This window comes from Halopelagius fulvigenes (assembly GCF_042662625.1).
Lineage (GTDB): Archaea > Halobacteriota > Halobacteria > Halobacteriales > Haloferacaceae > Halopelagius > Halopelagius fulvigenes.
Map to the genome: position 1 here is coordinate 1,624,262 of NZ_JBHSXH010000015.1, position 54,597 is coordinate 1,678,858.

General features: G+C 66.4%; 58 protein-coding genes and 1 pseudogene (1 of these 59 running past the window's edge). 31 read left to right on the forward strand and 28 right to left on the reverse strand.

Translation table 11 applies throughout. The features are described from left to right. From ACFQEV_RS18675 to ACFQEV_RS18705, 7 genes are all read right to left on the reverse strand, one after another. Positions 1-1,873, reverse strand: a 1,873-nt coding sequence (locus ACFQEV_RS18675) for an alkaline phosphatase D family protein (RefSeq protein ID WP_379699295.1), incomplete at its 3' end; no start/stop codon positions are given. 524 nt (positions 1,874-2,397) lie between these two features. Next, positions 2,398-3,765, reverse strand: a complete 1,368-nt coding sequence (gene ftsY / locus ACFQEV_RS18680; protein WP_379699950.1) for a signal recognition particle-docking protein FtsY — start codon at positions 3,763-3,765, stop codon at positions 2,398-2,400. A gap of 436 nt (positions 3,766-4,201) precedes the next feature. Continuing rightward, positions 4,202-4,660, reverse strand: coding sequence for a prefoldin subunit alpha (gene pfdA, locus ACFQEV_RS18685; RefSeq protein ID WP_379699953.1), 459 nt, complete (start codon positions 4,658-4,660; stop codon positions 4,202-4,204). Then, the gene (gene rpl18a, locus ACFQEV_RS18690) at positions 4,660-4,845 is read right to left on the reverse strand and encodes a 50S ribosomal protein L18Ae (protein WP_379699298.1); all 186 of its coding nucleotides are present in this window, start codon (positions 4,843-4,845) and stop codon (positions 4,660-4,662) included. Before rpl18a ends, pfdA begins: the two co-directional genes overlap by 1 nt. 206 nt (positions 4,846-5,051) lie before the next feature. Next, positions 5,052-5,717: a translation initiation factor IF-6 gene (locus ACFQEV_RS18695; protein ID WP_379699301.1), complete on the reverse strand. Its 666-nt coding sequence runs from the start codon at positions 5,715-5,717 to the stop codon at positions 5,052-5,054. A gap of 3 nt (positions 5,718-5,720) precedes the next feature. Beyond that, the gene (locus ACFQEV_RS18700; RefSeq protein ID WP_379699303.1) at positions 5,721-5,999 is read right to left on the reverse strand and encodes a 50S ribosomal protein L31e; all 279 of its coding nucleotides are present in this window, start codon (positions 5,997-5,999) and stop codon (positions 5,721-5,723) included. A gap of 3 nt (positions 6,000-6,002) precedes the next feature. Then, a complete protein-coding gene (locus ACFQEV_RS18705; RefSeq protein WP_092538384.1) occupies positions 6,003-6,155 on the reverse strand; it encodes a 50S ribosomal protein L39e in 153 nt (50 codons plus the stop codon). A gap of 149 nt (positions 6,156-6,304) precedes the next feature. On the opposite strand from ACFQEV_RS18705, the gene ACFQEV_RS18710 reads away from it, so the two are divergent. Then, on the forward strand, positions 6,305-7,243 hold the full coding sequence (locus ACFQEV_RS18710; RefSeq protein ID WP_379699307.1) for a DMT family transporter: 939 nt from the start codon (positions 6,305-6,307) through the stop codon (positions 7,241-7,243). A gap of 16 nt (positions 7,244-7,259) precedes the next feature. Here the strand turns inward: ACFQEV_RS18710 and thpR are convergent, their stop codons facing one another. Continuing rightward, positions 7,260-7,820 (reverse strand): RNA 2',3'-cyclic phosphodiesterase, encoded by a 561-nt coding sequence (gene thpR, locus ACFQEV_RS18715; RefSeq protein WP_379699309.1) that lies wholly within the window; start codon positions 7,818-7,820, stop codon positions 7,260-7,262. Positions 7,821-7,967: 147 nt separating this feature from the next. On the opposite strand from thpR, the gene ACFQEV_RS18720 reads away from it, so the two are divergent. The 4 genes from ACFQEV_RS18720 to sufU all read left to right on the forward strand — a co-directional run bounded on the left by ACFQEV_RS18720 (position 7,968) and on the right by sufU (position 11,109). Next, positions 7,968-8,711, forward strand: a complete 744-nt coding sequence (locus ACFQEV_RS18720) for a tetratricopeptide repeat protein (RefSeq protein ID WP_379699312.1) — start codon at positions 7,968-7,970, stop codon at positions 8,709-8,711. After that, complete coding sequence (locus ACFQEV_RS18725; protein ID WP_379699314.1) at positions 8,711-9,013, forward strand: DUF424 domain-containing protein; 303 nt, start codon at positions 8,711-8,713, stop codon at positions 9,011-9,013. Before ACFQEV_RS18720 ends, ACFQEV_RS18725 begins: the two co-directional genes overlap by 1 nt. 295 nt (positions 9,014-9,308) lie before the next feature. Then, positions 9,309-10,589, forward strand: a complete 1,281-nt coding sequence (gene sufS, locus ACFQEV_RS18730; protein ID WP_379699317.1) for a bifunctional cysteine desulfurase/selenocysteine lyase SufS — start codon at positions 9,309-9,311, stop codon at positions 10,587-10,589. 97 nt (positions 10,590-10,686) lie between these two features. Next, entirely contained in the window at positions 10,687-11,109 is a 423-nt protein-coding gene (gene sufU / locus ACFQEV_RS18735) for a Fe-S cluster assembly sulfur transfer protein SufU (protein WP_379699320.1), read from the forward strand. Between the two features lie 149 nt (positions 11,110-11,258). On the opposite strand, the gene radA is transcribed toward sufU, so the two are convergent. The 3 genes from radA to htpX form a co-directional block, all read right to left on the reverse strand. Then, a complete protein-coding gene (gene radA, locus ACFQEV_RS18740) occupies positions 11,259-12,290 on the reverse strand; it encodes a DNA repair and recombination protein RadA (protein ID WP_379699323.1) in 1,032 nt (343 codons plus the stop codon). A 244-nt stretch (positions 12,291-12,534) separates the two neighbouring features. Then, complete coding sequence (gene pspAB, locus ACFQEV_RS18745) at positions 12,535-13,140, reverse strand: PspA-associated protein PspAB (RefSeq protein ID WP_379699326.1); 606 nt, start codon at positions 13,138-13,140, stop codon at positions 12,535-12,537. Between the two features lie 3 nt (positions 13,141-13,143). After that, on the reverse strand, positions 13,144-14,013 hold the full coding sequence (htpX, locus tag ACFQEV_RS18750) for a zinc metalloprotease HtpX (protein WP_379699328.1): 870 nt from the start codon (positions 14,011-14,013) through the stop codon (positions 13,144-13,146). 77 nt (positions 14,014-14,090) lie between these two features. Here htpX and ACFQEV_RS18755 point away from each other — a divergent pair, with 77 nt between their 5' ends. Then, positions 14,091-14,981, forward strand: a complete 891-nt coding sequence (locus tag ACFQEV_RS18755; RefSeq protein ID WP_379699330.1) for an NAD-dependent epimerase/dehydratase family protein — start codon at positions 14,091-14,093, stop codon at positions 14,979-14,981. A 100-nt stretch (positions 14,982-15,081) separates the two neighbouring features. Continuing rightward, entirely contained in the window at positions 15,082-16,209 is a 1,128-nt protein-coding gene (locus ACFQEV_RS18760; protein ID WP_379699332.1) for a 60S ribosomal export protein NMD3, read from the forward strand. 15 nt (positions 16,210-16,224) lie between these two features. Here the strand turns inward: ACFQEV_RS18760 and ACFQEV_RS18765 are convergent, their stop codons facing one another. The 6 genes from ACFQEV_RS18765 to ACFQEV_RS18790 form a co-directional block, all read right to left on the reverse strand. Continuing rightward, positions 16,225-16,419 (reverse strand): DUF7317 family protein, encoded by a 195-nt coding sequence (locus ACFQEV_RS18765; RefSeq protein WP_379699334.1) that lies wholly within the window; start codon positions 16,417-16,419, stop codon positions 16,225-16,227. A 340-nt stretch (positions 16,420-16,759) separates the two neighbouring features. Further along, a complete protein-coding gene (locus ACFQEV_RS18770) occupies positions 16,760-18,604 on the reverse strand; it encodes a helicase C-terminal domain-containing protein (protein ID WP_379699336.1) in 1,845 nt (614 codons plus the stop codon). A gap of 129 nt (positions 18,605-18,733) precedes the next feature. Beyond that, a complete protein-coding gene (locus ACFQEV_RS18775) occupies positions 18,734-20,416 on the reverse strand; it encodes a bacterio-opsin activator domain-containing protein (RefSeq protein WP_379699338.1) in 1,683 nt (560 codons plus the stop codon). Continuing rightward, positions 20,413-20,868 (reverse strand): response regulator, encoded by a 456-nt coding sequence (locus ACFQEV_RS18780; RefSeq protein ID WP_379699340.1) that lies wholly within the window; start codon positions 20,866-20,868, stop codon positions 20,413-20,415. The genes ACFQEV_RS18775 and ACFQEV_RS18780 overlap by 4 nt, the downstream gene beginning before the upstream one ends. A gap of 4 nt (positions 20,869-20,872) precedes the next feature. After that, entirely contained in the window at positions 20,873-21,049 is a 177-nt protein-coding gene (locus tag ACFQEV_RS18785; RefSeq protein ID WP_379699343.1) for a hypothetical protein, read from the reverse strand. Between the two features lie 152 nt (positions 21,050-21,201). Beyond that, entirely contained in the window at positions 21,202-21,405 is a 204-nt protein-coding gene (locus ACFQEV_RS18790) for a DUF7561 family protein (RefSeq protein WP_379699346.1), read from the reverse strand. Between the two features lie 81 nt (positions 21,406-21,486). Here ACFQEV_RS18790 and ACFQEV_RS18795 point away from each other — a divergent pair, with 81 nt between their 5' ends. The 3 genes from ACFQEV_RS18795 to ACFQEV_RS18805 all read left to right on the forward strand — a co-directional run bounded on the left by ACFQEV_RS18795 (position 21,487) and on the right by ACFQEV_RS18805 (position 24,184). Beyond that, on the forward strand, positions 21,487-22,365 hold the full coding sequence (locus ACFQEV_RS18795; protein ID WP_379699348.1) for a YkgJ family cysteine cluster protein: 879 nt from the start codon (positions 21,487-21,489) through the stop codon (positions 22,363-22,365). Between the two features lie 85 nt (positions 22,366-22,450). Then, positions 22,451-23,458, forward strand: a complete 1,008-nt coding sequence (locus ACFQEV_RS18800; protein WP_379699350.1) for an NAD(P)H-binding protein — start codon at positions 22,451-22,453, stop codon at positions 23,456-23,458. After that, positions 23,459-24,184 (forward strand): DUF7530 family protein, encoded by a 726-nt coding sequence (locus ACFQEV_RS18805; protein WP_379699352.1) that lies wholly within the window; start codon positions 23,459-23,461, stop codon positions 24,182-24,184. It begins immediately after the preceding gene. A 14-nt stretch (positions 24,185-24,198) separates the two neighbouring features. On the opposite strand, the gene ACFQEV_RS18810 is transcribed toward ACFQEV_RS18805, so the two are convergent. Further along, a complete protein-coding gene (locus ACFQEV_RS18810; protein ID WP_379699354.1) occupies positions 24,199-24,372 on the reverse strand; it encodes a DUF5786 family protein in 174 nt (57 codons plus the stop codon). A 100-nt stretch (positions 24,373-24,472) separates the two neighbouring features. On the opposite strand from ACFQEV_RS18810, the gene ACFQEV_RS18815 reads away from it, so the two are divergent. Then, the gene (locus tag ACFQEV_RS18815; protein ID WP_379699356.1) at positions 24,473-25,462 is read left to right on the forward strand and encodes a DUF5784 family protein; all 990 of its coding nucleotides are present in this window, start codon (positions 24,473-24,475) and stop codon (positions 25,460-25,462) included. On the opposite strand, the gene ACFQEV_RS18820 is transcribed toward ACFQEV_RS18815, so the two are convergent. Further along, on the reverse strand, positions 25,459-25,743 hold the full coding sequence (locus ACFQEV_RS18820) for a DUF5789 family protein (RefSeq protein ID WP_379699359.1): 285 nt from the start codon (positions 25,741-25,743) through the stop codon (positions 25,459-25,461). The genes ACFQEV_RS18815 and ACFQEV_RS18820 overlap by 4 nt on opposite strands. 143 nt (positions 25,744-25,886) lie before the next feature. On the opposite strand from ACFQEV_RS18820, the gene ACFQEV_RS18825 reads away from it, so the two are divergent. Together ACFQEV_RS18825 and ACFQEV_RS18830 are read left to right on the forward strand one after the other, a co-directional pair. Further along, a complete protein-coding gene (locus tag ACFQEV_RS18825; RefSeq protein WP_379699361.1) occupies positions 25,887-26,717 on the forward strand; it encodes a PHP domain-containing protein in 831 nt (276 codons plus the stop codon). A gap of 65 nt (positions 26,718-26,782) precedes the next feature. Further along, on the forward strand, positions 26,783-26,947 hold the full coding sequence (locus ACFQEV_RS18830) for a DUF6757 family protein (RefSeq protein WP_379699363.1): 165 nt from the start codon (positions 26,783-26,785) through the stop codon (positions 26,945-26,947). 125 nt (positions 26,948-27,072) lie between these two features. Here ACFQEV_RS18830 and ACFQEV_RS18835 read toward each other — a convergent pair whose 3' ends face one another. Further along, positions 27,073-27,591 (reverse strand): DedA family protein, encoded by a 519-nt coding sequence (locus tag ACFQEV_RS18835; protein WP_379699365.1) that lies wholly within the window; start codon positions 27,589-27,591, stop codon positions 27,073-27,075. 121 nt (positions 27,592-27,712) lie between these two features. On the opposite strand from ACFQEV_RS18835, the gene hemB reads away from it, so the two are divergent. The 3 genes from hemB to ACFQEV_RS18850 all read left to right on the forward strand — a co-directional run bounded on the left by hemB (position 27,713) and on the right by ACFQEV_RS18850 (position 30,766). Then, positions 27,713-28,693, forward strand: coding sequence for a porphobilinogen synthase (gene hemB, locus ACFQEV_RS18840; RefSeq protein WP_379699367.1), 981 nt, complete (start codon positions 27,713-27,715; stop codon positions 28,691-28,693). Positions 28,694-29,048: 355 nt separating this feature from the next. Continuing rightward, the gene (locus ACFQEV_RS18845) at positions 29,049-30,401 is read left to right on the forward strand and encodes an ammonium transporter (RefSeq protein WP_379699369.1); all 1,353 of its coding nucleotides are present in this window, start codon (positions 29,049-29,051) and stop codon (positions 30,399-30,401) included. Then, positions 30,398-30,766, forward strand: coding sequence for a P-II family nitrogen regulator (locus ACFQEV_RS18850; RefSeq protein WP_379699371.1), 369 nt, complete (start codon positions 30,398-30,400; stop codon positions 30,764-30,766). Before ACFQEV_RS18845 ends, ACFQEV_RS18850 begins: the two co-directional genes overlap by 4 nt. Positions 30,767-30,853: 87 nt before the next feature. Here ACFQEV_RS18850 and ACFQEV_RS18855 read toward each other — a convergent pair whose 3' ends face one another. Continuing rightward, a complete protein-coding gene (locus tag ACFQEV_RS18855) occupies positions 30,854-31,078 on the reverse strand; it encodes a helix-turn-helix transcriptional regulator (RefSeq protein WP_379699373.1) in 225 nt (74 codons plus the stop codon). 215 nt (positions 31,079-31,293) lie between these two features. Between ACFQEV_RS18855 and ACFQEV_RS18860 the strand changes: the two genes are divergently transcribed. Next, positions 31,294-32,010 (forward strand): CPBP family glutamic-type intramembrane protease, encoded by a 717-nt coding sequence (locus tag ACFQEV_RS18860; protein WP_379699375.1) that lies wholly within the window; start codon positions 31,294-31,296, stop codon positions 32,008-32,010. Positions 32,011-32,062: 52 nt separating this feature from the next. On the opposite strand, the gene ACFQEV_RS18865 is transcribed toward ACFQEV_RS18860, so the two are convergent. Further along, on the reverse strand, positions 32,063-33,817 hold the full coding sequence (locus ACFQEV_RS18865; protein WP_379699377.1) for an alkaline phosphatase D family protein: 1,755 nt from the start codon (positions 33,815-33,817) through the stop codon (positions 32,063-32,065). Between the two features lie 228 nt (positions 33,818-34,045). Between ACFQEV_RS18865 and hemL the strand changes: the two genes are divergently transcribed. Beyond that, the gene (gene hemL / locus ACFQEV_RS18870) at positions 34,046-35,383 is read left to right on the forward strand and encodes a glutamate-1-semialdehyde 2,1-aminomutase (RefSeq protein ID WP_379699380.1); all 1,338 of its coding nucleotides are present in this window, start codon (positions 34,046-34,048) and stop codon (positions 35,381-35,383) included. Positions 35,384-35,404: 21 nt separating this feature from the next. Here the strand turns inward: hemL and ACFQEV_RS18875 are convergent, their stop codons facing one another. After that, positions 35,405-36,214 (reverse strand): YhjD/YihY/BrkB family envelope integrity protein, encoded by an 810-nt coding sequence (locus ACFQEV_RS18875; RefSeq protein ID WP_379699382.1) that lies wholly within the window; start codon positions 36,212-36,214, stop codon positions 35,405-35,407. A gap of 101 nt (positions 36,215-36,315) precedes the next feature. Here ACFQEV_RS18875 and ACFQEV_RS18880 point away from each other — a divergent pair, with 101 nt between their 5' ends. From ACFQEV_RS18880 to ACFQEV_RS18915, 8 genes are all read left to right on the forward strand, one after another. Next, positions 36,316-36,768 carry a hypothetical protein gene (locus tag ACFQEV_RS18880; protein ID WP_379699384.1) on the forward strand — a complete coding sequence of 151 codons (453 nt, stop codon included), beginning with the start codon at positions 36,316-36,318 and terminating at the stop codon, positions 36,766-36,768. A gap of 258 nt (positions 36,769-37,026) precedes the next feature. Beyond that, positions 37,027-38,139 carry a hydroxymethylbilane synthase gene (gene hemC, locus ACFQEV_RS18885; protein WP_379699387.1) on the forward strand — a complete coding sequence of 371 codons (1,113 nt, stop codon included), beginning with the start codon at positions 37,027-37,029 and terminating at the stop codon, positions 38,137-38,139. A 4-nt stretch (positions 38,140-38,143) separates the two neighbouring features. Then, the gene (gene cobA, locus ACFQEV_RS18890) at positions 38,144-39,019 is read left to right on the forward strand and encodes a uroporphyrinogen-III C-methyltransferase (RefSeq protein WP_379699388.1); all 876 of its coding nucleotides are present in this window, start codon (positions 38,144-38,146) and stop codon (positions 39,017-39,019) included. Continuing rightward, on the forward strand, positions 39,016-39,759 hold the full coding sequence (locus tag ACFQEV_RS18895; protein WP_379699391.1) for a uroporphyrinogen-III synthase: 744 nt from the start codon (positions 39,016-39,018) through the stop codon (positions 39,757-39,759). Before cobA ends, ACFQEV_RS18895 begins: the two co-directional genes overlap by 4 nt. Before the next feature lie 18 nt (positions 39,760-39,777). Beyond that, complete coding sequence (locus ACFQEV_RS18900; protein WP_379699393.1) at positions 39,778-40,938, forward strand: MFS transporter; 1,161 nt, start codon at positions 39,778-39,780, stop codon at positions 40,936-40,938. Positions 40,939-41,003: 65 nt separating this feature from the next. Further along, positions 41,004-42,416: a DHH family phosphoesterase gene (locus tag ACFQEV_RS18905; RefSeq protein ID WP_379699396.1), complete on the forward strand. Its 1,413-nt coding sequence runs from the start codon at positions 41,004-41,006 to the stop codon at positions 42,414-42,416. Positions 42,417-42,540: 124 nt separating this feature from the next. Then, positions 42,541-45,129, forward strand: coding sequence for a PAS domain S-box protein (locus tag ACFQEV_RS18910; RefSeq protein ID WP_379699398.1), 2,589 nt, complete (start codon positions 42,541-42,543; stop codon positions 45,127-45,129). 190 nt (positions 45,130-45,319) lie between these two features. Then, the gene (locus ACFQEV_RS18915) at positions 45,320-46,480 is read left to right on the forward strand and encodes a DUF7344 domain-containing protein (protein ID WP_379699401.1); all 1,161 of its coding nucleotides are present in this window, start codon (positions 45,320-45,322) and stop codon (positions 46,478-46,480) included. A gap of 47 nt (positions 46,481-46,527) precedes the next feature. On the opposite strand, the pseudogene ACFQEV_RS18920 reads toward ACFQEV_RS18915, so the two are convergent. Beyond that, positions 46,528-46,761: pseudogene (locus tag ACFQEV_RS18920) on the reverse strand (NADH-quinone oxidoreductase subunit C); the annotation flags it as partial. 113 nt (positions 46,762-46,874) lie between these two features. On the opposite strand from ACFQEV_RS18920, the gene ACFQEV_RS18925 reads away from it, so the two are divergent. Continuing rightward, positions 46,875-47,531 carry a helix-turn-helix domain-containing protein gene (locus ACFQEV_RS18925; RefSeq protein WP_379699404.1) on the forward strand — a complete coding sequence of 219 codons (657 nt, stop codon included), beginning with the start codon at positions 46,875-46,877 and terminating at the stop codon, positions 47,529-47,531. 144 nt (positions 47,532-47,675) lie between these two features. Further along, positions 47,676-48,590 carry an alpha/beta fold hydrolase gene (locus ACFQEV_RS18930; protein ID WP_379699407.1) on the forward strand — a complete coding sequence of 305 codons (915 nt, stop codon included), beginning with the start codon at positions 47,676-47,678 and terminating at the stop codon, positions 48,588-48,590. A gap of 825 nt (positions 48,591-49,415) precedes the next feature. Here ACFQEV_RS18930 and ACFQEV_RS18935 read toward each other — a convergent pair. From ACFQEV_RS18935 to ACFQEV_RS18945, 3 genes are read right to left on the reverse strand one after another with little or no spacing between them, the layout of a single operon-like run. Continuing rightward, positions 49,416-50,624 (reverse strand): Tm-1-like ATP-binding domain-containing protein, encoded by a 1,209-nt coding sequence (locus tag ACFQEV_RS18935; RefSeq protein ID WP_379699409.1) that lies wholly within the window; start codon positions 50,622-50,624, stop codon positions 49,416-49,418. Further along, the gene (locus ACFQEV_RS18940) at positions 50,621-51,055 is read right to left on the reverse strand and encodes a cupin domain-containing protein (protein ID WP_379699411.1); all 435 of its coding nucleotides are present in this window, start codon (positions 51,053-51,055) and stop codon (positions 50,621-50,623) included. Before ACFQEV_RS18940 ends, ACFQEV_RS18935 begins: the two co-directional genes overlap by 4 nt. After that, positions 51,052-51,885, reverse strand: a complete 834-nt coding sequence (locus tag ACFQEV_RS18945) for a phosphoenolpyruvate hydrolase family protein (RefSeq protein WP_379699413.1) — start codon at positions 51,883-51,885, stop codon at positions 51,052-51,054. Before ACFQEV_RS18945 ends, ACFQEV_RS18940 begins: the two co-directional genes overlap by 4 nt. A gap of 142 nt (positions 51,886-52,027) precedes the next feature. On the opposite strand from ACFQEV_RS18945, the gene ACFQEV_RS18950 reads away from it, so the two are divergent. The 3 genes from ACFQEV_RS18950 to ACFQEV_RS18960 all read left to right on the forward strand — a co-directional run bounded on the left by ACFQEV_RS18950 (position 52,028) and on the right by ACFQEV_RS18960 (position 54,409). After that, positions 52,028-52,345 (forward strand): DUF5783 family protein, encoded by a 318-nt coding sequence (locus tag ACFQEV_RS18950; protein WP_379699416.1) that lies wholly within the window; start codon positions 52,028-52,030, stop codon positions 52,343-52,345. Between the two features lie 38 nt (positions 52,346-52,383). Then, positions 52,384-52,746: a NifU family protein gene (locus tag ACFQEV_RS18955; RefSeq protein ID WP_379699418.1), complete on the forward strand. Its 363-nt coding sequence runs from the start codon at positions 52,384-52,386 to the stop codon at positions 52,744-52,746. A 124-nt stretch (positions 52,747-52,870) separates the two neighbouring features. Next, the gene (locus tag ACFQEV_RS18960; protein WP_379699421.1) at positions 52,871-54,409 is read left to right on the forward strand and encodes a sulfatase; all 1,539 of its coding nucleotides are present in this window, start codon (positions 52,871-52,873) and stop codon (positions 54,407-54,409) included. Between the two features lie 100 nt (positions 54,410-54,509). On the opposite strand, the gene ACFQEV_RS18965 is transcribed toward ACFQEV_RS18960, so the two are convergent. Further along, positions 54,510-54,597, reverse strand: partial view of a helix-turn-helix domain-containing protein gene (locus ACFQEV_RS18965; RefSeq protein ID WP_379699423.1) — the end only. 554 nt of this gene lie beyond the right edge of the window; the window shows 88 of its 642 coding nt (coding positions 555-642); the start codon falls outside the window, past its right edge; it ends in the stop codon at positions 54,510-54,512.

The following is a 54,597-nucleotide window of genomic DNA, read 5'->3' on the forward strand; positions in this document are numbered from 1 at the left end:
TGGCGACGACCACCGTGTCAGGGTTGCTGTTGTTCAGCTTCGGGCTGTCAAAGCCGGTGTACAGCGTCGACTGCGTGTTCTCTCCCGTACCGTTGTGGACCGTCACCGTCTCGCCCGCGCCGAGGGTGAACTCGCCGAACGTGTAGTTCTGGCCACGCCCGCCCTCGAAGCTGAGGATGAACCCCGAGAAATCGAGGTCCGTATCGCCGGTATTCTGCAATTTGACGTATTCGCCGTCGGGGTTCTCCCGGTCACGGTCGGGCGCGTTCGCCTGAATCTCGACGATTTCGACGGATTCCTCCGGCGGGCGATCGGAGACCAACTTCGCGCCGGGTTCGCCAGCGTTGGTCACGAACGTCGCGACGGTGCTGACCGACGCAGTCTGTTCCTCGACAGTCGAGACCGCCCGATAGTCGGTTCGCCACTGGTCAGGCGTGATCGTGCACCGAACGTACCCGCGGTGGACGCTGTAGAACCGCTGCCACGGTTCGCCCACCGACCGGCCGTACTGCGTCAGCCCGGACGCGTCTCCGAACGACGAGATGGAGGTGCCGACGTACTCGGTACCCACCGTCTCCGAGTCGGGGTCGGAGAAGTCCGCTTTGAGGTCGTAGGCGTAATTACGGTGGACGTCGCCGGTGATGACGACCGGATTGAGGTCGGAGTTCTCGGCCATGACGTCGAGCAGCGTCTGGCGGTCGGCGCGGTAGCCGTCCCACTTGTCGCCGCCGCCGAAATCCTGGACGGTCGGGTCCGCGTTGGTGTCCCTCGCCGCGAACGGAACCTGGTTGGCGAGGACGTTCCAGCGTGCCGTCGAGTTCCGCAGACCCTCGACGAGCCACGCCTCCTGTTCGTCGCCGAGAATTGTCCGGTCGGGATTCTTCGCGGCCTCGCTGGAGTGAACCTGGTCGTCGCGGTACTGGCGAGTGTCTAAGACGTTGAACTCGACGAGATCGCCGATGGTAAACCGTCGGTAGAGCGGGAGGTTCGGACCGTCGGCCATCCGAGAGGGGCGCAGCGGGATGTGCTCCCAGTAGGCCTGGTAGGCGTTCGCGCGACGCTCGAGGAACTCCTCCGGTGGTTCGCTGTCGTCTTCGTCGGCGTAGTTGTTCTCGACTTCGTGGTCGTCCCACGTGATGACCCACGGGAACGCGGCGTGTGAGTCCTGTAGGTCAGGGTCAGACTTGTACTGACCGTGTCGAATTCGATAGTCATCGAGGGACTCACACGTGCGCGGCGGCTCGTGACCTCGACCGAACGAATCCTGCAGACCTCCCTCGTAGATGTAATCGCCGAGGTGGACAGCCATGTCGAGGTCTTCCTCGGCGAGGTGCTGGTGGGAGGTGTAGTACCCGCTCGGGTAGTTCTGGCAGGAGGCGAAGGCGAAATTGAACTCGTCTACGGATTCGCCCTCCGCGGGAGCTGTCTTCGTCCGCCCCACGGGGCTGTAGTGGGGGCCGACTTTGAACCGGTAGAAGTACTCTGTGTTGGACTCGAGTCCTTTGAGATCGACGTGGACCGAGTGAGCGAACTCGGGACGCGCTTTCGCGTTTCCTTCGCCGACGACGTTCTCCATCTCCTCGTCGGTCGCGATCTGCCACACCACCGGAATCTCACGGTCGGGCATCCCGCCGTCTCCCTTGAGCGGGTCCTGCGCGAGTCGCGTCCAGAGAACAACCGAGTCCGGCAGCGGGTCACCAGAGGCGACGCCGAGCGTGAAGGGGTCTTCAAACTGGCCTACGCCGTCGTCCTCCTTTGCCGATGCGAATCTCGTCCCCGATGCCCCGAGTCCCGCGATCGTAGCGGTGGTGAATCCTTTACGAAGGAATTCGCGCCGGCTACTCTCCAAGTGGATGTTTCCTACCATATCCATTCGGTCGGACGAATAACTCGATTATAGACCTGTCTATCAGAGTATATATTTCGCTCCGTAAGTCACACCCTCCTATATTACCCTCTGTACGTTCGACCGTTCAGGTGAAAATGTATATAGAATCAGAGTGGAGTTTGGAGACTGGCGACTTTTCGGTGAGGCCGATTTAAATTGCCCTCAGGAGGGATCAGGAGATCGTTGAGCGAGGTCTGCGAGCGTTCCTGATGTCAGGGTAGAATAGCTTCTAACGCCGAACGACGATAGTAGACGTATTTTTGATACTATCGGGCCGCAATTTTGCACTTGCCGGTAGAAAACCCAACTTAATTACATTTACCACAGATGTCGTCGCGAGTAAGTGCGTTCTGAGCGTCGACGCGCTCCCTACGTACACTTACCTAGTGTGGTTCGGCGTCTGTGGTCTCTTTACGAGGTTCAACGAGACCGAACGGGGGGCGACTCGCGGTGGCGAACGAACGGGGGGCGGCTCGCGGTGGCGAAAAGAGACGAACGGAGAGGCGTGATTACTCCTCTTCGCCCAGCAGTCGGTTGACCATCCGTTCGGGGTCGAACCGTTCGATGTCGTCGTAGTCCTGCCCGACGCCGAGGAACAGGATGGGCTTGCCCGTGACGTAGGCGATGGAGATGGCCGCGCCGCCGTTGGAGTCGGCGTCGGCCTTCGTAAGGATGGTGCCGTCTATCTCGGCGGCGTCGTTGAACTTCTTCGAGCGTTGGACCGCGTCCTGTCCGGCGACGGCCTCGTCCACGAACAGCGTCATGTCGGGGTCCACCACCCGGTCGATCTTCTCTAACTGCGCCATCAGGTCGTTGGAGGTGTGCAGTCGGCCCGCGGTGTCGCCGAGGACGACGTCGATGTCGTGGGCCTCGGCGAACTCGACGCCGTCGTAGAGGACGGCCGCCGGGTCGCCGCCCTGTTCGTGGCTGATGAGTTTCTTGTCGAGGTTGTCGGCGTGCTTCTGGATCTGCTCGTTCGCGCCCGCGCGGTAGGTGTCGCCGTTCGCGAGGATCGTCGAGAGACCGCGTTCCTCGAAGTACCGTGCCATCTTGGCGATGGAGGTGGTCTTGCCGACGCCGTTGACGCCGGTGAAGATGATGGTGACGGGTTTCTCCGCCTCCCGCACTCGCTGGTCGAAGTCGAACTGGCCGACGCTGATGACGTCGTACAGGGCGTCGTGAAGCGCCTCCGAGACGAGTTCGCCCGTGGTGTCGACCTGCGCGCGCGTCTCGCCGATCATCTTGTCGCGGATGGTCTGGAGAATCTCCTCGGCGACGGTCATCTCCACGTCGCTCTCTAAGAGCGCCATCTCCAGCTCCCAGAGGGGGTCTTCGAGGTCCTCCTCCTCGATGATTATCTTCCCCGTGGCGAACGCCGCCGCGCGCTTCAGGCGGCCCGCGCCGGACTTCTTCTTGTCCTCCTTCTTGAGGGCCTCCGACGCCGCCTCCGAGGCGATGGACTGGTGTTCGTCCGCCTCCGTCTCCATCTCCGCCTCCGCCTCAGCGTCGGCGGAATCGGCGTCGGGACGGTCTTCGAGGTCGGATTCGGGTTCCGCCGTCTCCGCGCCCGTCGCGGCGTCGCGAGACTCCGTCTCGCGGCCCGCCGAACCCTGTTCGGCGACATCGCCAGACTGCGTCTGGCGGGCTGCCGAGGCTCCCTCGGCAACGTCATCGGACTGGGTCCGATGGGCCGACGAGCTTCGCTCGTCGACGTCGGCGGACTCGTCGGGCACCCGTTCTTCGGCCTCTTCGGTTGGTTCGGGGTCGGCGTGAGGCGACGCGTCGGCCGTCGCGTTCGGTTCGATTTCGACCTCCGAGTCCGACCGTTCGGCTTCGGCCTCGGCGGGTGCCGCGTCCTCCGCGCCCGAGGGCCCGATTTCCGACGCGGCGTCGGAGTCAGGCCCGCGTTCGCCCGCCTCGGAGGCGGGATCCTCGGCGGCCGACGAGTCGGTCGTCGGCGCTTCGGTGTCGGGTTCGGTCGCCGTCTCGTCGGCGACCGCCGTCGACGCGTCCGGATCCGTCTCGGTCTCGCTCTCGACGTCACCAGACGTGGTCTGGTGGGCCGACGAACCCTGTTCGTCGACGTCGTCGGACGAAGTCCGACTGCTTGCCGAACCCTGTTCGGCAACGTCACCAGACGTGGTCTGGTAGGCCGACGAGCTTCGCTCGTCGACGTCGGCCGCCTCGGCCTGTTCCTCGGCTTTCTCCTCGGCGGTGTCCTCGACGTCTTCGCGGAAACTCTGGAGTTTCTTTTTCAGTCCGTCAAACATCGTGATAGGGGTTAGGGCGCGACGCTACCGCGTCACGGTCAGATTACTCGTCTTCGTCGCTCTGCTGTTGCTGCATCTGCTGCATCTGCTGTTGCTGCATCTGCTGTTGCATCTGCTGGGCCTGCTGTTCGAGCTCGCTGCTCTCGTCTTCGAGGTCCTCGACCTCGCCTTCGAGCTCCGAGATGCGCTCGTCGATGGCGTCCTGCTTCGTGCGCAGGGCGTCGATTGCGTCGCCCTGCTCCTGTTCTGCGGCGTAGTTGCCGCCGAGTCCGACGATGACCTCGTCGATGTCCTGCACTTCCGCGCGGAGGTAGGCGTCGCCGCCGAGCGGAACCTGCACCGTGGACCCGGTTTCGAGCGTCTCGATGGCCTCGACGGCCTCGTCTATCTCGTCTTTCTCGTCTTCCAGGTCGGAGATGTCGCCTTCGAGCTCCTCTATCTCCTCGTCGATAGCCTGCAGTTCCTGCGAGAGCTGCTGAAGTTGCTGCTGACCGCCACCCATCATGCGGCGGCCACCTCCTCGACTTCTTCGAGGTCAATCTGGACGCGCTTGAGGCCGTGACGACTACCGACGTTGGCGTACACCCGCTCTCGGGCGACGTCTTCGTTCGGCGCGTCGACGGTCGTCTCGAACTGACGGTAACCGTCGCGGCTCTGGTACCGACCGCTCACCGTAAATTGGCTCATACTCCGAGGGTGTGGATGCGCGGGGAAGTATCTTCCTACTCGGGACACCGGCCGACGGCCGGACGCAGACGGAGCGAACGCCGCGTCGGCGGGTGAAACCGCCCGCGAGGCGTCGAAGGCGACGAGAGCGGACGAACACGGCGAGGAGAGAGCGAGAGAAGAGTCGGTGCGACCGCTCGGTCGGTCGGCGGTCGTCCGCGAGCGGGTCAGTCGATGTAGTCGAGTGCGTCCTCGACTCGTCCGATTTCGGGGCCGGTCGTCTCCTCACCGACCACGTAGTCGGAGTTGTTGGCCACGAGACCGGACCCGACGAGGGGCGCGCCGTAGTTGACCGTCCCGATGTCCGCGCGGACGTCGAGGAGTTCCTCGAGCGCTTCGAGTTCCGGTTCGCGGGACTTGGGGTGACAGAGGACGCCCCTGTCGTTGGCGACGGCGGCGGTGCCGATGGTTCGGACGTCGGCGAGGTCGCCGTGTTCGACCGGCACCCCGAGGCCGTCTTCGACCGCTTCGACGGCCTCCTCGGAGAGGTCGGGGTGGACGCACGCGCCGTAGTTGTTCGCCAACACGACGTTTCCGGCGGCGTTGATCCGACCCGGCAGCTCCGTCACCGGGAGGTCGGCCGCCTCGGCTATCGCCTCCTTCTCGCGGTCGGTCGCACGGGCGGAGACGAGAACGCCGTTCTCGTTACCGGTCGCGAGTGCGCCGACCGTTCCCGACCCGCCGACGGTCGTCTTCACGGCCGGAACGCCGAGCTCGTCGCTCATCGACTCGACGAGGCCGTCGTCCGCGTCCGGGCGGACGATGAGCACGTCGTCGGTGACGCGAGCGAAGACGCCGACGTACGACGAGCCGGCGAAGGAGGCGCGAAGCACCGTTTACTCTGCCGGTTCCGCTTCGACGACGGGTTCGCCGTCCTCGTCGAAGCGAGCCGCGCGAACGCGGAACTTGCTCGGCGGCTTCTGGCGACCGTGCGCCCAGATGTCCTCGTTGACCTGGGGGTCGAGACGGACGGCGTCCTCCTCGACTTTGAAGTGCTTGGCGAGGTGCTGGCGGATGAGCTTCATCGCGCGGTCCGCCGCCTTCTGCGAGGGGACGTTCTTGGCGTCGCGGAGCGGTACCGTGATGACGCGTTCTTCGAAGTCGCTTGCGCTCATTGGTTACTCGTCCGTGTCGCTCCGCCGCCAGTTGCGGCGCTTGGGGTTGCGCGTGACTTCCATGTCCGTCTTCAGCATGACCCACGCGGGGACGCGGCTGTTCTGACGCTCCAGTTTCGCCAGCCGCTTCTTCTTCGCCTTCGTCTTCTTGCTCATAGTGGACGATGTTTTCTCTGGCCCGCATAAAATCTTGTTCCTTCGGCCCCGCCCCGTGCGAGGGCGTCACAGCCCGAATCCGACGACTCCGGCGGAGTACCGTCGGGAAACCGAGTCATTCACGACGGGCGACCGTCTCCGGGTAACCGATGCGTCACCGAACTACCGCAGTTTTCCTTCTCGTCTCCGCCGTCTGGGGGACGGCCTTCATGGCCACGAAAGTCGGTCTCAGGTCGCTTCCCCCCGCCCTGTTCGCCGCCGTCCGGTTCACGCTCGCGGCCGCACTCCTCTTCTGTCTCGCCTCCACCCGGGGCGACAGGCTCCGCCCGCGGACGAGGGCGGAGTGGGTCCCCGTCCTGACGGGCGGCGTGTTCACCATCGGCGTCCACCACGCCTTCCTGTTCACCGGCCAGCAGTACGTCCAGAGCGCCGTCGCCGCCGTCCTCCTCGGCCTCATCCCCGTCATCACCCCGGCGCTGACGCGCCTCACCGCCTCGACGGAGCGACTGACGCCCGTCGGCGCGGTGGGCGTCGCACTCGGCTTCGTCGGCGTCGTCGTCATCGCCGACCCGGACCCCTCGAACCTCCTCGGGTCGGAGCTTCGCGGCGTCGTCCTCGTCCTCGCCTCTGCGGTGGCGTTCGCCCTCGGTGCGGTGTTGACCCACGACGCGAAGTCCGCGCTCCCCCTCGTCTCCACGCAGGCGTGGATGATGGTCGTCGGCGCGGCGTTCCTGCACGTCACCACCCTCGCGCTTCCGTGGGAGTCGTACGCCGACGTCTCGTGGACGCCCGACGCCATCGCGGCACTCGCGTACCTCTCCGTCGTCGCCGGCGCGGGCGGGTTCCTGCTTTACTTCTGGCTCCTCGACCGAATCGGACCGGTAGAGGCGAGCCTCTTGGAGTACGTCATCCCGGTGTTCGCCGCGATAGCCGGGTGGGTCGCACTCGGCGAGACGCTGGACGACACCACCGTCGTCGGCTTCGTCGCCATCTTCGTCGGCTTCGTCCTCGTGAAACGGGAGACGATTCGGGGCGAACTCCGGCGGATGCGGACCGGCAGTCGGGCGCGGGCGAACGACGCCGACTGAGGCGGCGGAGAGCGGCTTACAGCTCTACCCGCGTTACCGTGTCGTACTTCGGCCCCTCGCCGGTGAGCGTGCTCTCCTTCAGCCGAATCTCCTCGACACGGAACGTCCCCAACTCCGGGTCGTCCTCCTCGACGACCCGTCGGACGAGATCTTTCCCCCGCGCGTCGTCCATCCGCGCGATGGTGACGTGCGGCGTGAACTCGTGGGGCTCCTCCTCGAAGCCGAGTTCGACCGTCTCGCGTTCGACCGCCTCGTGGAGGCGCGTCGTCTCCGCCGCGCCCGCGCCGTCCCGGATGCCGGTCCAGACGACGCTGATGTAGTCGAGCGAGGGGAAGACGCCGAACCCGCCGACCGTCGCGTCGAACGGGCCGACGCCCGCGTCGGCGACGGCGGACTCTATCGCCGCCTCGATCTCGGGGACGCGCTCCGAATCCGTATCGCCGAGGAACTTCAGCGTGAGGTGCGCCTGTTCGGGGTCGGTGAACCGAAGGCCGTCGGCGTCCGAAAAGCGGGCTTGCGCGTCCGCGACGGCCGCCGTCAGCGTCTCGGGGAGGTCGATGCTCACGAAGAGTCGCATACGGCGAGTGGGGTCGCCGCGAACGTAAATGTCGGCGGTGACGGCCGCGGACGACCGGACTCGGGGACGCCGCGAGGACGACACCGCGCGGCGGCGACACCGCCACGTGACGTAGTGCTTAACCGTCCCGGCACCTAACCGCGGCGTATGGCAGAAGACGGCGAGCGAGACCGTCCCCACCGGTTCTCCGAAGGACAAGGGTTCGACGAGGACTACGAGGAGTTCTCGCTGGATCCGCCCGAGTTGAAGATGGACCCCACCAAGGAGGACCCGGTGGACACGCGCGTCATCACCGACACGCTGGACGAGCGTAACATCGCGTCCGAGGAAGTGGACGTAGAACAGCTCATCGACGTCGGCCTCTCGTACATGCAGATAAACCGGTTCGAGGAGGCCACCGAGACGTTCGAACGCGCCGCCCGGTTCGCCGAGGAGGGCTCGGCGGAACAGCAGGAGGCGTGGGTGAACAAGGGGGCCGCACACGCCCAACTCGAAGAGTACGACCAGGCTATCGGCGCGTACCGCGAGGCGCTCAGCATCGACGCCGCCGAACACGAGGCGGACGCCCACACGAATCTGGCCTACGCCCTCTGGGAGTTCGGCGAGACGGAGGAGGCGCTCGAACACGCCGAACGCGCCGTGGAGTCCGACCCGCGCTTCCCGCAGGCGTGGTACAACCGCGGCTTCTTCCTGCACGAACGCGGCCTGAACGAGGACGCCGTGAACGCGTTCGACAACGCAATCCGCCTCGGGATGCGAAACGCCGACGTGTTAGAGGAGAAGGCCCGCGCCCTCGAAGAGCTCGGCGAGAGCGAGGAGGCCGAACGCGTCCAAGAGCAGGCGAACGAACTCCGCAGGCAGCAAGAGCAGCAGCTCGTCGAGGACCGGTGATGCTACTCCGCGAACGACAGACGCCGGAGGGGCTACTCGTCTCCGTCTGCGACGACGACTGCCTCGGCGAGACGTACGAGAACGGGACGGTGTCGCTGGAGGTGACCGAGGAGTTCTACGGCGGCGAGGAGGCCGAACGCGTAGACGAGGACGCCGTCGTCGATAGCCTGACGCGCGCGACGGTGGCGAACATCGTCGGCGAACGCGCCGTCGGCGTCGCCGTCGAGGCGGGCATCGTGGACGAGGAGACCGTCCTCGACGTGGGCGAGACGCGCCACGCGCAACTGCTCTGGATGCGGTAGACGCGACGAACGCTCGCCTTCTGCTTCCGACTCGGCGCGGAGACGCGCTCTCGATTCGGTTTTGCTCCGATTTCCGACGCCCGGGAGCGGCCGCGTCCGTCCGCCGAGGAGAGAAGCGAGGGAGCGACGGGCGCGGAGTGAACGAGTCGCAGGGCGAACGCGGTTCGGAGGGGGCCCGGCGGACGAGTCGCACAGCCGTTTTCGACCGCGACGCCGACGGAGAGTAACCGAATTCCGTTTCGTTTCGACGCCGGGACCGAAGACGTGTTAGTGCTGTGGACGCTATCTGCCTTTAATGGAAGCGCAGGAATCGTACCCAGTTGACGTCGCGGCCATCCGCGAGGACTTCCCCATCCTCGAACGGAAAGTCGGCGGCGACATCACGACGCCCGGCGAGAGCCCAGACGACTCCCTGCCGCTGGTGTATCTCGACAACGCGGCCACGAGTCAGACGCCGAAACAGGTCGTCGAGGCCATCGTCGATTACTACTACGGCTACAACTCGAACGTCCACCGCGGCATCCACCACCTCAGTCAGGAGGCGTCCGTCGCGTACGAGAACGCCCACGACAGGGCCGCCGAGTTCATCGGCGCGTCCGGCGGGCGCGAGGAGATCGTGTTCACGAAGAACACCACCGAGGCGATGAACCTCGTCGCCTACGCGTGGGGCCTGAACGAACTCGGACCCGGCGACAGCGTCGTCCTCACGCAGATGGAGCACCACGCGTCGCTCGTCACGTGGCAGCAGATAGCCAAGAAGACGGGCGCGGAGGTGCGGTACATCCGCGTCACCGACGAGGGCTACCTCGATATGGACCACGCGAAGGAGCTCATCGACGACTCCACGAAGATGGTGAGTGCGGTCCACGTCTCGAACACCCTCGGCACCATCGTCCCCGTCTCTGAACTCGCCGATATGGCCCACGAAGTGGGCGCGTACGTCTTCGTGGACGGCGCGCAGTCCGTCCCGACCCGACCGGTGGACGTCGAGGACATCGACGCCGATTTCTTCGCGTTCTCGGGGCACAAGATGCTCGGCCCGACGGGCATCGGCGTCCTCTACGGCAAGAAGGAGATCCTGGAAGAGACCGAACCCTACCTCTACGGCGGGTCGATGATTCGGAGCGTCACCTACGAGGACTCCACGTGGGAGGACCTCCCGTGGAAGTTCGAGGCCGGGACGCCGCCGATAGCGCAGGGTATCGGCCTGCACGCGGCCATCGACTACCTCGACGAGATCGGGATGGAGAACGTCCAGGCCCACGAGGAACACCTCGCGAAGTACGCCTACGACGAGCTCTCGGCGTTCGACGACATCGAAATCTACGGGCCGCCCGGCGACGACAGGGGCGGTCTGGTCGGGTTCAACTTAGACGGCGTCCACTCCCACGACCTCTCCAGCATCCTCAACGACCACGGCGTCGCCATTCGCGCGGGCGACCACTGCACGCAACCCCTCCACGACGAACTCGGCGTGCCGGCCTCCACGCGGGCGTCGTTCTACATCTACAACACGCGCGAAGAGGTCGACAAACTGGTCGAGGCCATCGACGACGCGCGGCAGTTGTTCGCCTGATTCGGGCGGTTCGCCGCCGAACTCCGGCCGACCGACCGCCGCGGAACGTTCCCGCCCCGGAACCCTTTTTGGCCGCACCACCGTATCGCAGACAACTATGGGCATGGGCTCCGACATGTATCGGCAGCAGATTTTGGACCACTACAAGAACCCCCGGAACAAGGGCGAGATGGAGGACCCGACGTTCACCCACACCGGGGAGAACCCCTCCTGCGGCGACACCATCACGATGAACGTCCGTCTGGAGGACGACGGCGAGACCATCGACTTCGTCAGTTTCACCGGCGACGGGTGCGCCATCAGTCAGGCGTCCGCGAGCATGCTCACCCAGAACCTCCCGGGGACGACGCTCTCGGAGCTCGAAGAGATGGACCGCGACGACATCATCGAGATGCTCGGCGTGGACATCTCGCCGATGCGAATCAAGTGCGCCGTCCTCGCAGAGAAAGTCGCGCAGGACGGCGCGAAGCTCCACGAGGGCGAGGACATCGACATCGACCGGACGACCACCGAAGAGTAACGCTCTCCGTCTCTCTCCTCTCTGTTCGTCCCGCGTGCGGAGTCGTGACTGGCGAGTGCGGCGGAAACACGAAAAGAGAGCGTCGGGGAAAGGGAAATCCGGTGTGACCCGGGGGAATGCGTGCGTCGGAGTGACGCAGAGTCCGTGGTTTACTCGGGCATCAGGCCGCCGTCCTGCACGCGCATCACGGCCTCGCCGTCGGCGAGGTTCGGCGCGTCCACGAGGCGGACGATACGCTTGTCGCCCTTCGACTTGCGGAGGTAGATGCGGAACGTGGAGGTGTGACCGAGGATGTTCCCGCCGATGGGTTGCGTCGGGTCGCCGAAGTACGAGTCGGGGTTCGACGCGACCTGATTCGTCACGAGGACGATGGAGTTGTACAGGTCGCCGATGCGCATCAGGTCGTGGAGGTGTTTGTTGAGCTTCTGCTGGCGTTCCGCGAGTTCGCCGCGGCCGACGTACTCGGCGCGGAAGTGAGCGGTCAGCGAGTCCACGCAGACGAGACGGACCGGGTACTCCGAGTCCTCGTGCTCGCTGGCGAGCTCCTTGGCCTTCTCCGCGAGGAGAATCTGGTGGTTGGAGTTGAACGCCTTCGCGACGTGAATCTTGTCGAGGATGTCGTCGAGGAGTTCCTGCATCGCGCCCTCGTCGTCGGGCGTCCCCTCGATTTCGCGGTCGTCCATCGTCGCCTGAAGCGTCTCGTCGTCCAGACCGCGGACCATGTCGTCGATACGCTCCGGGCGGAACGTGTCCTCGGAGTCGATGAAGATGCAGCTGCCGTGGAGGCCGCCGTGGTCGCGCGGGAGCTGGACGTTGACCGCCATCTGGTGGGTCACCTGCGACTTTCCGGCACCGAACTCGCCGTACACCTCGGTGATGGACTGGGTCTCCAGACCGCCGCCGAGTAGGTCGTCGGCCTCGGGGATGCGCCAGCTGAGCTTGCCGATCTGCTGGCGTCGTTCGAGGACCATTGAACCGGTCTCGAAGCCGCCGACGTCTGCGGCGTCTCGGGCCGCGTTGATGATGTCCGACGCCGTGCTACTGCCGATGTCCGCCTTGTTCGAGAGCTCGCCGGGGCTCGCAACCGCGATGCTCTGGTAGCTCTCGTAACCGGTGTCGATGAGTTTGTCCGCCGTCGCGGGACCGACGCCGGGGAGACTCTCTAAATCGTCTTCTGCCATCGTACTTTCTCCTCGGGCCTATACCCACATAAACCCTCGTTAACAGCGGAGTGAAAGTAAAAACGAGGGACGGCGGCGGGGGGACTAATGCGGTACAGTGAACGTTCAAATGGGAGAAATATTCTGGCGGCGGCGGCGAGCGACGCCTCTCGGATGCGGACGAGTCGGCGTCGAGAGGAGAGAATCGAGACGAAACGGGAGCGAGTCGATGAGACGGAGGAGCGTTACCGCCGGGAGGGGAGCGTCACTCCCACGGGTGGCCGCCGGGGCGGTCGGGCCACATCGGGTACCAGTACTCCTTGTCCGGTTCGAGTTCGAGTTCGCCGTCGAGGACGGACTCCAGCTTCATCAGCACGCGTTCGTTCTGCTCTTTCCCGCGTTTCGGCGCGAACGGGTAGTACGCCCCGCGGCGGAACGAGTACACCCAGTACGCTCGCTGGCCGTCCTTCTCGAAGCCGAAGACGGCGACGAGGAGGCGCGACCCGTACCCGCGTTCGATGAACTCGTCGGCGGCGAAGTGGACGCTCGTGACGAGGTCCTCCGGGTCGTCGTCGCGGAGGACGACCCACTCCCACCCGTGGGAGTCCTCGCGCACCTCGAACGTAGTTCCGGTCTCCTCCTCGCCCGCGCCGAGGATGGCCTCCACCTCCTCGACGGTCCGTTCGAAGTCCGTGCTGTCGACCGAGGAGAAACAGAGGGCGGCCGCGCCGACGGAGTCGTAGCCGAGGTCGGCCTCCATCGTCAGGTAGGCAGTGCTCATCCCGAACAGGTCCTCGGGGTCGGCGTCGCGCGTCGCGTCCGCCTCGGCGCTGATCCCGAGGACGGAGCGGATGGAGTCGAACAGACCCATCGTTCAGGCCGTCTCCATCTCGCGTTCGAGTTGGCGGAGTCGCTCGATGCGGCTCTCGGTCGGGGGGTGCGTCGAGAACAGCTTCCCGACGAACCCGGTCTTGATGGGGATGATGAAGAACGCGTTCATCTCCGACTGCTCCCGCAGGTCGTTCTTCGGCACCTGGTCCATCCGGCCGGATATCTTCTGGAGGGCGGAGGCGAGCGCCGAGGGCCTGCCGGTGATGAGCGCCGCCCCCCGGTCCGCGGCGTACTCGCGGTAGCGCGAGAGCGCGCGGATGAGGAAGAACGATATTATCCACACGACGAGGGAGGCGAGGACGGCCACGAGGACGCCGCCGCCCTGCCGGTCGCGGTTGCCGCCGCCGAAGAAGAAGCCCCAGCGGACGACCATGAACGCCACCGTCGACAGGAACGACGCGATGGTCATCACCATCACGTCGCGGTTCTTCACGTGCGCGAGTTCGTGCGCGAGGACGCCCTCCAGTTCGTCACGGTCGAGCGTTCGGAGGAGGCCCGTCGTGACGGCGACGGCGGAACTCTTCTGGGACCGTCCGGTGGCGAACGCGTTCGGGACGCGCGAGTCTGCGACCGCCACCTTCGGTTTCGGCAGGTCCGCCTGCTGGCAGAGGCGCGAGATGGTCGCGTGCAACTCGGGGTACTCCTCTTCGGACACCTCCTTCGCGCCCATGCTGTAGAGCGCGAGCTTGTCGCTGAAGAAGAACTGCGCGCCGAGGAACAACACGACGAAGGGGAGGGCGACTGCGTAACCCGTTCGCAGTAGCACCGCCACGAAGACGATGTACAGGGCGAAGAGCAGGAACATCGTGAACGCCATGCGCCCACGCAGTCCCCAGTCCCGTTTCCATTCCATACAGTCTCTTCGCGCTCAGAGTTATAAACGCTGTTGGAGGGAGGGGAATTATGGCGGACAGTCGCGTTCTCGCCCGCATGGAAACAGTCATCGTCACCGGCGCGAGCGGTCGGTCCGGTCGCTGGATAGCGGACGCCCTCGCCGACGAGTACGAGGTGGTCTGCGTCGATATCGACCACCCGGGGTTCGAGGCGGACGCCCGCGAGAACGTCGACTTCCGCGCGGCGGACCTGACCGAGAGGGGCGAGGCGTTGGACCTCCTCGGGGAACTGGACCCCGACGCGGTGGTCCACTGGGCGGCCCTCCCGTCGCCGACGCGGCACGCGGGGGGACGCGTCTTCGAGACGAACACGCTGGCCGCCTACAACGTCCTCATCGGCGCGGGGCGAGCCGACGCGCGCGTCGTCTGGGCCTCCAGCGAATCGGCCTACGGGTTCGCCTTCGCCGAGGAGAAGACGCTCCCCGAGGAACTGCCAATCACGGAGGCCCACCCACTGCGCCCCGAGGACCCCTACGGCGCGTCGAAAGTCGCGGGCGAGGAGGTGGCGAAGACGGTGACGCGGCGGTACGGCGTCCCCGTGGCCTCGATTCGACCCTCGTGGATTCAGTACCCCGGCGAGTACAACTGCCGCGACGTGGCCGAATCTGGCGACCTGTCAGGCGGCGCGGGCAACTTCTGGAGTTACGTGGACGTGCGCGACGTGGCGGGCATCGTCGCCGCCGCCTTGGACGCCGACGTCTCCGGCCACGAGGCGTTCCACGCCGCCGCCGCGGACAACTACCTCGGCCGTCCCACCGCCGAGGTTGTCGAGGAGTTCTTCGGCGGACTCCCCGACGACTGTGCGGTGGACGGCGAGGAGTCGGCGCTCTCGACGGCGAAGGCGGCGGAGTACCTCGGCTGGGAACCCGAACACTCGTGGCGCGAGGCCGCGTCCGAGTCCGTCCCGGGGCCGTCGCTGACGCGGTGACGCCGCGGGGCGGGAGGCGGACTCCCCGCGGAATGCCGCCGAACGACGGCTGACGCGCCTGTCGTGCATCTTAAAAGTCCTCGCGGCTTACCCCGTACGAATGAGTTCTGGCGACTTCTGTCCGCGCTGCGGCGACCCGGTTCCGGAGCGAGCGGAACCGCTCCCCGGGATGCCCCGGGAGCGAGACGAGGTGCTCTGCGACGAGTGCTACTTCGAGGACTTCGACTTGGTGGACGCGCCCGACGAGATTCAGGTTCGCGTCTGCTCGCAGTGCGGTGCGGTCCACCGCGGCAATCGGTGGGTGGACGTCGGCGCGCGCGACTACACCGACATCGCCATCGAGGAGGTGAGCGAATCGCTGGGCGTCCACCTCAAAGCCGAGGACGTGCGTTGGGGAATCGAGGCCGAACAGGTCGACGAGAACAGCATCCGCATCCACTGCACGTTCTCCGGCGTCGTCCGCGGCACGTACGTCGAAGAGGACGTGACGGTTCCCGTGCGCATCTCCCGCGAGACGTGCCAGCGGTGCGGCCGAATCGCCGGCGGATACTACTCCAGCACCGTCCAAGTGCGCGCGAACGACCGCACGCCGACGAAGGAGGAACAGGCGCGGGCCACCGAGATAGCCGAGACGTACATCGCCGCCCGCGAGGAGAAGGGCGACAGGGACGCGTTCATCTCGGAGATAAACCAGACGCCCGAGGGGCCGGACATCAAGATATCGACGAACCAGATGGGCCGCGGCGTCTCGAAGCGCATCGTCCGCGAACTCGGCGGGAGTTTCGAGGAGTACCCGACGCTCGTCACCGAGGACGGCGACGGCAACGAGGTGTACCGCGTCACCTACGCCGTGCGCCTGCCGAAGTTCACGCCCGGGGAAGTCATCGACCCGGACGACGACGACGGCGGGCCCGTGTTGGTCCGCAGCGTCCGAGGGAACCTGAAGGGCGTCCGCCTCGACACCGGCGAGGAGTACGAAGCCCGGTTCGAGGAGGGCGAGACGCCCGACGCGCGGACGCTCGGAACCGCCGACGACGCCGAGGAAACCACCGTCGTCACCGTCGAGGACGAACACTCCGTGCAGGTGTTGGACCCCGAGACGTACGAGTCGAAGACCATCGCCCGGCCGTCGTACTTCGACCCCGACGGGGCGACGGTGCCGGTGCTGAAGAGTCGCGCCGGACTGCACATACTCCCGCCTGACGCGGTCGAAACGGACGAAGAATAGGATTTTACGGTCGAATCAGTCGGCGCCGACTTTGGTGCCCGTCCCGGACCGTACCTCGGTTCCGGATTCCTCTCGCACGGGGATGCCGTGTTGCTTGAGCGCGGCGAGGAGTTCCGCTTCGGACCGTCCCGCGCGGGCGGCCGCCTCGGAGAGCGAGAGCGTCCCGCTCCGGTACAGCGTCATCGCCGTGGTGAGGGCGTGTGTGTGCATGGCCGAGTACGATCGTACAAACAGAACCGATGGTGTTAACTATTTCGTGAGAACACCTGCCAGACCACGAGTAGAGTACGGACACAAGGTGAATTTTCGGGGAGTGGTTCGAAGTATTTCAGTACGATCGTCCAAACCAATGGATGTTCATTAACTATACGGCGAAGCATCGTTGCGGTCGGTGTAATAGTTGCCAGTCTCGGGAGCGAGAATCGGGGCGAAGAGTTGAAACCCCCTGACGGTCGGGAAACCCTATGGACAGACAGCAACTGATGGCCCTCGTGTTGACCTTCCTGATGGTCGGATCGATGTTCATCGCCGGTGCGAGTTACCTGTTCTACTAGCCGTCGCCCCACACGTCCGAGAGGGGGTGTTTGGAGCGACCGTCGTCGGAGTCGCCCGTCGACTCCGCGTCGGTGCGAGAACCATCGGTGTTCGACCCCGCGGAGCGACTCGCACTCGAACCGCCGCCGGAGCGACCGTTCCGCGCCGAAGTCGCGGTCCCCCCACGCGATATCCCGCCGGACCCGGTACCCGCCCGTCCGCCCGCCGCCTCGGGGTCGAACTCCGGAAGGTCGGGCGTCGTCGTGCGGTCCACCTGTTCGCGGAACCACGCCGGCATGTCCGAGCGGGTTCGCTCGAACAGGTCCAGCAGGCTCGAATCCGCGAGGTACGTCGCGCCGTAGTCGTCGGGCGCGCGGACGACGCGCCCGCACGCTTGGATGACGGTTCGGAGGGCGGCGCGGCGGTACCACGGCCACTGGCCGTCTTCGAGGCGGCGCGCGACGCGCGAGTCGTTCGTGTTGAGGTACGGCGCTTTGCAGATGACCTGCCAGCGACACAGGTCGCCCTTCAGGTCCAACGCCTCCTCCATCTTCACCGAGAGGAACACGTCGGGGTCGTCCGTCGCCTTCCACGACTCCAGTTCGGCGTCGCGGTTCTGCCTGTCGTGGGCGCGGATTCGGTTTCCGAGCCCCAACCGGGCGAGGCGGCGCTTCAGTTCCGACTGGATGGCGTAGGAGTGGCAGTGGACGAGTCCCTTCTCCTCGCGGTGGTGCGCCATCAGTCGCACGAGGACGCGCGCCACCTTCGGGAGCGTCTCGTCGCGGTGTTCGTACGTCATCTTCCCCCGCGTCACGTCGTACAGCGGTCGGTTCTCCACGGGGAACGTGTGCTCGACGTCCACGAGAGCCACGTCGTCGGGGTTCAGGCCGACGCCGCGGCAGAACGCCTCCTTGTTGAGGATGGTCGCAGAGAGCAGGGCGAACTTGTTGCCGCGGTCCCAGACGGTGTGGTGGAGGTATCGCTCGGGGTCCAGCGGTTTGATCTGCATCCCCTCGCCGTCGGGTTGGTCGACCACCCACGTCGTCGCGCTCTCGGGGTTTCTGTAGTCCTCGACGAACCACTTCAACTCGGAGCGGAGTTCCTGCAACCGATCGCGGCGGGCCGCCTCGTCGGGCGTCAACTCGGGTTTCGTGAGGAGTTCGTCCTTCGCGCGCTTGCAGACGCCCGTCAGGGCCTCGGCGAACCGAACGGTCCGCTCTACGGGGTCGTCGGCCGCGTTCACGTCGGGAACGCCGATGTCGTCCCAGACGGGGACGGTGCGCGGGTTCAGGTCGATGGTGGCGTACATCTCCGCCCACTCGGCGAGTCCGTGCGCCTCGTCTATCACCACCACGTCGCGCTTTCGGAACACGTCCGACCCGGCGGTCTGCATGAAGTACGCGAGCGTCATCGCCGCGATCTGTCGGTTCGAGGCGATGGCGCGGTCCGAGAAGTACGGACACCGGTGGCGGACGGTGCAGTCGAACCCCTTCTGTCGGGCGCAGGGCGCGCGGTCCACGGGCGTGTCCTCCTCGCCGTTGATGATGCAGGTGTAGTTGCGCTTCCCGCGGATGACCTGCAGGTCCGAGAGGAGTTCGTCTTCGGCCACGTCGTCGAGTTGCGACACCTGCGGCGTCGTGTAGTACGCGTTCGTCGCCTCCGCGGGCTTCGCCTCCTCTACGGTCCGGGCCGCGCCCGCGATGGAACGCGCGAGGAGGGACTTTCCGCTCCCCGTCGGCGCGCGCACCAACACGACGTCGTTTCCGGCGGCGAACGCGTCGCGGACGTCGCGGAGGGCTTGCTCTTGGGTTCCGCGGTAACTGGGGGCCGGGAACGAAGGGAGGATGCGCGAGGGATCCACGTCCGTCCCTGCTTCGCGCCGAGGTAAAAACCTTCCATCGGAATCGACCGACGGACGTTCGTCTCGCGGGGGGTTCCGAAATCACGTCGAGAAGCAGTCAGCCAGCGTCTCGCGACTACGCCCGTCGCGTCACTCGCCCAGCAGCGAGGACATTATCTTCTGCTCGGCGGCGCGCATATGTTGGGTGAACGTCGGCGCGGAGATGCCGAGCGTCTCGGCGATCTCCTTGCCGGAACTCTCCCGCGGCCACTCGAAGAACCCGCCGTAGAAGGCGGACTCCAGCACCGATCGCTGGCGTTCCGTGAGGTGGTCGAGGGGGTTCGCCGCCCCGTCCGAGTGTTCGGCCCGCGTGGTGTGTCGCTGGGCGATGACCCTCGCGTCGGGGTACGCCTCCTGGACGCCGTCCACGACGCGGCGCACGTCGGCGCTCTGCGGCAGGTGGACGACCACCCGGTAGTCGCCGTCCTCGATTTTCGCCTCGCGGACGCGGCCGCCCTGCGAGGCGACCAACGTCACCACCGGCGGGTCGGTGAGTCTGACCGAGAAGCGCGTCATGCCGTCGCGTTCGCCCACCTCCGAGACGGAGTCCCACGACGGAAGCGCCTCGACGACCTTCTGCAGCGTCTCGCGGCCCTCCTCGTCGGCCGAGCCGTACGTGAGGAAGTGGTCCTCGTCGACGCGAATCGTCCGGTCGAGCGTTATCGTCCCCGCCCCGGACCCGCCGCCGAGGGAGTCGAAGATGTTCCGAATCTCGAACTCTATCTCGACGACGTTGTCGCTTATGAGCGCCTCCTTCCGTTCGATGGCGGCGATGGCGTGGCCGACGATGTTCCCGAGCGTTCCGATGACCTCCCGTTCCTCCCCGCCGAAGGCGTCCGGCCGCGCCGAGTAGACGTTCAACACGCCGTAGAGGATGCCCTCGTGGACGACGGGTATCGCCGCCGACGACTGGATGCCGTACTTCTCGGCGTGTTCCTGCCACGGTTCGAAGTCGGGGTTGTCGGGGATGTCGTTGGCCACCTGCACCTCCTTCGTCTGGATGGCTTTCCCGGCGGGGCCCTTCCCGGTGTCGCTGTCGTCGTAGGTGACGTCGATCTCGTCGAGGTAGCCGTCGGTTCCGGCCTCGGCCCGCACGTTCACCTCGGGGTTCCCGCGTTCCACGCCGCCCACCCACGCGAACAGGTACGACTCGGTTTCGGCCAGCCGTTCGCACACCAACCGCTCTATCTCCTCGCGGGAGGACTGCCGAAGGACAGCCGCCGTGATGTCCTGAACGACGCTGTTCAGTTGGTTCAGCGCGGCGAGTTGTTCGCGCTGTTGTCTGAGTTGTCGCTCCTGTTCGTTCCGCTCCATGGTGTGGAAGATAGAGCGGGTCAGGATGTCCGCGTTAATCTCGTCTTTGACGAGGTACTCGTCGGCCCCTCGGCGGAGCGCCTCCATCCCCGTCTGTCGGTCGCGGAGGCCTGTGAGGACGACGACCGGCGTCTCCTCTGCCTGGTCGAGCATCGTCGAGAGCGTGTCGAGGCCGGTGCTGTCCGGCAGGTCCAAATCGAGGAGGACGACGTCCGGGTGATCGCTACGAAGCCGTTCTACGCCCGGTTCGAGGCGCGACTCGCGTATCACCGTCGGTTCGACGCGTTCGACGCGTTCGCGCGTTATCTGTTCGGCACCGACGCTGCCGCCGGTACCCGTGTCCGCGTCCGCCGTCCGCTCCGAGAGTTCGGTCGCCTCGCGGAGTATCTCGCGGATGTACCGTGCGTCGCCGGGGTTGTCCTCTATCAGGAGGATAGTGAGCGTCGTCTCGTCCGTCATTTGTTCTCTCGTGATGGGGGAAGCTGAACGAGTGTGAACCAGAACTCCTCGAACGACCGGACGAGTCCGATGAACTGGTCCGGGTCGACCGGTTTGGTGAGGTACGCGTTCGACTGCAGTTCGTAGCCCCGTATTATGTCTTCTTCGGCCTTCGACCCCGTCAGGATGATGGTGGGGATGCGACGCAGGGACTTATCGTCCTTGATTTCGTCGAGGACCTCCATCCCGCTGACCTTCGGCAGGTTCAGGTCCAACAGGATGAGGTTCGGACGCGGGGCGTCCTCGTACTCGCCGCGTTGGTACAGGTAGTCCAAGGCGGCTTCGCCGTCCCGGACGACGTGCAGGTCGTTGCGTATCTGACCCTCCTTGAACGCCTCTTGGGTGAGACGAACGTCGCCGGGGTTGTCCTCGACGAGGAGAATATCTATCGGGTCCCCGTTCGGTTTACTCACGGTATCACTCCGTCCTCGGGAGAGTTAAGTAGAACGTCCGTCCCGTTCTCGCCCCGGACCGGGTATCTCGCTGACCCGCGCCGACGTCGTCACCGTCCGCGAGCGTCCGGAATTGCAGCGTCTCGCCGCCCTCCGCCTCCGGCCGGAGACCGATACCGGGCCTCCCCTCGAATTCACTCATTGGCGAAGATAGATTTCAGAGACGGATAAGCGCATCATCGGCCGGGTTCCGAGAACGTACCGAATTACTGGTACTCCGTCGGAGCGACGGGTGGGCGGGAGGTGAGAGGGCCGGCGTCCGACCGGGAGTCGAAGATGCGGGAGTCGGAGGCCTCACAGCGAACTCACGTCGTCGCTCGTCGCGACTCTGTCGTCCGGCAACCGGTCGATGCAGTCGTAACAGAGGAAGAACTCCCCGCCGTCGTCGAGTTCGAGGGTGATGCCGCCGGTCGAACTGGTCTCGAAACTCCAGAAGTCGCCGATGCCGCCGGCGATGCGGACCGGTTTGCCGCACCCGTCGCACGGTTCCGTCGTCATGGCCGACCCGAGGCACCCGAGACGTAAACGTCCACCGTCGCGCCGAGTGATTCATGCGAGTGCGTGGCATAGTTCGTCGGTATGCGCGTTGACTGCGAAGGGTGCGCCGGATGCTGCCTCGACTGGCGACCGCTAGCGCCCGATGACGGCGGCGGGCGGCGCGGGCCGCGGGAACCGTTAGACGACGTGTACAACCTCGTCCCCCTGACGCGCGACGAGGTGGTCGCGTTCGTCGAACGCGGCGTCGGCGACGCGATGGTCCCCCGGATGTGGGCCGCCTCCGAGGAACGGGCGGGGGAGGGCGTCGAGATAGACGGCGTGGACGTCGCCGCCATCGGCGGCCGCCCGGCGTTCTTCGTCGGCCTCAGGAAGCCGCCGAAACCGGTCGCGCCGTTCGGTCACTCGCGGCGGTGGCTCCGGTCCTGCGTCTTCCTCGACCCGGAGACGCTCCAGTGCCGCATCCACGGCGACGACGAGTACCCCGCCGAGTGCGCCGAGTACCCCGGTCACAACCTCGCCCTCGAACAGGAGACGGAGTGCGAACGCGTCGAGTCCGCGTTCGGCGGCGAGAGACTGCTGGACGACGAGGCCCCGGAGGGGCAACGCGGACTGCTCCTCGGCCCGCAGGCGGTCGGGTCGAAGGTGTTCGCCCACCCCGACCCGAGTCGCCTCGGCGGCGCGGTCGAACGGATGCGCCGAGGCGACCTGACGGCCGAGGACCGCGCGGAGTTCGTCGGCGTCGCCGCCGGGTCGCGCCCGGGGTCGGTCGAGGTGAACGAGGAACGCGCCGAGCGAACCCGAGCGGAGGTTTTGGAGACCGAGTCGTGGGTGAGCGACGCCGTCGAGGAGTGGACGGACGCGGCGGGCGAACTCGGATCGGAGGCGACGGACGCGCCCGTCGGCGCGGAGGAGGCCTTCGGCGCGCCGGAGACGCCCGGGTGGGACGCCGTTCGGGAGTGAGGAGGCGGCGCGGGGGACGACGGCGGGGAGAGCGGCGAGACGCGCGGCGGGAAGCGTTAACAGCGTCGGAGCCGCATCCAGAGCCATGCGCGTACTCGTCACGGGAGCGACGGGGTTCGTCGGAAGCAACCTCGTCCCCGCCCTCCTCGACGCCGGCCACGACGTGACCGTTCTCACCCGCGACGCCGACCACTACGACGGCCCCGAGGACGTTCGAATCGTCGAGGGCGACGTCCTCGAAGCGGGCACGTTCGAGTCTGCGCTCGACGTGGACGCCGCGTACTACCTCGTCCACTCGATGGCGTCCGGCGAGGACTTCGAACGGCAGGACAGACTCGGTGCGCGGAACTTCTCGCGGGCGGCGTCCGACGCCGGGGTGGAGCGAGTACTCTACCTCGGCGGACTCGGCGAGGAACGCGACAGGCTCTCGCCGCACCTCCGTTCGCGCCGGGAGGTGGAGCACATCCTCGACGAGGGCGACTACGAGTTGACGACGCTCCGGGCGGCCATCGTCATCGGCGACGGGAGTGCCGGGTTCGAGACGGTCCGGCAACTGGCCGCCCGCCTGCCGGTGATGCTGACGCCGCGGTGGGTGGCGACGCCGTGCCAACCGATCGCCATCTCCGACGTGGTGGCGTACCTCGTCGGCGTCCTCGACGCACCCGAGACGGCGGGCGAGACGTACGAGATCGGCGGCCCGGACGTGCTGACGTACGGCGAGATGCTCGAACGCGTCGGCGAACACCTCGGCCGCCGCCCCCGGCTAATCGAGATTCCGGTGCTGTCGCCCGGCCTCTCGTCGTACTGGGTCGGGCTGGTGACGGACATCTCCCCCTCCGTGGCGCGGCCCCTCATCGAGGGCCTGAAGAACGAAGTTGTCGTCCACGACGACAGCATCAGAGAGCATGTCTCGGTCGATCTCACGCCGTTCGACGAGGCGGTGGAGAACGCCCTCGGACCGCCGGCCGACGCGGGGGACGAAGCGGGCGCGGACGAGGGGGACGGGGAGAACCCCGACATCGCGCCGCCGTTCGGCGAGGACGCCGACGAAGGGACGGCCGCCGACTCGGGGTCGAACGCGGTGGACCGGTAGATGGACGAGGGGTCCCCGGAGGACCGACCCGCCGCGCAGACGGAGTACGGCGAGGCGTGGGTGTACGAGAGCATCGTCGGCGCGCTTCCGGGCGTCCGCCTCACCGACGGGCAGGCGATAGCCATCCAGTTGGGCATCTTCGAGGTCGGGGTGGTGGCGTTCGCGTGGGTGTACGACCTCTGGAACGCCGTCCTGCCGGGCACCGTCGCGGTGGCCGTCGCCGCCGTCGGAAGCGTCGTGATGCTCCGGATGGGCCGGACGACGCGTCGCCTCGACCTACCGGACGCCTATGGGCGGATGCTGTTCGGGTCGAGCATCGAAGTCGTCCTCGGCGTCCTCGCGTTCGTCGCCCTCGTGACGCACCTGTTCGTCTTCGAACCGCGGCGGGCGGCGACCCCCCTCGTCGAATCGCTGTTCGGGCCGGAACCGCCCGTCGTCGCCGTCTACCTGATGCTCCTGGTGCTGTGGGACCTCTGTTACCGCATCGGCACCTCGTGGTGGGCCGCCGTCGTCGCCGCGTGGCGGTCCCGGAAGTACGCGTTCGACGAGGAGACGGCAGCGGCGTTGCGCCGCGTGGACGCGTGGAACGTCCTGTTCGGCCTCTCGCAACTGGCCGTCCTGCCGTTCGTCGCCGACCGACCGGCGTTGCTCCTCGCGGTCGGCGGGCACGTCGTCGCCGTCTCCGTCGTCTCCGCGGCGGCGGCGGCGTCGCTACGAATCGCGTGAGGGGAAAAGAGCGCTCACTCGTCCTTCATCTTGCGGAACTGATCTAAGAGGGCCTCCGCGGAGTCCCCCGAGTCGTACTCTACCTTCCCGTGGTAGACGGTGCGTTCGTCGTCGAACCCCGCGTCGACCGACCCGTTCTTTCGCTCACGGCGCTCGTGTTCGTCTTCGTCGTATGCCCCCATTGACATGGTACAACATACCTTTGGTAATCGAGATCATATATAATTATCGGCGAAGATTACGCGGCGGACGCGGAACGGATAAACCCGCCGACCGCGTATAGGAGGTGTGGCACGCCCGCTTCGCTTCCGGCACGCGCCCGGCCGATGGACCCAATCGCGGGTCCGTCGGGACGTCTACGACGATCTCGACCGAAACCTCGGCGCGACGATGAACTCGCCGTGGTTCAAACCCCCCTCCGCGTTCGAGGGGCACCGATTCGAGATGGAGAACAGCGACGTGGCGCTCTTTCTGTGGAACGACGACGAGGCGTACTGGCTCGGAAACACGGAGACGCCGCAGGCGTTGTGGAAGACCGAGAAGTACGGCTTCGCCGAGGTACCGCACGGCGTCTCGCGGTGGGCGACGAAGGAACTGACGGCGCAACTCCACGAGGAGTCGCCGTGGCTCGAACCGTACCCGCACCTCTCGTGGTACTTCCTGCCCGTCTTCCTCTCGAAGGACGGCCGGGAGACGACGCGGACGTTCTTCCAAGAGCACGCCGCCGGGTTCCCCGACGCGACGGCCGAGGAGGCCCTCGAATACTTCGAGTCGTTCCTCCGGACGGGCGTCCTAGACGACGACCGGGAGGTGATGGCCGGGAAACTCGGCACCTCCGAGTACCTGGACCTCACGCGGATGACGGCCGCCATGGGCGAGTTCAACGCGGCGAAGGTGCTCCACGACGCCGGGTACGACCTCGAACCGGAGATTCCGGTCTCGACCGGCCACGCCATCGACTACCGGGTCGAGAAGGACGGCGAGGGCACCCTCGTCGAGGTGACGCGGCCGTTGCCGCCGAACCGCCGAAGCGCGGGCACCGGCGTCGCCGCCGTCCGCGACACGGCCGAGACGAAGTCGGTCGGACAACTGCAGGAACACGGCGGCGGCGTCGTCCTGTTCGTGGACTGCTCGTCGTTCCCGGACGACGACTGGATGGCCGTCAAAAGCGAGAAACCGGAGGTTCACCACCGTCCGGCGGTCGTGTTTCGGACGCGGCCCGACGGCCGCGTGGACGGCTACACGAAGGGGCGAGTACCCCTCGAACTGCCGTTTTAGAAGGACACCTGCTGGGGACCGTCCTCACCGAGCGTGTAGACGTCTCGGTCGCTGTAGTACCGGCGACCGATAGCCTCGTGACCGAGACCGCAGAACACCGCGTTCCGCGCGTCGTCCGCGCAGGTGTAGGTCTCCGAACCCGCGCGTTCGAGTACCTCCGCGAGCGTCTCGGACCCGTTCGGGAGTTCGATGGTGCGCTCGCCGTACTGTTCGACGAGTTCTTCGGTGGTCGCGGGATACTCGTGGGCGTCGATCAGATCGCCGGTTCCGTTCAGGCGCATTACACCCGGACGAATCCGGGGAAGAACTATAATGGTTTTCCATGATGGTGATAAGTCTCCTTGTATTCCTTAATGAACATTAATGCACGTGGAGAGGGGGCACAGACGCAAGCGATTTGCCGCCGCCGGGCGGAGCAAGAACCGTGATACGGGACCGCAACGGCGAGTTCGACGGCGCGACGCCGGTCGCAGACCTGCACCTCCACACGACGGCCTCCGACGGGACGCTCACCGTCTCGGAACTCCCGGCGGCGGCGCGGGAGGGCGGCGTCCCCGTGGTGGCCGTCACCGACCACGACAGGGTGCACCCGGAACTCGACGCGCCCGTGACGACCCTCGACGGGGTGACCGTCGTCCGCGGCATCGAACTCCGCGCGGACGCGGGCGACCAGCGAGTCGACCTCCTCGGGTACGGCGTCGAGGACGTCCCCGCGATACGCGACCTGACGGAGCGGATCCAAGCCGACCGGAAGGACCGCGGGCGGCGAATCGTCGAACGGGTGGAGTCGCACCTCGGCGTCTCCCTCGACGTGGAACTGCGCGAGGGAATCGGTCGGCCGGACGTCGCGCGGGCCATCGAGGAGAGCGACGCGCCGTACGACTATCAGGGCGCGTTCGACCACCTCATCGGCGACGACGGGCCGTGTTACGTCGCGCGGTGGGTCCCCGACTTCGAGGCGGGCGTCGCCGCCTTGCGGGAGTCGTGCGCCGTCGTCGGACTCGCGCACCCGTTCCGGTACCCCGACCCCGAGTCGGCGCTGGAGCTCACGTCCGAACTCGACGCCGTCGAGCGGTTCTACCCCTACGGCGGGGCGAGTAAGGAGCGAGAGGATAGGGCGCTCCTCGGCGAGTACGTCGCGCGGAACGGCCTCCTCGCCACCGGCGGGAGCGACGCGCACACGAAGACGCTGGGCGTCGCCGGGCCGCCGCGGGACGCGTTCGAGGCGTTCGCCGCGCGCGTGCCGGGCGTCTGACGACCGCTCTCGTCGCCGATAACCGGGAGCGTAGAGTTAAACCGGGTGAAGAGCCAAGGTCACGTATGAAGTGCCACGACTGCGACCGCGAGGCCGCGTACGCCGCCGAGAAAGACGGAATAAAGGTGGGTCTCTGCGAGCGGCACTTCCGAGAGCGAGTGGAGGAACTCGCCGACTCAGAAGAACTCGCCGCCCTGAGAGAGCAGATCGACATCGAGCGCTCCGAGTGAGCTTCGTCTCACGAGACGCGATCGGTGTCGAGTAGACGTCGAGCGCTCCGAGTGAGCTTCGTCTCACGACTCTCGCTCGATACCGAAGGAAGCCGACCCGACCCCACCGACCCGCCGCGTCACCCTCACAGCATCGTGTTGAAGTAGACGTAGAGCGCCGCGAGAATCGACTCGAACGAGAGCGTCCCTATCGCGGAGAGGACGACGAACTTCTTGTCGTCCATCTCGGAGAACCCGGCGGGGACGGTTATCATCCCGCGCGTGAACAGGAGGGTGTTGGTCACCGGGACGACTATCGGGCCCCAGCGGTCGAACCAGCCGTCGAACCGGTCGAGTTTCTCCTCGCTCACCTTGAACCACCGCTTCGAGAGGAGGTACTCCCGGCCGCCGCGTTGGGCGACTTTGAACAGGACGTACTGTCCGAGAGTCGCTCCGAGGACGGCGACGGCGATGACGCCGACGAGTTGGTCGACGCCGAGGAGAACGAGCGCCGCAGGGACGACGAGTTCGCTCGGCATGAAGTACATCAGCATCGCGCCCTCTAAGACGAAGACGCAGAACAGCGCCACGTAGGCCCACCGGGAGTTCAAAAGCGCCTGCAGTTCGGCGGGCATCTGCGCGACTTGTACCGGCAGGGCGTCCATCGACTTCGACTATCCCCGTCGTCGGCAAACGCTTTTCGCTCGCCGCACCGCGTGAGAACCGGCCGACGGCCGCAGCACCGAGAGCGATGTGGTTTTTCCCGGTCGGACCGAACCACCGGTAATGAATCTCAGCGACCGACCGCGCAGACTCCGCACGGACGGCGTGCGACCCCTCGTCAGCGAGACGCGACTGGAGGCGACGGACCTCGTCGCGCCCGTCTTCGTGGACGCGACGGCGGACGAACGCGTCCCCATCGAGACGATGCCCGGCCACGAACGGGTTCCGCTCTCGGAGGCCGTCGCGCGCGTGAGGGAGGTGCTGGAGACGGGCGTCGAGGCGGTCATGCTGTTCGGCATCCCCGAGTCGAAGGACGAACGCGGGACGCGCGCGTGGGCGGAGGACGGCGTCGTGCAGGAGGCGACGCGACGCATCACCGCCGAGACGGACGCCTACGTCATCACCGACGTCTGCCTCTGCGAGTACACCAGTCACGGCCACTGCGGGGTTCTGGAGGACCACGCCCGCGAGGATCCGAACCTCACCGTTCGCAACGACGAGACGCTCGACCTCCTCTCGAAGATAGCCGTCTCGCACGCCGAGGCGGGCGCGGACATGGTCGCGCCGAGTTCGATGACCGACGGCATGGTCGGCGCGATTCGGGAGGGACTCGACGACGCCGGGTTCGAGAGCGTCCCCATCATGTCCTACGCCGCCAAGTACGAGAGCGCGTTCTACGGCCCGTTCCGCGACGCCGCCGACGGCGCGCCGGCGTTCGGCGACCGGCGGCACTACCAGATGGACCCTGCGAACGCCCGCGAGGCACTCCGGGAGGTCCGACTCGACGTCGAACAGGGCGCGGACGTGCTGATGGTGAAACCCGCCCTCGCGTACCTCGACATCGTCCGGGCCGTCCGCGAGGAGTTCGACCACCCGGTGGCGGCGTACAACGTCTCCGGCGAGTACGCGATGCTCCACGCCGCCGCCGAGAAAGGGTGGGTCGACTTAGAGGAGACGGCTTACGAGTCGCTGGTGTCGATGAAGCGCGCGGGCGCGGACCTCATCGTCACGTACTTCGCCGAGGACGTCGCCGCTCGCCTGTAAGTCCGGCGTTTCCGGGGTTCCGGCGAACCGAGTCTCGCGCGCACGCCGGACGCTCGGCCGATTTCGGACGAGCCTCGTTGTCCGATTCCCGGGAGGACGTACGTCGAAAAGTCTGGCAACATTTGTCCAGCAACTGGTCGAAGTACGACCTTATATTTCTTGTACACGCATTTATATCGGACGAGCGTCGATTATACGGCTTCGAAAAACACGTTTGTCAACACTAACCGTTATAAGATATCGTGAGCACAGATACTTCCGTGAACCCCGATACGAACGACGGAGAATACGCCAGAATAATGTACAACCGTCCAACCAAACCCGAACCGACGAAGTTCGACGGAGGTATCGCGCGTTGATTCCCCTCCAAACCGACCTCGCGGCGGTGGTGGAGGGCGTGAACCTCGTGTGGGTGCTGACGGTCACGTTCCTCATCTTCTTCATGCACGCGGGGTTCGCGATGCTGGAGGCGGGCCAAGTCCGCTCGAAGAACGTCGCGAACCAGTTGACGAAGAACCTGCTGACGTGGAGCGTCGGCGTCGTCGTCTACTTCCTCCTCGGGGCCGCCGCCTCGACTATCGTCGGCGGTCTGACTGGCGGAGGGTCCGTCTCGGTAGGCGGGGCGTTCGCGGACCTGTACGCGCCGGAAGCCACGTCGGCGTGGGTCGATTGGCTGTTCGGCGCGGTGTTCGCGATGACCGCCGCCACCATCGTCTCCGGCGCGGTGGCCGGGCGCGCGAGACTCCGCGCGTACGTCGCCTACACCGTCCTCTTGGCGGGGGTCATCTACCCCGTCGTCGTCGGCTTCACGTGGGCCGGCGGCTTCCTCGGCGCGATGGGCTTTCACGACTTCGCGGGCGGCGTGATAGTCCACGGGATGGGCGGCGTCGCCGGCCTGACCGCCGCGTGGGTAATCGGGCCGCGGATGGACCGCTACAACGCCGACGGGAGCGCGAACGTCATCCCCGGTCACTCGATGACGTTCGCCGTCCTCGGCACCCTGATCCTCGCGTTCGGCTGGTACGGATTCAACGTCGGCACCGCCGCCTCCCCCCTCGCCCTCACCGAGAGCGGCGAGGTGACCCTCGGCGCGTTCACCTACGTCGGGCGCGTCGCCCTCGTGACGACCCTCGGCATGGCCGCGGGCGCAATCGGCGCGGCGGGCATGGCCGTGTACCGGACCGGAAAGGTCGACACGCTGTACGTCGCCAACGGCCTGCTCGCCGGCCTCGTCGGCGTCACGTCCATCGCGGACGCCATCGTCTGGCCCGGCGCGATAGTCGTCGGCCTCCTCTGCGGCGTCCAACTGCCCCTCGTCTTCTCGTTCGTCGAGAAGCGCCTGAAGATAGACGACGTCTGCGCGGTGTTCCCGGTTCACGGCTCCGCGGGCGTGCTGGGCGCGCTCCTGTACCCCGTCTTCGCGACGGGCGTCTGGTCCGGAAGCGCCTCGGTCGTCGGCGCGGCCGTCCCGCAGATAGTCGGCGTCGCGGTCATCGGCGTCTGGACGTTCGCCGCGACGGCGGCCGTCTTCGGCGTCTTCCGCGCGACGGGACAGGCGCGCGTCACGCGCGAACACGAGCGCGAGGGACTCGACACCTCGGAGCACGGCGTAGACACCTGCCCCGAGTTCGGTCGCCCCGAATCGGACGCCGGCGTCCGCGCGGACGGCGGTGTGTTCACGGAAGCGGAGCGCGAGGAGTACCCATGAGCGAAGACGTACCCAACGACGGAGAGATTCGACTGGTAACGGCCGTCGTCCGGCCGGACAGGCTGGGCGACGTGAAGCGAGCGCTCGCGGAAGTCGGCGCGCCGTCGCTGACGGTGACGAACGTCTCCGGCCGAGGCTCTCAGCCGGCCAAGAAGGGCCAGTGGCGCGGCGAGGAGTACACCGTCGACCTCCACCAGAAGGTCAAGATAGAGTGCGTCGTCGCCGACATCCCCGCCGAAACCGTGGCGGACGCCATCGCCGACGCCGCCCGGACGGGCGAACCGGGCGACGGCAAGGTGTTCATCATGCCCGTCGACGACGCCGTGCAGGTCCGCACGGGTAAGACCGGCCGAGACGCCGTCTGAGCGTCCGGTTCTTCCGCGGTTCGGCGGTCACCTTCTTCGCGCGAGTGCGCCGCGAGCGACCGCACCGGGCGAGCGCACCGGACGGGGTCAGTCGTCCTCTTCGCGCCGTCCGCCGTCGGCGAACTCCGGTTCGAACACGTCCTCGATGCGACACCCGAAGTGGGCCGCGAGTTTGAACGCGAGTTCGAGCGACGGGTCGTACCGTCCGCGCTCGATGGCGTTTATCGTCTGTCTGCTGACGCCGACCGCCTCCGCGAGGTCGGCCTGACTCATGCTCGCGCGTTCACGCCGCGTTCGTAGGTCGTTCTTCATCTCCCGTCTCTTTCTGTGGAAGTCATCGTCGTGCGTAAAGCGCACCTCACGTAAAGTTCGTTTTACGGTAGAGAGCGCTCTACGTCAATTGTTAAATCTACCGACGAGAGGGGGCCCGGGCGGTCCGCGAGTCTTCACCCGGTCGTTCGACGCGGCGTTGGGCGAACCGGAAAGACGAAAAGAGCAAAGACCGGGGGTTCGTTCGAACTCCGAGTATGGACGCCTCGCCGGTCACCCTCGCGGGACTCGTCGTCGCCCTCGTCGGCTTCGAGTTGCTGGACCGCGCGAGGGAAGCGCTCGGGTTGACCGGCGGCGGCGAACTCCGGGACCACCTCTGGAAGTGGGTCGTCCCGGCCGTCCTCGTGGTCGTCGTCGCCCTCGAAGGGAAGACGCTCGCGTCCGTCGGGTGGCGCGTCGGGTCGGCCCCTGAGTTCCTCCTCGACGTGACCGTCGGACTCGCGGCGATACTCGGGGCGAACCTCCTGATGGCCCCCGTGTGGGCGCGGGTGGGCGACGGCGGCGAGAGCCTCGTGGAAGGGATTCGGTCGTTCGCCTCGCTGTCGGTTCCGGAGCGACTGTTCGTCGCGTTCACCGCGGGCGCGACGGAGGAGTTCGCGTTCCACGGGTACGCAGTCGAGCGATTACTCGCTCTCACCGGCAGCTACCCCCTCGCGGGGTTCGTCTCGTTCGCGGCGTTCACGCTCGGTCACCACGGGGAGACGTGGGACCGCCACGCCGTCGCCCGCATCGCCCAGCCGGCGCTTCTGACGACGCTCCTGTACCTCTGGTTTCGGTCGCTGCCCGTCCTCGTCGCGGTACACGCGGTGAACGACGCCGTCGGACTGTTGGCGGTCGAACGGTACGCGCCCGAGACGGGCGACGAAAAAGAGGAGACGGCGGCCGTCGTCCGGTGGCTGGGGGGCGACCGGTAGCGCGCCGGGGAACACGCTCCCGAGTCGCCCCGAGTCGCCCCGAGTCGCGTCGTTACTTCTCGGAGAAGCCCTCGGGCGAGTCGGTCGCTTCGAGCTGTTCCAGTTCGACGTTCCCCTCGGGGACGCGGTACTTCCGGAGGACGTCGCGGGCGGCGTCGGCGTCGTCCACCAAGTCGTCCACGGCGTACGTCGTCCACGTGCAGTGGTCGGGGGTGAACTCCGCGACGGAGTAGCCGTTGTACTTGGCGTTGAAGAACTCCACGTGGGGGTTCTCTTCGAGGACGACTTCGGTCATCCGCTCGTTCGTCAGCGACTCGGAACCCTCCTCCTTAGCGATCTCCTCGCCAACGCTCCAGAAGTCGGAGGTGCCGGAGTTGCTGGAGATGGCGGGCGTCATCAGCTCCACTCCCACCTTCTCCTCCTCGGGGACGACGGGCGTGCGGTTCTCGACGCTCTCCCAGTCGTTCAGCAGGTTCGACACCATGTAGGTGTGCATGTCGCCCGTGAACGCGACGAAGTTGTCCACGCCGAAGTGCGCCAACTGGCCGAGAATCTCCTCCCGTTCGTGCTGGTAGCCGTCCCACGCGTCGTAGTTGCGGCCGAACTGCGCGTTATCGTCGAACGCCAGCCACAACGGCGAGAGCGCGACTTCGTTCGTCCACGCCTTCCACGTCGCGTCGGTGGATTTCAGCGTGTCGAGGAGCCACTTCCGCTGCTCGAAGCCGAGTCGCGTCCGGTCGCCGTCGTCGGCCTCCGGCGCGTTCGGCGGCGTCCCCCACTGGCGCTGTCCGGCGGCGTCGCCGCCCGGCGGGAGCGAACTGAACAGGCGTTCGTCGGTGACCGGCAGTTCGAGCAGGTCGCCGAAGCGGACGCTGCGCCACAGGTGGAACTGGTCGAGAAGCGAGTCCGCGTCGGGGTCGTACTGGACGCGCGCGGGGTTGTACTCCCACCACGCCCGAATCCCGGCCTCGAACAGTTCCGTCAGGAACTCGGGGTCGTCGCTCTTGGGGTGGTCGTCCGTCCACGGGTTCTGGTTCTCGTAGTCCCAGTAGCGGTTGTTGATTATCTCGTGGTCGTCCCACGTCGGGATGAACGTGTGGCGCGCCAGCGCCCGCTGGAAGAACTCGTCGCCGCGGTACGTCTGCCAGAGGTGCCGGTAGTCCTCCAAGTTCCACACCACGTCGCGACCGCTCGGGAGTTCGACGGAGCGCCCTTCGAGTTCGGAGTCGCCGGCGTACTCGTATATCTGGTCGCCGAGGTGGACGAGGTAGTCCACGTCCTCCTCCGCGATGTAGCCGTACGCCGGGTAGTAGCCGTCCTGATACGACTGGCAGGTGACGACGGCGAGACGCACGCTGTCGGGACTCGCGTCCGGCGCGGGGAGCGTGCGACAGCGGCCGACCTGGCTGTTCGCGCCGGCGTGGTGGAACTGGAAGTAGAGGTGACTGTCGCTCGGGAGTTCGCCGTCTACGTCCACCTTCACGACTCGGTCGTGGTCGGGGGTGACCGAGTCCGCCGCGATCTTCCCCTCGTACACCGTCTCCGAGAACGACTCGTCGGAGCCCACGCGGACGTACACGGGGTCGGAATCGGAGTGTGCGCCCTCCGAGAGCTTCGTCCAGAGGATGGCCCCGGAGTCGGTGGGTCCGCCGCTCGCCACCGACAGCGGGAACGCGTCGCCGTCGGCACCGTCCGTCGTCCAATCGACGGCGCCCTTCCGCACCGACTCGGCGCTGACGCCGCGGATGATGTCCGCGTCGAGAAGCGGTGCGGAGGCACCGACCGCCGCGGCGCCCGCCGCCCGCATGAAGTTTCTCCGGTTTGTTACGTTCTTACTGTCTTGTTTGTCCGCCATGAGGCAGTTAGACTTGAGTCCGACTGTATAGTAGCCGTTTATAATATGTATATTGACAGTTAGGGAGCGGAGGTTAGCGGTACGGGGTCGGCTAGTCGCGACCGGTCCGGCACGTCCCGGTCGGGCGAGGTCGACTTCCGAACCCCGCACTTCTTTTTGCCACCGGCCGAACCGCCGCTTATGAATCACGACGAGTCCCGCGACCTGTACGACCGGGCGCTTTCGGTGATGCCCGGCGGGGTGAACTCATCGGTTCGCGCGGTGCGACCGTACCCGTTCTTCGTCGAACGCGGCGACGGCGCGCACGTCGTAGACGCCGACGGGAACCGCTACATCGACTACGTGATGGGTTACGGGCCGTTGCTGTACGGCCACGACATGCCCGACCCGGTTCGCTCGGCGGTGCAGTCGTACGCCTCCGACGGCCCGATGTACGGCGCGCCGACCGAGATAGAGGTCGAACACGCCGAGTTCGTCGCGCGGCACGTCCCGAGCGTCGAGAAGATTCGCTTCGTCAACTCCGGCACCGAGGCGACGGTGTCCGCGGTTCGCCTCGCCCGCGGGTACACCGGCCGCGACAAGATAGTCGTCATGGAGGGCGGCTATCACGGCGCGCAGGAGTCCACCCTCGTGGAGGGCGAACCCGGCGACACCGCTCCGAGTACGAAGGGCATCCCCGCGTCGTTCGCCGAGCACACCGTTCCGGTGCCGTTCAACGACCCCGAAGCCGTAGACGAGGTGTTCGAGGAGTACGGCGACGACATCGCCGCCGTCCTCACGGAGCCCATCCTCGGAAACATGGGCATCGTCCACCCCGTCGAGGGCTACCTCGAACACCTCCGCGAGGTGACCGACGAGCACGGGTCGCTTCTGATATTCGACGAGGTCATCACGGGCTTCCGCGTCGGCGGCCTGCAGTGCGCGCAGGGGAAGTTCGGCGTCACGCCCGACGTGACGACGTTCGGGAAGATAATCGGCGGCGGGTTCCCCGTCGGCGCCATCGGCGGGCGCGCGGACGTCGTAGAGCGGTTCTCGCCCTCCGGCGACGTGTTCCAGTCGGGGACCTTCTCGGGGCACCCGGTGACGATGGCCGCGGGGCACGCCTACCTGACGTACGCCGCGGAGAACGGCGTCTACGACTACGTGAACGACCTCGCGGAGACGCTCCGGCGCGGCCTGACCGACATCGTGGAGGACAACGCCCCCTCCTACACCGTCGTCGGCACGGACTCGATGTTCAAGACGATCTTCACGCGCGAGGGCCCGGACGACCTGACGGACGCGTGCGAGGCCGGGTGCGTCCAACGGGAGTCCTGCCCGCGCTACGGCTACTGCCCGAAGAACGGCGCGGACGTGGCGAACGCGGAAACCGAACGCTGGGAGCGCATCTTCTGGCAGGAGATGAAAGAGCGGGGCGTCTTCCTCACGGCGAACCAGTTCGAGTCGCAGTTCGTCTCCTACGCCCACACCGAGGAGGACGTAGAGGAGACGCTGGAAGCGTACAAAGAGGCGCTGTAGCCCCGTATCTCGGATATCTCGTTATCCGGTATCGAACGCGCTGTCGGCGTCGGCGTCGGCGGCGGCGAGTTCGCCGCTGAGCGTCTCGTTGACGATGAGGCCCAAGAAGAGGACGAACGAGGCGGTGTACAGGCTCGTGAGGATGATGATGATGCCGCTTATGACGCCGTAGATGGCGTACCGCGAGGCGTTGACGGCGTAGAGGTGGACGACGACGAGGAGCGCCGTCCATCCGACCGCCGCGATGAACGCGCCGGGAAGCGCCGCCGTCGGTTCGGTTATCCGCCGCGCGGGGACGTAGTACGCCGGGAGGAACGCGGCGGTGAGGACGCCGAGGAGCGTCACGACGGCGGCGGCGGAGACGAACGGCGAGTTCGGGAACAGCGAGAAGACGACGCTCGTGCAGAGTATCAGAGAGAGCGCGAGAACCAGAGAGAGGAGGACGGCGACGGCGCCGCGGAGTTGCTCGGAGTGCGACCGGTCGTCCTCGCCCTCGACGCGTTCGACGACGGTCAGAAAGCCGACGGCGACGTTCGCTCCGCTCCACCCGAGGACGACGATGGCCAGCACCGTCGCGCCGAGGCGCCCCGAACTCGTCACCGCCGCCTCCCACACCAACTGCTGGACGTCGGGCGTGAGAAACGGCGGCGTCACCTCGTGAACCCGCACGGCCGCCGACCGGTTGACGAGCGTCAACACCAACAGCAACAGGGGGAACAGCGAGACGAACCCGTAGTACGCCAACGACGCCGCCGGATACTCCACGTCGTGCTCCTGCGTCGCGCGGAGGACCGCCAAGAGAAAGTCGAACCGCCCGCCGAGATACGACATACCCCGCCTACGAAGTCGAGACGTAAAACCGCTGTAGCGGCGTCGGCGCGCCGTCGGGGCCACCGGCTCACTTTTTCTCCTCTGAGCGCGTCGTGTCAGCTATGGATGCAGAAGTGCGAACCGAGTCGGACGCGGCGCGGGGGTACGACGACCCGTTGGGTGACGTCCTCCCCCGGGCGAACGTGGACTCCCGGTGGTGGTACTGGATAGCGGCCGTCCCGGCGTTCGGTCTCGCCGCCCTCGTCGGGGGCGTCTTCTTCCTGTTCGGCTTCCTCTTCGACCTCTTTCTGACGGGCGGGCTGCTCACGTTCGGGGCCGCGTTCCTCCTCGTCCCCGTCGCCGGACTGGTCGGCTTGGTGCTGACGGTGATGTACCCCATCGCGACGTACGTGGACGCGCGGGCGGTCGCGGAGTCGAACGCGGAGTGGATGCCCGACCCCCTCGTGTGGGGACTCGTCGCCCTCGCCAGCGTCGTCCTCAGCGCGTTCTCCCTGAGCGTCGTCGCGTCGCTGTACTACCTCTACAAGCGACACGGCGCGGTCGGAATCCCCTGAGTTCGGCAGATCAGTCCGACCGACCCCGAGCCCACGGGGTCCGCGCGAGCGACCGTCTTCTCCCGCGCCCGACGCGAGACGAGAGGGAGCGCGAATCCGAGTGAACAGAGCCAACAGGCCGCGTACGCGGCGAAAAGAGCCCACGACCCGCGTCGGCGGACCCGAGCGTCGTAAACCCGGGGCGGCGACGGCGGACTCGGGCCCGCGCGGGCGGAAGTGGTGACCTTTTCACCCACCGGAACCCACGTCTCGACAACGATGACACGCGGGACACTCCGACTGGCGACGCGAGGGTCGAACCTCGCGCTCCGGCAGGCGGCGAGCGTCCGGGAGGCGCTCTCCGACCGCCGATTCGAGGTAGAACTGGTGGAGGTGGAGACGCACGGCGACGAGGTGCGCGACGAACTCATCCACCGGCTCGGCAAGACGGGCGCGTTCGTCCGGGCGTTGGACGAGAAGGTGCTCGACGGGAGCGTGGACGCCGCCGTCCACTCGATGAAGGACATGCCGACGGAGAGCCCGCAGAACCTCGTGGTCGCCGGCATCCCGCCTCGCGCGCCCGCGGGCGACGTGCTGATTACGCCCGACGGGTCCGAACTGGACGACCTCCCGGCGGGCGCGACGGTCGGTACGTCGTCGCTCCGGCGGAAAGCCGAGATTCTCGCCGCGCGACCCGACTTGGAGGTCGAACCCCTCCGCGGCAACGTCGACACCCGCGTGGAGAAACTCCTCGCGCCGTCGCTACAGGCCGAACACGAGAAGCGCGTGGACGCCGACAGGGAGAAGAAGGGCGAACGGGCCGTGGCGTCCGCCAAGGGCGAGGAGTACGAGGCGGAGTTCGACCAGTCCATCGAGGAGTGGTTCGACGGCCTCCGCGAGATAGAGCGCAGAGCGCTCGAACGCGACGTGGACACCGAGTACGACGCCATCGTCCTCGCGGAGTCCGGCCTCGAACGGAGCGGCCTCCTCCACAACGTCGAGTACGTCCGCCTGCCGACGACGGAGTTCGTCCCCGCGCCCGGACAGGGAGCCATCGCGGTCACGACGCAGTACGGCGACGTGGCCGACGACGTGCGGGACGCCGTCGACCACCCGCGCACGCGCGTGGAGACGACGGTGGAACGGACCGTCCTCGCGGAACTCGGCGGCGGGTGCGTCGCGCCGATGGGCGCGCACGCCACCCTGCAGGGGAAACACGTCCACGTCACCGCGCGAATCCTCTCGGTGGACGGCGAGGAGGAGGTCCGGGGGTCCCGCGACCTGCCGGTGGAGGACCACGCGAACGCCGCCGCCGAGTTCGCCGAAACGCTCGCCGAACAGGGGGCCGACGAACTCGTCGCGGCCGCCCGCGAACTCGCGGACGAGGAGTGAACGGATGAGCGACGAACCCACCGACGGTGCGCGGATCGACGGCGTAAACGCCGATACGGACGCGCCGGACGCCGACATCGCGCCGGGGATGGTCTACCTCGTCGGAAGCGGACCGGGCGACCCGGAGCTGCTGACGGTGAAGGCGAAACGCCTGCTCTCGGAGGCGGACGTGGTGCTTCACGACAAACTCCCCGGCCCGGAGATTCTCGGCCAGATACCCGAGGAGAGACGCGAGGACGTGGGCAAACGCGCCAGCGGCGAGTGGACGCCGCAGGAGTACACGAACCACCGGATGGTCGAACTCGCCCGCGAGGGGAAGACCGTCGTCCGCCTGAAGGGCGGGGACCCGTTCGTCTTCGGCCGGGGCGGCGAGGAGATGGAGCACCTCGCCGAATCGGGCGTTCCGTTCGAGGTGGTGCCGGGCATCACCTCCGCCATCGCCGGCGCGGGCGTCGCGGGCATCCCCGTCACCCACCGCGACCACGCCTCGTCCGTCTCGTTCGTCACCGGCCACGAGGACCCGACGAAGGAGGAGTCCGCCGTCGATTGGGAGGCGTTGGCCGCGACGGGCGGGACGCTGGTCGTCCTGATGGGCGTCGGCAAACTCCCCGACTACGCGAAGGCGCTTCGAGACGCCGGGATGGACGCCGAGACGCCCGTCGCACTCGTCGAACGCGCGACGTGGCCGGAGATGCGCGTCGCCGCCGGAACGCTCGACACCATCGTGGACGTGCGCGACGCCGAGGGCATCGAACCGCCCGCGATAACCGTCGTCGGCGACGTGGCGGCGACGAGGGACCGAGTCGTCGCGTTCCTCCGCAACCGAACGGGCGAGTTCCCGGCCGGAACCGCCGCCGACCCGGAGGTGCGTGAGGAGTGAACCGCGACGTTCGCGTCGCCGTCTTCCGCCCCGACGACGACAGACTGGCCGACGCGGTGGAACTGCTCGACTCCCTCGGCGCGACGCCGATTCCGGACCCGATGCTCGAAGTCGAACCGACGGGCGCGACGCCCGAGGCGGCGGAGTACGTCGTCCTGACGAGCAAGACGGGCGTCGAACTCCTCGCGGAGGCGGGGTGGAACCCCGGCGACGCGACGCTCTGTTGCATCGGCGCGGCGACGGCCGACGCCGCCCGCGACGCGGGGTGGACCGTGGACCGCGTGCCCGAGGAGTACACCTCCGCCGGACTGGTCGAACACCTCCGCGAGGAGGTGGGCGGCGCGACGGTGGAAGTCGCCCGGTCGGACCACGGCAGCGACGTGCTTTTGGACGGCCTGCGCGAGGCGGGCGCGACGGTGAGCGAGACGGTGCTGTACCGCCTCGTCCGCCCCGAGGGAGCGGGTCAATCGACGGTGATGGCCGCCGGGGGCGAACTCGACGGCGTCTGTTTCTCCTCCTCTCTCACCGTCGAGAACTTCCTCGACGCCGCGGCTGAGCGCGGCCTGCGCGAGGAGGCGATCGAGGGCCTGAACGACGCCGTCGTCGGCGCCATCGGCCCGCCGACGCGCGAGACGGCCGAATCGCTCGGCATCGACGTGGACGTGGTTCCCGACGCCGCCGACTTCGAGGAACTCGTCTGCGAGGTGGTCGAACGCGCCGCCCCCGCGTACCACGAGTGAGTTCGGAGGACCCCGTCGGTGGCGCGTGACTGGCGGTCGGTCGGCACCGTCGCGGCGTGGCAGACGGCCGCGAGCCTCTGTTACTACAGCATCTTCGCCGCGACGAGTTTCGTCCGCGACGCGTTCACCCTGAGCGAATCGCTCGTCGGCCTCTTCCTGACGGCCGCGCTGGTCGGCTACACCGCCGCGCTGTTTCCGAGCGGTGCGGCCGTGGACGGGTTCGGCGAGAAGCCCGTGATGGTCGGCGGACTGGTCGCACTCGCCGTCGCCGCCGTCGGCGTCTCCCTCGCGCCGTCGTACGGCGCGGTTCTCGTCGCGGGGGCGGTTCTCGGGGTGGCGTACTCCTCGGCGATGCCGGGGACGAACCGCGGCATCGTCGCCACCGCCCCGCGCGGGCGCGAGAACTTCGCCATGGGGCTGAAACAGGTCGGCGTCACCGCCGGAAGCGGCGCGGCGTCCCTCGTCGTCACCGGCGTCGCCGCCGTGGCCGCGTGGCAGGTGGGCTTCTGGGTCATCGCCGTCGTCGCCGCCGGGTACGCCGTCGCCTTCGCCGTCCTCTACGACGGCGCGGGCGGGAGCGGCGAGTTCTCCGTGCCGGACGTGCGCGACCTCCGGGCGAACGGCGCGTACCTCCTCCTCGTCGCGGGCGGCCTCTTCCTCGGTGCGTCCATCTACTCGATGCTCGGCTACACCATCCTCTACGTCGAGGACGTGGTGGGTGCGAGCGCCGCCGTCGGCGGGGCCATCCTCGCACTCACGCAGGTGACGGGGAGCGTCTCCCGCGTGGGCGCGGGGAGCCTCGCCGACCGGTTCGGCGGCGCGAACGGGGCGGTCACCGTCGCCCTCGGGCAGGTGGCGCTCTCTGTCTGTCTGTTCGCCGCGCTCGCCGTCGGTGCCGCGTCGCTTCCGGTCGCCGTCGCCGTCTTCGCCGGACTCGGCCTCTCCATCCACGGTTCGACCGGCGTCTTCTACTCCTGTCTCAGCGAGTTGGTGGCCGACGACGACATCGGCGCGGCGACGGCGGGCGGGCAGACGGCCATCAACGTCGGCGGGTTGCTCGCGCCGCCGTTGTTCGGCGCGCTCGTGGAGACGGCGGGGTACGCCGAGGGGTGGGCGCTCCTCGCCGGGTGCACCGTCGCCGCCGCGGGACTGCTCTTCGCGGTCAGGCGGCGGACCTGACTGTCGCTCCGGCGGGGCAGAGCGAGAGTTTAAACCGCATACCGACCCTACCCGGAGTAACAGCAATGGCAGGACCCGTCCCCGAACTCGATGCGCGCGCCGAGGCGTGCGCGGACCGACTGCGCGAAGCCGACCGGGTACTCCTCGCCTCGCACATCGACGCCGACGGGCTGACGAGCGCCGCCGTCGCCTCGACGGCGTTGGAACGAGCGGGGATTTCCTTCGAGACGGTGTTCGCAAAGCAGTTAGACGAGAGCGAAGTCGCACGGATAGCCGCCACGGAGTACGACACGGTGCTCTTCACCGACTTCGGCAGCGGTCAGTTGGACGTCATCGCGCCCCGCGAGGAGGCGGGCGCGTTCACACCGGTCATCGCGGACCACCACCGACCGGCCGACGCCGAGACGGAGTACCACCTCAATCCGCTGCTCTTCGGCATCGACGGCGCGTCGGAACTCTCCGGCGCGGGCGCGAGTTACGTTCTCGCTCGCGCACTCGAACCGGAGGGGGGCGACAACCGCGATTTGGCCGCCCTCGCCGTCGTCGGCGCGGTGGGCGACATGCAGAACTCCGACGGCGGCCTGCGCGGGGCGAACGCCGAAATCGTCGAGGAGGGCGTCGCCGCAGGCGTCCTGGAGGAGGCGAAGGACCTCGTCCTCTACGGGCGGCAGACCCGCCCCCTCCCGAAGTTCCTGGAGTACGCCAGCGACGTCCGCATCCCCGGCATCTCCAACGACGCCAACGGCGCGGTGCAGTTCCTCTCGGACCTCGATTTCGATCTGAAGGCCGACGGCGAGTGGCGGCGGTGGGTGGACCTGACGATGGACGAACGGAAGACCCTCGTGAGTGCGTTGCTGCGGCGGGCCATCGCCTCGGGCGTCCCCGCCGACCGAATCGAGAACCTCGTCGGGACGACGTACACGCTGACCGCCGAGGAGGCGGGCACCGAACTCCGCGACGTGAGCGAGTTCTCCACGCTCCTGAACGCGACGGCGCGGTACGAACGCGCCGACGTGGGGTTGGCGGTCTGTCTGGGGAACCGTCAGGGTGCGCTCGACAGCGCCCGAAAGTTGCTCAGGAACCACCGGCGGAACCTCTCCGAGGGCCTCCGGTGGGTGAAAAACGAGGGGACGGCCGTCGAGGAGCACGTCCAGTGGTTCGACGCGGGGACGCGCATCCGCGAGACGATCGTCGGCATCGTCGCCGGGATGGCCGTCGGGTCCGGCGGTATCTCCCGAAGCAAGCCCATCCTCGCGTTCGCCGAGAAGTCGGACGCGGAGGTGAAAGTGTCCGCCCGGGGGTCGCACGTCCTCGTCCGAAAGGGACTGGACCTCTCGGCGGTGATGCGCGAGGCGTCGCGGGCCGTCGGCGGCGACGGCGGCGGCCACGACGTCGCCGCGGGCGCGACCATCCCGAAAGGGACGGAACGGGAGTTCGTCGCGGAAGCCGACCGCCTCGTCGGCGAACAACTCAAATAACGCGGCACTCGGCCGTCGGTTCGTCGTTATATCGGCTCGTTAACCGCGTGAAACGGAGTGAAATTCGCGCGAACGGAAGTAACCGACGCGGCGCTTATCTCCGTCGGGGTCCGACCTCGGGAAGATGTCCCCCGTACCGGACGGTACTCCGCCGTCTTCCGAACGGACGCTCGACGACTGGACGATGGACGTTCCCGTCGGCAATCTCCTGTCGCGCGCGGACATCGCGACGTTCGAACTGACGCCTAACGGGAAGATTTCCGACGTTAACGACGCGTTCACCTCGCTCGCCGGGTACGCTCGGGAGACGCTTCTCGACCGCCCGTTCTCGCACCTCACGGCGTCCGAACGCCTGCCGCCGCCCGTGGAGGCCTTCCTCGGGGCGTCCGAGGGGGACGACCCCCCCGAGTCGGTGAGCGCTACCGCGCCGTTGGAGACGGCGTCGGGGACTGCCGTCCTCTGCGAGGTTCACCTCCAGCGGAACGGGCGGTCCGGGGGCGACGAGCGGTATCTCGGCGTCGTCCGGCGGAAGGGGCGTCCCGAACGCGGAGGGGACGACGGGCGCGAACGCCCCGAGGACGCGCCGGCGAAAGCGTTCGTCGCACTCGCCGACGCCGTCCGAGACGGCATCATCGTCCTCGACGCCGACAGCCGGATTCAGTACGCGAACCCCGCGGTCGAGCGGATTCTCGGCTACACGTCCGAGGAGTTGGTCGGAGGCAGCAAGATACAGATAATTCCCGACCGACTGCAACAGGTCCACCTCGACGCCCTCCAGACGTACCTCGATACGGGGAAGCGAAACATCGACTGGGGGTACGTCGAACTGCCGGGACAGCACAGAGACGGCTACGAAGTTCCGTTGGGCATCTCGCTGAACGACTTCTTCTTCGAGGGAAACCGGTACTTCGTCGGCCTGTTCCGGGACATCTCGAAGCGGAAGAAGGCCGAGCGAGAACTGGCCGCGAAGGCCGCCCAACAGGAGACGGTCGCGGAGTTGGGTCACGAGGCCCTCACGGCGACCGACGTCGATTCGCTCCTCGACGAAGTCGTCGGGCGCGTGGCCGACACCCTCGACGCAGAGTACTGCGAAGTGCTCGAACTCGACGTGGACGCGGAGCGATTCCGGTTCCGCGCGGGAGTCGGGTGGGACGACGGCGTCCTCGAATCCGCGACTGTCCCCGTCTCGGAGGCGACGCAGGCGGGGTACACGCTCAGCACCGAACGGCCCCTCGTCGTCGAGGACTTCGGGACCGACCCTCGGTTCGAGGGGACGGGCGGAATCGCCGACTTCGGCGTCCGAAGCGGAATCGACGTGATAATCGGCCCCGCGGACGACCCGTGGGGCATCCTCGGCGTCCACGACGCGGCGGCGCGGGAGTTCAGCGCGTACGACGTCCACTTCGTCGAGAACGTCGCCCACATCGTCGCGAGCGCGATAGACCGACACGCCTACACCCGTCAGTTGGAGGTCCAACGGGAGGAACTGGAGGCGTTGAACCAACTGAACCGGCTCGCGCGGGACATCCAGCGGGCGATAATAACGGAGTCCTCCCGCGAGGAGATAGAGCAGTTGGTGTGCGATCGACTCGCGCGGAAGGAGAACTACTCGTTCGCGTGGATAGGGCAGGTGGACTTGGCGGGCCAGACGCTCACCCCGGTCGCGCGGGCGGGGGACGACCGGGGCTACATTGACGACGTGACGGTGACCCTCGACGAACGGGACACCGGGAAGGGGCCCGCCGGGATGGCGGTCCAGACCTGGAACGTGCAGGTCGTCTCCGACGTCGAGACGGACGGGACCTTCGAACCGTGGCGAGAGGCGGCCCTCGAACGCGGCGTCCGGTCGGTGGCGACGATACCCATCGTCTACGAACAGACCGTCTACGGCGTCCTCGGCATCTACTCCGGGGAGAAGTCCGCGTTCGGACCGGACGCGCGGTCGATTTTCGGGTCGTTCGGCGAGATGGTCGGCCACGCTATCGTGGCGGCGACGCAGAAACACGCCCTCCTCACGAGGGAGATGACGGAGGTGACGCTCCAGTTGCAAAACCTCGTCGACCTCGTGGACGGCGGGGCGTCGAACCTCCCGGAGGTAGCGGTGTCGCAGGTGGTCCCGACCGGACGGGAGAGTTACGTCCTCATCGGGACGGCCGCACCCGAGGCGGAGGCGTCGATTCGCGAACTCGCGGAGGGAGCGCCGTCGGTTTCGGACGTGAGCCTCGCCGAGGAGAAAGACGGCGAACTGCGGTTCAGACTGCGGATACGGAACCCGCCGCTCATCTCGCAGGTGGTCGCGCGCGGCGGACGGGTCAGCCGAATCGTCGTCAACGACGCGGGACTGACGGCGACGATGGAACTGCCGCCGCACGTCGAGACGTCGGAGATAGTCGAGGAGGTGAAGGCGTCGTACCCCAGCGCCAACATCCTCCTCCAACGGCGGAAGACGGTCGAACGGTCGGTCGCTTCCGAGAAGGGGCTACTCGACTCGTTGACCGAGCGTCAGCGCACCGCCCTCGAACTGGCGTACCGCCAAGGGTACTTCGAGTGGCCGCGGAGGAACAGCGGCGAGGATCTCGCGGAGATTCTCGACGTCTCCCCCGCGACGTTCCACCAACACCTCCGAGCCAGCGAGCGGAAGTTCCTGACGGCGATATTCGACGGCGCGAAACCGTCCGCCGGGCGGGATAACGGCGGCGCTCGCCGCGATTAATCCGATCATACTCTCACCGGTCGAGCCCAGCGACCGCCGTCGCGCGGTCCGTGCCGCCCGTGTGCCTGTGAATTCGGCAGTAACTCAGAGACGTCTGAGATTCCAGAAATGAGACCCGTTAGGGCGTTCCAACACTGTTAGGTGAATTCCTTATCGGGTCTAGTTACCTAGGCGAAGTAACGACTAACCTATGGATAACTCGACTAAAGCCCTCGTGGAGGCGCTGGCGGTGACGCGGCGGCGGTACGTCCTCTCTATTCTGAGCGACCACCGCCGCGGACTGCGGGAGGGCGACCTCGCGACGATGGTCGCTTCGATGGAGACCGGAGACGCGTTGCGAGACGTCTCCGAGGACGCGCACCGACGCGTTCGGATCGACATCCGACACCGGCACCTGCCGAAACTCGAAGCGGCCGGACTGATACGGAGAGACGACGCGGGGACCGTCTCCGCGGCGGACAATCTCCTCTCGGAGGCCGAACCGGTGGCGGAGCTCCTCGAAGCGCCCACGGAGGTCACCGAAACGCAGGAACGAGTGCTGGAGAACGCCGTCCGGCCGCGCCGCCGGGCCGTCCTCTCGGTTCTCGAAGCGTCGGCGGGATCGCTTTCGCTTCGGGAATTGGGGGAACGCGTCGTCACCCGGGAGGAAGACGCCGCGGTATCGGACGTCTCCGAGGACCGCCTCGAAGAAACGCTCGTTTCGCTTCACCACGTCGACCTCCCGAAACTCGAAGACGCCGACCTCCTCGCGTACGACCCCGACGCGCGAACGGTCACCCGCCGGAGCGACGCGGAGTTCGACGACGAGTGGTTAGACGAGTCGGCGTTCGAGGCCGCCTGCGACGAACTCTCGAACGCGCAGGCGGGAGACGTCTGGACCCTCGAAGGGCGGGAGAACGTCATCGCGCGCGGGCAGTCGCTGTTCGAGGAGGTCGAGGACGAACTGTTCATCATGATAACGACCGACGGACTCCTCGAAGAGGGCTGCATCACCCGTCTCCAAGACGCCCTCGACCGCGGCGTGGACGTGTACGTCGGGTCGCAGACCTGGGCGGTCCGAGACCTCGTCCGCCGGCGCGTCCCCGAAGCGACGATATGGGAACCGCAGTTAGACTGGCTGAACCTGCCGCCTCACCGCGAGAAGCTCGGTCGCTTGGTGCTGGCGGACCGCGAGGCCATCCTACTGGGGTCGCTCGGCGAACCGAGCGGCGACGGCGTGCCCGTCGAGACGGCCGTCACGGGCGAGGGCGAGGACAACTCGCTGGTGATACTGATGCGGGAACTCCTCGGGAGCAGAATCGACCACCTCGACCACCAGAGCGCCGACTTCCTCGACCACCTTCCGCTGTAATCTCTCACGCCTCTTTCGCCGTCCTCGGAAGTTACGAACTAGCTACTGAGATGATAGACTGTCTCGAAGCGGTCGCCGTACTCCCGGGCAGCCACACACGAGCAGTGGTCAAGTCCTACCTCTGAGTGAAGTGTCGAGAGCACTCTTCGGACTCGGTCGGCCCGGATCACGACAGCGGGGGCGTTCTCGTGTGATTCACGGCCGAGGAGGGCATTGTCGGCGAGGGCTGTGATGACCTCGTTCACGAGGTGGTCGCCGATTGAGCGTTGTTGCCGTTGCATCGTCCACAGGGTGCCACTTTCCGGTATAGTTCGGTAGGCACCTGCCTCACCCGTGGTGGAATTTAAGTGGGGATGAGCCGTGGTGTTTAATTCCGAGCACTCCTGGTTCTTGTATGCGATATCTCACGGTATTAGTCAAACCGGATGGAAGGGGTGCTTTCCATCCACTCGGAAAGGAACTGGCAGATGACCCGTCGATCAGGCGGCGGGCCATTCATCATATCGAGCTTCTTGATGATGATACTGTACTCCTATTTGCCGAGGCAAGCGGCAGTAAGGAACGGTACAAACGGATTATGGAGAAGTCCCCTTATGTTATTAGTTATCTCATCGCCGGAGAAGACCGGTGGATGGCTGTGAGCCAGTTTGAACCGACAGAAGATGTTCGCCGGTCCCTTGAACTGCAACGAAAATCGCGTCTGGTATTCGAGACACCTATTCAGTTCACGTCCGACAATCATATTAAAGTCACATACTTAGGAACTGACGAAGAATTCAACAAACTGTACGAATATACTGAAGAGACGGAAAAATTCGAATTTGATATTCTCAAAATTGGCGATTATGAGGCTGACGAATCGTCAGTCAACAGGATAATCACAGATAGGCAAGAAGAAGTGCTTGAGGCGGCAGTTGATCTAGGGTATTATAATGAACCTCGCCAAGCATCTCTTGAAGACATCGGCGAGATCGTTGGGATTTCTCCCGGAACGGTCGGTGAGCACCTTCGGAAGGTCGAAGAACGTGTCTTCACCGAACTCGTCCACTGACTCCCGTTCCCAGTCACCAACCCTGCCGACGGCGTGAAAATCACCAACACACCACTGTTGGGCTCGAGAATTTAAAAGGAGCCACGTCAGTGCGGCAGTCCTTGTAATCAGCTCTGCCGCATATTTCTACCCAGAGGTAACACGATGTCAGCCACGAAACCACCCACAGCCGCAGATACGGTCACAAACACTGATGCATCGTTACTCACCGATCACGATGTAGAATCCACCTATCGCGACATCAACGGCGTGCAGTTACACATCGTCGCCGCCGGCGACCCCGACGCGCCACTGGTCGTCCTCCTGCACGGACATCCCGATTTCTGGTACGGCTGGCGCGATCAGATCTATTCGCTAGTTGAGGCCGGCTTCCGTGTGGTCGTCCCGGACCAACGGGGCTGTAATCTAAGCGAAGCGCCCGATGAGATCGGTGCCTATCGACAATCGGAACTAGTAGCTGACGTGCGTGAATTGATCCACAGTGAGGACCGGGAATCGGCCCACGTCGTTGGACACGACTTCGGTGGGTTCGTCGCCTGGAACGTAGCACTCCGTCACCCCTCCATGGTCGATCGACTCGGGATATTCAACGTCCCCCATCCGACAGCGTATCGAGATACTTTACGATCCAGTCCCCAGCAGATCCTGCGGAGCTGGTACGTCTGGTTCTATCAGGTACCGAAGCTCCCTGAATGGATGTTGACCCGGAACGATATGGCCAATATGGTTGATTCTCTCGAAATAACGTCCAACTCTGGAACGTTCGACGAGGAAACGATTACCTGCTACAAGGCGGCCTGGCAGCACACCGGCATTCGACCGAGAATACACTGGTACCGTGGATTCCTCCGATCAGAAAGCCCACCACGCAACACTGTTACCCAGCCGACGCTGATTTGTTGGGGAGAAGACGACATAGCACTCCTTCCCTCAACGGCCGAAAAGAGCGTGGACTACTGTGAAGACGCTCAGCTACAGATGTTCCCTGACGCGTCACATTGGGTACATCATGAGCGTGACGAAGTTACTGAAGCGCTACGCCGTCATCTCTCTAAATAACAGACACGAACCAACCGATCGTCAACCGAGTAGTGAAGTGAGACTTTATTGTCAATATTTAAGGAGAGCAACAAGCGCTCCGTTGACGAGGTCGCCCTCGGCCACAGAGAGATTCGAGAATCGTATGCATTGAGACGACCAGTCTCAACTTCAACATCCGATTCCGTATAGCATCATGAACTATATGGAGTGAGAGGTCGGCGTCCGTCTCCGATCGTCGAAACCGACGTCAGTCGGCCGAAAGCCGGTCGAACGGCGGGATATGGGGCCCGACTGACGGAACCGGCGAGTTCGGAGGAGGAAAGGCGAGTCGCGCCCTCCCGAGTTCTTCGCGTGAGGGCGGTTTCGTATCGCCCTCGGACGCCTCCGGGTCGATCCTCTCGCAGAGCGTCCTTCGGAGCGGATTTCGCAGTGGATCATGTGAGATAACATCTAACGGATAAGTGGACGGGTTCGTACACCGTTTCGGGGTGTACGAAACGGGGTGAGTGCGCCCCGTGGGACTTCCGGACGCGGGCCGGTCCGACCGCCTCCCTCGACGCCGCGGAGAGATCAGCCGAAATCAGGGAGTCGGCGGCGAAAGGAAGGTGCGACGCGATACCGCCGAGATGTCGCTTCTCGGGTCGAACCTCGGCGAGTACTCCCGTTCTCGCCCCGGTAGTCGTCCGGGAGAGCACCGATGTACCACCCGATTCGCTCGGACTCCGCGTGAGACGCCCGAAACCGCCGTTCGGAAGCGTTTGAGCGTCGAAAGACGGATTCGGAGAGACCGTCACGAACATCGTCATAAATTAGATACCGCTATACAGAATTCGGTTCGGCTGGCTACGTCGCCTCCACGAACTCGTGGAGTTTCTCGGCCATCGCCTCTGCGAACGCCTCGTCGTTGATGTCGGCGTCGAGTTCCACGAGTTCGACGCTGTCGGCGACGTTCTCCCGAATCGCCTCGAACAGGGCGTCGTCCGCCTCCGGGCGGTGGAACTCCTCGCCCTCGGCGTCGAGCATCGAGACGCTTCGGAGGGGGAGAAACAGGGCCGTCGGCCCGGCGGCGTCGTTCAGCTTCTCCGCGAGGACGCGCCCGAGTTCCGCGTTCTCCTCGGGCGTCGTGCGCATCAGCGTCACCGTCGGATTGTGGGCGTGGAGGTGCCTGTCGCGGAACTTCTCGGGCACCTCCTCCTTCGGCCCGAAGTTCACCATGTCGAGTGCGCCGACGGAGACGACCTGCGGGACGCCGCGTTCGCCCGCCGCCTCCAGACGGTCGGGTCCGGCGCTGAGGACGCCGCCGACGAGTTCGTCCGCCAGTTCCGTCGTCGTCGCGTCGAGGACCGCATCGACGACGCCCTGTTCGACGAGGTTCTCCATCGCCTCGCCGCCAGTGCCGGTGGCGTGAAAGACGATGCACTCGTAGCCGCGTTCCTCCAACCACGCGCGGGCCGCCTTCACGCAGGGCGTCGTCACCCCGAACATGGTGACGGCGACGGTCGGACCGTCGTCCGCCTCGACGTCCGCCTCGTTGGTCACCATGCCGACCATCGCGAGGGCGGCGTTGGAGATGATGCGCCGGGAGAGTCGGTTCAACCCCTCGATGTCGGCGACGGAGTACATCATCGTGATGTCGCGCGCGCCCACGTACGGGCGTGTGTCGCCGGAGGCCATCGTCGAGACGACGAGCTTCGGGACGCCGTACGGAAGCGCCCGCATGGCTGTCGTGACGACGGAGGTGTTTCCGGACCCGCCGAGGCCGAGAACGCCGTCTAAGGCGCCCTCCTCGTGGAGTTCCTCGACGACGCGGGCGGCCCCGCGACCCATCGCGTCCATCGACTCGCCCCGGTCGCCCGACTCGCGGAGCGATTCGACGGTCGTCCCCGCGCGGTCCGCGACTTCGGCGTTCGTCGTGTCCGGTTCGAAGGCCGGGTCGCCCATCACGCCCACGTCCACGACGTGGACGTCCACGCCGTGGTCTGTCAACACGTCGCGGGCGAACGCGAACTCCTCGCCCTTCGTGTCGAGAGTACCGACGAGTGCGACGGTCACGCGCCCTCACCTCCGGCGTCCCGCGTCGGCAGTTCCCCCGGCGGGACGACGGTGCACTCGGGCATCTCGCGGAGTCGTTCCTCGGGTCCCGGCGGCGCGTACACCGCGAGGAGACTGAGCGTCTCCCATCCGGTGTTGACCGTGCTGTGGGGAACGCCGCGGGGGACGAACACCACCTCGCCGGCTTCGACGCCGCGCGTCTCCTCGCCGACGGTCTGTTCGCCCTCGCCGTCGAGGACGTAGAGAATCTCGTCGCTCTCGGGGTGGTCGTGTCGTTCGTGGCCCTTGCCCGGTTCGAGTCGCACGACGCCCGCGCTGAACCGCTCGGAACCGGTCACTTCGGGCGTGTTGAGCCACTTGAGGACGCCCCAGTCGAACACCAGACTCTCCACGTCGTCCGGCGAGACGAACCGCGTCTCGTCGTCGCTCATAGCGAGATGTCCTTGAACTCGCGGGCCTGGTTCTCGATGGCCTCCTCGGTGGGGAGGCGTTCGATGCTGGACGCGCCGAAGAACCCGACGACCCCCTCCGTGTTCTCGATGACGTACCGGGCGTCGTCGGGCCACGCTATCGGTCCGCCGTGGCAGATGACGAGAACGTCCTCGTTCGCCTCGACGGCGGCGTCGCGAATCGCCTGCACCCGCTCTGCGGCCGTATCGAGGTCCAACGACGTCTCCGCGCCGATGTCGCCGGAGGTGGTGAGTCCCATGTGCGCGACGATTACGTCCGCGCCCGCCTCGGCCATCTCTCGCGCCTGTCTCTCGTCGAAGACGTACGGACAGGTGAGCATCCCCCGTTCGCTCGCCTCCCGAATCATCTCGACTTCCTTATCGTAGCCCATCCCGGTCTCTTCGAGGTTCCGTCGGAACTGGCTGTCCTCGTCGATGAGGCCGACCGTCGGGAAGTTCTGGACGCCGGAGAACCCCTGTCGCTTCAGTTTCTCGACGAAGACGTCCATCTGCCTGAACGGGTCGGTGCCGTTGACCCCCGCGAGGACGGGCGTGTCCTCGACGACCGGAAGCACCTCGTGGCCCATCTCCACGACGATTTCGTTCGCGTCGCCGTACGGGAGGAGCCCGGCCAGCGACCCCCGCCCGTTCATCCGGTACCGACCGGAGTTGTAGACGATGAGGAGGTCCACGCCGCCGCGTTCGGCGAACTTCGCCGAGATTCCCGTCCCGGCCCCCGCGCCGATTATCGGATCGCCCGATCCCACCGCGTCCCGAAGTCGCTCCATCGAGTCCTGTCTGTCGAACTGCATACGTACGACATGAACGTAGATTATGTTAATTCGTTGCAATTTTGTCGACGGGCGTGAACGTCACGCATTCGGTCTATCCCCGGCGCGGAACTCGCCGACTCGAACCACGCCGACTTTTATCCGCGACGGCGAACGTTCGGGTATGACCGACTTCGACCCCGAGAAGTTCGAGGACAAGTACGTCCACTACTTCCCCGAACTCCAACGCGCGTACAAGAACGCGTTCGAGACGATGAACGAGGAGTACGACTCGACGCTGATACACGGCATCGACCAGGAGATTCTCAACGAGTCCGAACCGATGTACGAGGACGGCGAGTTCCGCATCGACTTGCCGGAGAACCCCCACGACCGCCTCACGAGCGTCGTCGTCGACGACGAGAAACTCGACGCCACGCTGGACCGATACACCGACGAGATTCGGGCCGAACTCCGGCGCGTCTTCGGTGTACAGTCCTGAACCAAAGGCCTAAGCCAGTTCGTCTCGAACCCGGAACCATGAGTACGGACGCGACCGACGGAGACGACGACCTCAAAGACCGGGTCACGAACTTCCTCCGCCGGAACTTCCCACAGATTCAGATGCACGGTGGCTCCGCGGCGATTCAGCACCTCGACCGCGAGTCGGGCGAGGTCACCATCATGCTCGGCGGCGCTTGCTCCGGGTGCGGCATCTCGCCGATGACCATCCAGGCCATCAAGAGCCGCATGGTCAAGGAGATCCCCGAGATAGAGAAGGTCAACGCCGAAACCGGAATGGGCGACGACGGCGGCCACGGTGGCGGCATGTCCCCCTCGTTCCCCGGCGACACCGAAGGCGACGACGGCGAGAGCGACGAAGGGCCGCAGGCCCCGTTCTGAGGTTCGCGGTTTCCCCGATCTTCTTCGTTTTCGCGCCCGGCCAGCGGTGCGACCGGGTCGCAGGGAGCGGGAGCGAACGGGCGAGAACAGGAAGTTTATCCCGCGTTCGCCCGCACTGCGGGGTATGACCGAGTCGCCCGACAACGTCCTCTTCGTCGTGATGGACACGGTCCGGAAGGACCACCTCACGCCGTACGGCTATGAGAAGCCGACGACGCCGACGCTGGAATCGTTCACGGAGGAGGCGACGGTGTTCGAACAGGCCGTCGCCCCCGCGCCGTGGACGCTCCCGGTCCACGCGTCGCTCTTCACCGGGATGTACCCGAGTCACCACGGGGCCGACCAAGAGAACCCCTACCTGGAGGGCGCGACGACGCTGGCGCAGACGCTCTCCGCGGCGGGGTACGACACCGCGTGTTACTCCTCGAACGCGTGGATTACGCCGTACACCCACCTCACCAACGGCTTCGACGACCAGAACAACTTCTTCGAGGTGATGCCCGGCGACTTCCTGTCGGGTCCGCTGGCGAAGGCGTGGAAGACGATGAACGACAACGAGTCGCTTCGGGCAATCGCGGACAAACTCGTCAGTCTCGGCAACACCGCCCACGAGTACCTCGCCGGCGGCGAGGGCGCGGACTCGAAGACGCCCGCCGTCATCGACCAGACGAGGTCGTTCATCGACGACTCCGAGAACTTCTTCACGTTCATCAACCTCATGGACGCGCACCTGCCGTACCACCCGCCCGACGAGTTCGCCGAGGAGTTCGCCCCCGGCGTCGATTCGACGGAGATATGCCAGAACTCCAAGGAGTACAACTCCGGCGCACGCGACATCGACGACGACGAGTGGGAGGCGATTCGGGGGCTGTACGACGCCGAAATCGCCCACATCGACGACCAACTCGGCCGCCTGTTCGGCTGGCTGAAGGAGACGGGCCGGTGGGACGACACGATGGTCGTCGTCTGCGCCGACCACGGCGAACTCCACGGCGAACACGACCTGTACGGCCACGAGTTCTGCCTGTACGACCCCCTCGTGAACGTCCCCCTGATGGTCAAGCACCCGGAACTGGAGGAGGACCGCCGCGAGGACCAGGTCGAACTGGTGGACCTCTATCACACCGTCCTCGACGCCCTCGGCGTGGAGGGCGGCGCGCCCGCCGAACCGGGCGACGACGCCGTCGCACTCGACCGCACCCGGTCGTTGCTCTCGCAGTCGTACCGCGAGTTCGCCGAGGCGACGAACGACGACCCCGGCCAGATCGGCGACGGCGAGTACGCGTTCGTGGAGTACTCCCGCCCGGTGGTCGAACTGAAGCAGTTAGAGGAGAAGGCCTCGGACGCGGGTATCACGCTCCCGACGGACTCGCGGTTCTACTCGCGGATGCGCGCCGCCCGCCGGACGGACGCGAAGTACGTCCGCATCGACCGCATCGCGGACGAGGCGTACCGCCTCGATTCGGACCCCGACGAGACGGAGAACCTCGCGGACGAGGGCGACGAGGCAATCGAGGCGACGGAGGCGACGCTCTCGGAGTTCGAGGCGGCCGTCGGCGGCGCGTGGACCGACGCCTTGGACGACGAGGTGTCGGACGACACCGTCGAGGAGATGGACGAGGACGCCCAAGAACGGCTCAGGGACCTCGGCTACCTCGAATGAGAGCCCGAGGGAACCGTCGAAACGCCACCCCGGAGACGGTTCGGCGGGCCGCGTCGGATACGGGGCACGCGTTTGACACGCCTCGTCGAACGGGTCGGTGTCAAACGAGTTCCGTGATGATCTTCATTTCGATTTTCCGCAGGTGTTCGCCGACCGTCCCCGCGGAGATATTCGTCCGATCCGCAAGG

What these genes read in the sequence shown, in the direction of transcription:
- radA (WP_379699323.1), bottom strand. Translation starts at nt 12,290, where the DNA reads ATGGCAGAAGACGATTTAGAGAGTCTCCCCGGCGTCGGTCCCGCGACG.
- ACFQEV_RS18775 (WP_379699338.1), bottom strand. Translation starts at nt 20,416, where the DNA reads ATGACGGACGAGACGACGCTCACTATCCTCCTGATAGAGGACAACCCC.
- ACFQEV_RS18705 (WP_092538384.1), bottom strand. Translation starts at nt 6,155, where the DNA reads ATGAGCAAGAAGACGAAGGCGAAGAAGAAGCGGCTGGCGAAACTGGAG.
- ACFQEV_RS18795 (WP_379699348.1), top strand. Translation starts at nt 21,487, where the DNA reads ATGCGCGTTGACTGCGAAGGGTGCGCCGGATGCTGCCTCGACTGGCGA.
- rpl18a (WP_379699298.1), bottom strand. Translation starts at nt 4,845, where the DNA reads ATGAGCCAATTTACGGTGAGCGGTCGGTACCAGAGCCGCGACGGTTAC.
- ACFQEV_RS18835 (WP_379699365.1), bottom strand. Translation starts at nt 27,591, where the DNA reads ATGGACGCCCTGCCGGTACAAGTCGCGCAGATGCCCGCCGAACTGCAG.
- ACFQEV_RS18865 (WP_379699377.1), bottom strand. Translation starts at nt 33,817, where the DNA reads ATGCGGGCGGCGGGCGCCGCGGCGGTCGGTGCCTCCGCACCGCTTCTC.
- cobA (WP_379699388.1), top strand. Translation starts at nt 38,144, where the DNA reads ATGAGCGACGAACCCACCGACGGTGCGCGGATCGACGGCGTAAACGCC.
- ACFQEV_RS18950 (WP_379699416.1), top strand. Translation starts at nt 52,028, where the DNA reads ATGACCGACTTCGACCCCGAGAAGTTCGAGGACAAGTACGTCCACTAC.
- ACFQEV_RS18765 (WP_379699334.1), bottom strand. Translation starts at nt 16,419, where the DNA reads ATGCACACACACGCCCTCACCACGGCGATGACGCTGTACCGGAGCGGG.
- thpR (WP_379699309.1), bottom strand. Translation starts at nt 7,820, where the DNA reads ATGCGACTCTTCGTGAGCATCGACCTCCCCGAGACGCTGACGGCGGCC.
- ACFQEV_RS18875 (WP_379699382.1), bottom strand. Translation starts at nt 36,214, where the DNA reads ATGTCGTATCTCGGCGGGCGGTTCGACTTTCTCTTGGCGGTCCTCCGC.
- ACFQEV_RS18720 (WP_379699312.1), top strand. Translation starts at nt 7,968, where the DNA reads ATGGCAGAAGACGGCGAGCGAGACCGTCCCCACCGGTTCTCCGAAGGA.
- pspAB (WP_379699326.1), bottom strand. Translation starts at nt 13,140, where the DNA reads ATGGGTCTGTTCGACTCCATCCGCTCCGTCCTCGGGATCAGCGCCGAG.
- ACFQEV_RS18850 (WP_379699371.1), top strand. Translation starts at nt 30,398, where the DNA reads ATGAGCGAAGACGTACCCAACGACGGAGAGATTCGACTGGTAACGGCC.
- hemL (WP_379699380.1), top strand. Translation starts at nt 34,046, where the DNA reads ATGAATCACGACGAGTCCCGCGACCTGTACGACCGGGCGCTTTCGGTG.
- hemB (WP_379699367.1), top strand. Translation starts at nt 27,713, where the DNA reads ATGAATCTCAGCGACCGACCGCGCAGACTCCGCACGGACGGCGTGCGA.
- ACFQEV_RS18855 (WP_379699373.1), bottom strand. Translation starts at nt 31,078, where the DNA reads ATGAAGAACGACCTACGAACGCGGCGTGAACGCGCGAGCATGAGTCAG.
- ACFQEV_RS18905 (WP_379699396.1), top strand. Translation starts at nt 41,004, where the DNA reads ATGGCAGGACCCGTCCCCGAACTCGATGCGCGCGCCGAGGCGTGCGCG.
- sufU (WP_379699320.1), top strand. Translation starts at nt 10,687, where the DNA reads ATGGGCATGGGCTCCGACATGTATCGGCAGCAGATTTTGGACCACTAC.
- ACFQEV_RS18785 (WP_379699343.1), bottom strand. Translation starts at nt 21,049, where the DNA reads ATGAGTGAATTCGAGGGGAGGCCCGGTATCGGTCTCCGGCCGGAGGCG.
- ACFQEV_RS18805 (WP_379699352.1), top strand. Translation starts at nt 23,459, where the DNA reads ATGGACGAGGGGTCCCCGGAGGACCGACCCGCCGCGCAGACGGAGTAC.
- ACFQEV_RS18945 (WP_379699413.1), bottom strand. Translation starts at nt 51,885, where the DNA reads ATGCAGTTCGACAGACAGGACTCGATGGAGCGACTTCGGGACGCGGTG.
- ACFQEV_RS18925 (WP_379699404.1), top strand. Translation starts at nt 46,875, where the DNA reads ATGCGATATCTCACGGTATTAGTCAAACCGGATGGAAGGGGTGCTTTC.
- sufS (WP_379699317.1), top strand. Translation starts at nt 9,309, where the DNA reads ATGGAAGCGCAGGAATCGTACCCAGTTGACGTCGCGGCCATCCGCGAG.
- ACFQEV_RS18700 (WP_379699303.1), bottom strand. Translation starts at nt 5,999, where the DNA reads ATGAGCGCAAGCGACTTCGAAGAACGCGTCATCACGGTACCGCTCCGC.
- ACFQEV_RS18830 (WP_379699363.1), top strand. Translation starts at nt 26,783, where the DNA reads ATGAAGTGCCACGACTGCGACCGCGAGGCCGCGTACGCCGCCGAGAAA.
- htpX (WP_379699328.1), bottom strand. Translation starts at nt 14,013, where the DNA reads ATGGAATGGAAACGGGACTGGGGACTGCGTGGGCGCATGGCGTTCACG.
- ACFQEV_RS18710 (WP_379699307.1), top strand. Translation starts at nt 6,305, where the DNA reads ATGCGTCACCGAACTACCGCAGTTTTCCTTCTCGTCTCCGCCGTCTGG.
- ACFQEV_RS18930 (WP_379699407.1), top strand. Translation starts at nt 47,676, where the DNA reads ATGTCAGCCACGAAACCACCCACAGCCGCAGATACGGTCACAAACACT.
- ACFQEV_RS18940 (WP_379699411.1), bottom strand. Translation starts at nt 51,055, where the DNA reads ATGAGCGACGACGAGACGCGGTTCGTCTCGCCGGACGACGTGGAGAGT.
- hemC (WP_379699387.1), top strand. Translation starts at nt 37,027, where the DNA reads ATGACACGCGGGACACTCCGACTGGCGACGCGAGGGTCGAACCTCGCG.
- ACFQEV_RS18760 (WP_379699332.1), top strand. Translation starts at nt 15,082, where the DNA reads ATGAGTTCTGGCGACTTCTGTCCGCGCTGCGGCGACCCGGTTCCGGAG.
- pfdA (WP_379699953.1), bottom strand. Translation starts at nt 4,660, where the DNA reads ATGGGTGGCGGTCAGCAGCAACTTCAGCAGCTCTCGCAGGAACTGCAG.
- ACFQEV_RS18725 (WP_379699314.1), top strand. Translation starts at nt 8,711, where the DNA reads ATGCTACTCCGCGAACGACAGACGCCGGAGGGGCTACTCGTCTCCGTC.
- ACFQEV_RS18790 (WP_379699346.1), bottom strand. Translation starts at nt 21,405, where the DNA reads ATGACGACGGAACCGTGCGACGGGTGCGGCAAACCGGTCCGCATCGCC.
- ACFQEV_RS18910 (WP_379699398.1), top strand. Translation starts at nt 42,541, where the DNA reads ATGTCCCCCGTACCGGACGGTACTCCGCCGTCTTCCGAACGGACGCTC.
- ACFQEV_RS18955 (WP_379699418.1), top strand. Translation starts at nt 52,384, where the DNA reads ATGAGTACGGACGCGACCGACGGAGACGACGACCTCAAAGACCGGGTC.
- ACFQEV_RS18800 (WP_379699350.1), top strand. Translation starts at nt 22,451, where the DNA reads ATGCGCGTACTCGTCACGGGAGCGACGGGGTTCGTCGGAAGCAACCTC.
- ACFQEV_RS18820 (WP_379699359.1), bottom strand. Translation starts at nt 25,743, where the DNA reads ATGCGCCTGAACGGAACCGGCGATCTGATCGACGCCCACGAGTATCCC.
- ACFQEV_RS18960 (WP_379699421.1), top strand. Translation starts at nt 52,871, where the DNA reads ATGACCGAGTCGCCCGACAACGTCCTCTTCGTCGTGATGGACACGGTC.
- ACFQEV_RS18810 (WP_379699354.1), bottom strand. Translation starts at nt 24,372, where the DNA reads ATGTCAATGGGGGCATACGACGAAGACGAACACGAGCGCCGTGAGCGA.
- ACFQEV_RS18915 (WP_379699401.1), top strand. Translation starts at nt 45,320, where the DNA reads ATGGATAACTCGACTAAAGCCCTCGTGGAGGCGCTGGCGGTGACGCGG.
- ACFQEV_RS18860 (WP_379699375.1), top strand. Translation starts at nt 31,294, where the DNA reads ATGGACGCCTCGCCGGTCACCCTCGCGGGACTCGTCGTCGCCCTCGTC.
- ACFQEV_RS18755 (WP_379699330.1), top strand. Translation starts at nt 14,091, where the DNA reads ATGGAAACAGTCATCGTCACCGGCGCGAGCGGTCGGTCCGGTCGCTGG.
- ACFQEV_RS18880 (WP_379699384.1), top strand. Translation starts at nt 36,316, where the DNA reads ATGGATGCAGAAGTGCGAACCGAGTCGGACGCGGCGCGGGGGTACGAC.